Raw genomic sequence first — 57,671 nt, 5'->3', positions numbered from 1 at the left:
CGAAATTCGCGCCGATCAGCATGCCTTCGCGCGCGGCGCGGTCTGCGCCGTCGGTGCAGGCGGCAACGAGATGCGTCGCCAGAAGCCGAAGCGCCTCGCGGGCAAAAATATCGGAAAGCGGGTTCTTCCTGTGCCGGCTGGTGTAGGCCTCGATCGCATGGACCATAGCATCGATGCCGGTCGCGGCGGTCTGGACCGGGGGCAGGCCGACCGTCAGCTCCGCATCGAGCAGCACGCGGTCGGCATAGAGCTGATGCGAAACCACACCCATCTTCGTGGTTTCGCCGGTGGTCAGGATGGTGATGTTGGTGACTTCCGAACCGGTGCCCGCAGTGGTGGGAACCTGCACCAGCGGCACGCGCGCACCTTGCACCTTGCCGATTCCGTAGAGGTCGGCCAGCGGCTGTTCGCTGACCAGCATCACCGCGACCAGCTTGGCGATGTCCATGGACGATCCGCCGCCCAGCCCCATGACGATGTCGGCATTTGCCGCCTTGCCCTGTTCGACGCAGGCCATCAGCACGGCCTCCGGCGGATCGGCCACAACATCATCAAACACCGTCACGCTGAAACCCGCAGCCGCCAGAGAAGCCTTGGCGCGGTCAAGCACGCCGGCCTGATGCAGAAACTTGTCGGTGACGATGAGCAGGTTTCGCGCCCCGAACCAGCCGGAAAGCAGTTCGCCGATGCGTGCCGCACCGCCCCATTCCACAAGCATCGAGCCGGGGGTGTCGAAACTGAAGGGCTTGATCAGATCGGTCATGTCTTTCATCCGTATGTGCAGGATAAGGAAATCAGGTGCTTCGGAAGCTCAGAAGGCGCTGCAGACGTATTTCAGCTCGAGATAGTCCTCGATGCCGTATCGGGAGCCTTCACGACCGAGGCCCGATTGCTTGACGCCGCCGAAGGGCGCAACCTCGTTAGAGATCAGGCCGGTGTTGTGACCGACCATGCCGTATTCCAGCGCTTCAGAGACGCGGATCGCCCGGCCATGGTCACGGGTGAAGAAATAGGCGGCGAGACCGAAGATGGTGTCGTTGGCCATCGTAACGGCTTCATCCTCGGTGTCGAAGACGAAAACCGGCGCCATCGGCCCAAAGGTTTCCTCCTGCGCGACCGCCATGTCCGGCGTCACACCCGTCAGAAGCGCCGGCTCGAAATAGAGCCCGCCCAGCCGCTTGCCGCCGGTCACCAGCGTAGCGCCTTTGGCAACGGCATTGTTGATGTGGCTTTCAACCTTGTCGAGCGCTTTGGGCTCGATCATCGGGCCGATCTCGACGCCGGGTTCCATGCCGTTCCCGACCCTGAGGGCAGCGACACGCGCCGCCAGCTTTTCAACGAAAGCATCGTGAATGCCGCGCTGCACCAGCAAGCGGTTGGCGCAGACGCAGGTCTGGCCCGCATTGCGGTATTTCGACAGCATGGCCCCTTCGACCGCCGCATCCAGATCGGCGTCGTCGAAGACGATAAAGGGAGCGTTGCCGCCGAGTTCGAGGCTCAGCTTCTTGATGGTGGGCGCGCACTGCGCCATCAGCAGCCGGCCCACCTCGGTCGAGCCGGTGAAGGAGAGCTTGCGCACGACATCGCTCTGCGTCAGCACATGTCCGATCTGCTTTGCGGATCCCGTCACCACCTGAAACACGCCAGCCGGGATGCCGGCGCGTTGTCCGAGTTCAGCCAGCGCCAGTGCAGAAAGCGGGGTCAGATCGGCGGGACGCACGATCATGGAGCAGCCGGCAGCCAGCGCGGGAGCGGCCTTGCGGGTGATCATCGCCGCCGGAAAATTCCACGGCGTGATCGCCACCGTCACCCCGACGGGCTGGCGCAGCACGGTGATGCGCTGGTTGGCCTTCGGCGCCGGAATCGTGTCGCCATAGACGCGCTTGGCTTCTTCGGCGAACCATTCGATGAAGCTCGCCGCATAGGCGATTTCGCCTTTCGCTTCCGCCAGCGGCTTGCCCTGCTCGGCGGTCATGATGCGGGCGAGGTCGTCCTGATTGGCCATCATCAGCTCGAACCAGCGGCGCAGGATTTCGCTGCGCTCGCGCGCCGGGCGGGCAGCCCACAGCTTCTGCGCTGCCCCGGCGGCTGCAATCACCTCCGGAATTTCGGTTGGAGACAGCAGCGGAACCTCACCAACCCGCGAGCCATCGGCAGGGTTGAATACAGCGATCACCTCGCCGGAAGCGGCGTCAACCCATTCGCCGTTGACAAGGCAGGACGAGCGCAGAAGCGCCGGATCATTGAGATGAAGCACGATGTCGGTCTTTCCTGATTGGTCTGTGTGTGGTGGAGGGGGGAGAAGGTTGGTGGCGTCGGCCCTGACAAGCACACCGACGGAAGAAAGGGTCAGTCCCTGCCGCCCGGCGGGCTTTTCGCCGTCTGTGCCTGACTGGCGTTTTCGGCAATGATGCGCTCGGCCACCTTCTCGATCGAGGTGCGGCTGTCCATCGCCGCCTTCTGCAGGTAGCGATGTGTCTGGCTCATCTCCATCTTGTGCACGTGGCAAAGGATGATCTTGGCCACTTCGACGGTGGACAGGGCGAGATGGCGGTTCTCGGCCTCCACGATGCGCTCGATGTTTCTGCGCCGGCGCTGCCACACGTCGCGGCTGATCATCAGGTTGGTGAGCAGACCGAACGGCTTCACCGGCCGTTCGATGACGGCGGCGGCGCGCAGTTCCAGAACCAGTTGCAGCGTCGAGGGGTCCTCATAGCCGACCAGAACGATGACCGGCGGGCTGAGATCGGTGAGCTGGCCGATCAGGCCGCGCACATCGGCGCGCGCATCGGAATCGACGGTGACGATGATGACGTCGATGTCATCCGGCAGCGTCTGGGGAATGGGCCAGTAAAGCCGGGGCAGGCAGCCGATACGGATCAGGTGCGTCATCAGGCCTTCCGCCTCGCGTCCGGGAGGCAGAAGCACCAGCACTCTCGTGCCCTTCAGATCGCTGATCTTCGGTTTGCCGCTGGCTTTAGGCATTGTCGGTCATCACATCACCAAAGCTGTGCTGAACCATGTAGGGCTCTGGCTTGACCGGGTTTTTCTCCTCTTCGATCACCTCGAATTCATTGTCCGAACTGACGCGTCCGATCCGCGGCCAGAGCCATGTGTGATGCGTGACCGCATCCAGCTTCACCCGGCCTTCCGGCGCGTCGAAGCACGCCGTCCCCAGTCTGTCCAGAACCGCTTCCAGCGTCGCCTCTGCGGCCTCGCGCGCGGCGACCGCAAAGAGGTGAACCTGAAAATAAGCGGCTTCAGCCCCCGAGGTCACCGGCACCTGCGGCCCGAAGCGCGCGCGCATCCCCTGCAGGAACGCAAGGCTTTCCGGATTCTTCAGGGTGGCGAACCACGGCGCCGCCGCGAGAAAGCCTTCGGAAAGATCGGCGCTCATCTGCGAAAGATCGGCCTCGTTGGTGGCAAGACTTGTGATCAGCGCGCCCTCCGCGCGTGCGCGCGTTCGGGCAAAAGCCTCATGCAGGCGGATCGTGTCGCTGCCCACCACCGTCGAGTAGATGAAATCGGGGCGCAGGTCATCGACCCTTGCCATGACATCTGCGAGGTCCGCATCCGGCGCGTGGAAAGGCAGATAGTCTTCCCCCACGACGCTGCCTTCGCCCTGCTCGATGAGATCGCGCATGATGCGATTGGATTCATGGGCAAACACATAGTTGTTGCCGATGAAAAAGACCCGGCTGCCGGGCTCGCGCAACATGTGACGCGCGAGCTGCACCGAATTCTGGTTTGGCGCAGCACCCGTATAGATGCAGTTCTGCGAGAATTCGAACCCTTCGTAAAGCGTCGGATAAAACAGCAGCGCCTGCCGGCTTTCCATCAGCGGCAGCACCGCCTTGCGCGAATTGGACATGTGCGTGCCAAACAGCACCCGCACATCCTGCTCGTCGCAAAGCTTTTCCGCCGCAAGTCGATAGTCGTCGGGCTGCGGGCCGATATCGACCTGCCGCGGCACCAGCGGAACCCCGTTGATGCCACCGGCCGCATTCACCTCATCTATGGCCAGCAGCGTGGCGCAGGCCTGCGCATGCTCGACCGCCGCAGTCTGGCTTTGCCCCGAAAACAGCAGGCCGACCGGCCAGCCTTCACGATGGGTGTTGAGACGCAGCATCTAAAGCGTCTTCCAGTCGAAGGCCGCTTCATAAGCGGCTGCGGCCCGGTAGAGCATGGCCTCGGAGAAATCCCGCCCGATCAGCATCATGCCGACCGGCAGGCCCTGCGCAAGGCCGCATGGCACGCTGATCGCCGGCAGGCCGGTTGCGTTGAACGGGGCTGTGTTGGCGTTCATTTCCAGCGCACGGCCCACCCACTCCAGCGGCCCGCAATCGGGGTCCGGCAGCTTCGGCGCCGTCAGCGGCACGGTGGGCATCAGCAGCATGTCATAGTCGGCAAGCACGCTCTCATAAGCCGCCTTAAGCCGGCGGACGAGGTTCTGGGCCTTTGCATAATACTGGCCGCGATATTGCCCGCGGAAATAATGCGCCGCAAGCAGGACAGACTTCACATCGGCAGGAAATTCGCTGGCTTGCGCCTGCCAGTCCTGCAATGCCCGCATCAGGCTGGTGACGTAAAGTCCCTTCCAGTTGGAACCGTAGTTCAGGCCATCCATCTGGTTCACCGTGCCTTCCACGGCGATCGGCGTCCAGATCGCATGCCCCTTGCGATGGAGCGGCAGGCTGACCTCGTCGACGGTCGCGCCAAGGCTGCGCAAGCGCTCGGTTGCGGCCAGCACCGCCGCGTCGACATCGGCTTCGGAGTTGTCCCAGCCAAATCCTTCCGGTATGGCGGCGATGCGCAGGCCTTTCGCGCCGGCATCGAGCTGCGAGGTATAGTCGAAGCTTTCCGGCAGGCGGCGCTGGCGCGGGTCCAGCCCGTCATAGCCGGCAATGGCTTCCAGCACCCTTGCATTGGTGCGCACGTCGCGCGTCATCACGCCGGCATGGTCGAGCGTCATCTCCACCGGCATCACGCCCGTATAAGGCACCACGCCATGCGTGGCCTTCATGCCAACGAACCCGGCATAGGCCGCCGGAATGCGCACCGAACCGCCCTGATCGGTGCCGATCGCCGCATCGACCAGCCCGGCGGATACCAGGGCCGAGCAGCCGGAGGACGAGCCGCCCACTGAACGGGTCTCGTCCCACGGATTGCGGACGGGTCCCTGCGCGCTGGTGTGGCTGCTGCCGGAAACGCAGAACCATTCGCACTGCGCCTTGCCGAGGATCGTCGCGCCTTCGTCGAGCAGGCGGGTTACCAGCGTGGCATCGATGTCGGGCATGTAGCCGCGCAGGCTCGATGAACCGTTCATCATCGGCACGCCGGCCAGCATGATGTTGTCCTTGAGCGCGAAGGAGAGGCCATCCAGCCTGCCGCCGGCGCGGCCCTTGACCTCGGATTTCACATGCCAGGCATTGAAGGGGTTCTCTTCCGAATCCGGATAGTGGCCGGGCGTGCGCGGATAGGTCACCTGCGGCAGTTCGGGGGTGAGCGCATCGACGATGGCGTAGTCATGGGAGACCCCGCCCATCAGTTCTGTGAAGGTCTGAAGATCGTCATGCGACAGCGCCAGACCCAGTTCCTGATCGGCGGCAAGCATGTCTTCAAAAAGCGGTTTGCGGATCGTCACGTTTCAGCCCTCGATACCTATGAATGCCTTGGCTTCCTCGGTCGAACCTTCGCCCTTCGGGTCGATGGTTTTGACCACGCTGCCCTTGTCGACCGCCAGGATGCGGTCGCAGATCGACCAGAGGAAATCGATGTCCTGCTCGACCAGAATGATCGACAGGTTGCGCTCCTTGCGCAGACGGATCAGCACTTCGATGATCTCGTCGCAGATCGAGGGCTGGATGCCCTCGGTCGGCTCATCAAGCAGGATGAGGTCGGGATCGCCGCACAGGCAGCGCCCGAGCGCCAGAAGCTGCTGCTCGCCGCCCGACAGCATGCCGGACTGCCGGTCGAGAAGCCGCACGAGGCGCGGAAAGAGTTCGAGAACCCCGGCGATCTTCGCCTTCGCGCCACGGAAATCCTTCACGCAGCCCATGCGCAGGTTTTCTTCGACCGTCAGCAGCTTGAAAAGCTGCTTGCCCTGCGGGACATAGCCGATGCCCGCCTTCGCGCGCGACTGCGTGTTCTTTCCGTTCAGCGACTGGCTGCCTTTGCGGATTTCGCCGCTCCATGTCGGCAGCTCGCCCATGATGGCGCGCAGCAGCGTGGTCTTGCCCATGCCGTTGCGGCCGAGAAGCCCTATGCATTCGCCATCAGCCAGCGAGAACTCAACGTTACGCAGCACCGGCACGCGGCCATAGCCGGACGACAGGCCCTTTACCTCAAGCATTGGCGGTTTCCTTTCGTCCCAGATAGGCCGCGCGCACCTGCGGGTCCTTCGCGATCTCCTCGAAGCTGCCCTCGGCAATCACCGCGCCGCGCTCGAAAACGGTGACGCGCTCCCCGATCAGCCGGATGAAATCCATGTCGTGCTCGACCACGATCACCGCGCTTTCGCGGGTGATGTCGCGGATGATCTGCACGGTCTTGAGGCTCTCGCTGTGGGTCATGCCCGCCGCCGGTTCGTCCAGCAGCGCCACGGCGGGCTTCGATGCCAGTATCTGGCCAAGCTCGACCCATTGCCTTTGCCCATGCGCAAGCTCGGCGCAGAGGCGATCGCGAAGGTCGCCGAGCCCGATATGCTCCAGCACATCGTCGACGATCGCCTTCACCGCCTTGCCGCTGGCCCGGCGGCGCGCCGCCATCTCGATGTTCTCGGCAATGCTCAGGCCCTCGAACAGGCTGGGCACCTGCGTCTTGATGCCGATGCCGAGCCGGGCGATCTGGTAGGGCTGCAGCGCGTTGAGCGACCTGCCCCGAAAGGTGATGGTGCCGCGCGTCGGTGTATGCTGGCCGCTCAGAAGGCGGAAGAAGGTCGTCTTGCCCGCGCCGTTCGGTCCGATCAGGCAACGCAACTCGCCCTGCCGCAGGTCGAAATCCACAGCCTTGACCGCATCGACGCCGCCGAAGCTGATGCCAAGGCCACGGGCCTGAAGAATGATCTCGCCGCTCATGGCCGGGTCTCCGTCGTCGTGGCTTCCGCGGCCGCGGAATCGGCCTTGCGTCCGAACAGCGTTGCGAGTGCCTTGGTGAACATCGGAACGATGCCCTGCGGCACCACCAGAACGAAGAAGGCCAGCACCACGCCCAGCACCAGATTGACCTGAACCACCTGCTGGGTGCCGAGTTTGGTCGTCGCCCATTGCAGCGCGATGCAGCCGAGGATCGGACCGATCAGCGTGCCTCTGCCGCCAACGATCACCCAGATGATGATCTGCGCCGACTGCACGAGGCTGAAGATGGTCGGGCTGACGAAGGCGCCCCAGTTGGCGAACAGGCAGCCGCCGAGCCCCGCCAGCGCGCCGCCCAGCGTGAAAGTGATCAGCTTCGACTGCGCCACGTTGTAGCCGAGCAGTTCGGCCCGGTACTCGTTCTCACGCACCGCGATCGTCACCTTGCCGGGCGTCGTCTTCAGATAGAGCGAGATGGCGACGACGCCGGCAACGAGCACGATCACCGTCAGTCGGAAGATGTCGCCCGGATCGAGCGGCATGCCGTTCGGCCATGCCAGCGTGGGAACGCCCGTCATGCCGTTGAAGCCGCCGAGCAGCGCGGTTCCGATCCGGTACTGCGGCCCGGAGGTGGAGTTGATCAGGTTGAACAGGATCAGCGTCACCGCAAGGGTGATGACGCCGATATAGATGTCGTTGATGCGGCCATAGAACATGAAATAGCCGAGCACCGCCGCAAACAGCGCCGGCACCGCGATGGAGATGGCCAACGCCGCAAGACCGGGGCCGAAATTGGTGGCCGCGACCGCCCAGGCATAGGCGCCGAGACCGAAGAACGCGGCCTGACCAAGGCACATGATGCCGCCCTTGCCCCACACGAAGGCAAGGCTGAGCGCCAGCACCGCCATGATCAGATAGATGGTGATTTCATAGACGGTGAACAGTTCCAGCCAGCCCGGCATGACCATGCCGAGCACCAGCACAGCCAGCAGGCCGGCGGATTGCAGATAACGCGCCATCAGATCGACCTCCGGAAAAAGCGCCCGGTAATGCCCTGAGGCAGGATGCGGATAAGCACGATCGCGGTCAGCAGCAGCGCCACTTCCCCGATAACCGGCGTGTAGAGATAGGTGAAAAGCTGGCCGACCGTGCCGAACAGCACGGATGCCGAGAGATTGCCGGCAATGACCGCCGAACCGCCCGAGATCACCGTGATGAACGCCTTGGCGATGTAGGCCGCGCCGATGGTCGGGATGACGCCGGTGAGCGGCGCCAGCGCCGCGCCACCAAGGCCCGCAAGGGCAGCACCCAGCCCGAAGGTCAGCGCATAGATGCGGCGCGGATTGCCGCCAAGCGCTGCCACCATGTCGGCATTCTGCGTGGTTGCCCGTGCCAGAAGGCCGAAGGTGGTCAGCTTGAACAGCACATAGAGCAGGCCGAAGATCGCAGCCGCCAGCGCAATCAGGAAGACGACGTAGCCGCTGACGGAAAACGCGCCGATGCTCAGGCTGGGCAGGGGCGTCGAAATCCCCGTGGTCGTGTTGCCTACCAGCATGGTCATGCCACCGACAAGGGCAAGGCTGATGCCCCAGGTGGCGAGCATGGTGTCGATCATGCGTCCGTAAAGGTGGCGGATGACCAGCCATTCCAGCGCAAGGCCGACCAGCCCCACGACGACGGGCGCAAGGATGAGCGCGCTCACCCAGAAGCTGAGGCCGCCATGATTGGTGCCATAGATGGTGACATAGCCGCCGAGCATGAGAAACTCGCCATGAGCCATGTTGATGACCTTCATCATCCCGAAGACCACCGCCAGACCGATGCTGATGAGCACCAGAATGGCAATGGACCCGAGGATTTCGATCATGAGGACCGACGCGAAATCCATCTGACTTCCTTTAGAAATCGATGACGTATTGCTGATTGTCGTCAGGGTTGGCGATCAGATCGCAAACCATGGCCGTATCAGCGGGGGGCTGCTGCTCGAAGGTCTCGACGGGGATCAGACCGCCGTTCTCGACCCGCGCGATGTGCACGTCCATCGTGGTGTGATGGGTCTTCGGATCGATGGTGACGCGGCCGCTCGGGGCATCGAGCGAAATGCCGGTTTCCAGCGCCTCGATCACCTTCATGCGGTCGACGCTGCCGGCCTTCTCCACCGCCGCGGCCCAGAGCCGGAAGCCCTGATAGGCGCCCATGCCAAGTTCGGTTATATAGGGATAGTCGGCGCCGAAGCGGGCGTGGAAATCGGCCACGAACTGCTTGTTGATCTCGTTGTCCAGTTCCTGAAGATAGTTCTGACATACCATGATGCCGTTCGACTCTTCCGGCGTCAGGATCACATGCTCGTTGCCGCCGGCGAAGGTGGTGGACGACATCGGGATCTTGCCGAGCATGCCGGCCGCCTTCCACTGGCGATAGAAGGAGATGTGGGCGCCGCCCACCAGAGCCGACCACACATAATCCGGCCGGGCCGCCTGGATCTTGGAGATCGAGGTCTTGAAGTCGGTCACGTCCATGGGAAAGAACTCGACGCCCAGAACCTCGCCGCCATTGTCGGCGGTGTACTTCTTCACCCAGTCGGTGATGATCTGGCCGTAATTGTAGTCGGCCGCAACGATATAGACCTTGCCGCCGTGCTTCTTCGCCGAATAGTTGACGAGCTTCTCGACCGTCTGGCCGGGCGTCACGCCGGTGGCGAACATGTTGCGGTCGCAGACGCCGCCTTCATACTGGTTGGCATAGAAGTAGAGCGTGTTGAACTGGCGCATGATCGGGCGCACCACTTCGCGCGAGGCCGACGTGATGCCGGCAAACACCACCGCCGGCTTGTCCGACAGCGCGGCCTGACGGGCGAACTGCGCGTAAAGCTGCATGTTCGTCTGCGGATCATAGACGTTGAGCTTGAGCTGGCGGTTCAGCAGGCCGCCCTTCGCATTCTGCTCATCGACGGCGAAGCGCAGCGCGTCGACAATCGGCTGACCGTAGGATTCCAGTCCGCCCGACTGGTCGTAAAGCGCCGAGATGGTGATCGGCCCTTCCTGCGCGGCGAGGCGGGATGCAAAGGTCATGGCGGAGGCAGCACCAATGGCGCCCAGCGCCTGTCGGCGGGTCAGTTTCATGTCATCTCCCTGAAGTTGAATGGCCATTGCGCGCACTGACCCTCAAGGGAACAGGCGACAACCCGGCGCGGGGCCGGAGCAGATGGCTGTGAATGTGGTTAAGATGAAACCGCGCCAACACCTTTGTCGACGTCTGAGGTGGAAGGCCTGATCCGCGGCATTCTTGGCGCGGGGCTGAAATTCCACATTGGTTCCAGTTAAGATGATAAATATGTCGTGACACGCTGTAAAGCTCACGACGTGATTTTCTCCACCGGTTCCTCAGCCTTCGATTATTCGGGAACCGCACTCCGACGCAGATTGGATCTGCGTAGAGATTAAATCTCCATGAATTCCAATGTCTTATGTCAAACACAAGCGCTCATGCACAAAGGCTTTCTACGGAAGCCGGATGTGTTCAGGGTTTCCATCTTAAGTCAGTTTCGTGCGAACGAATTGGATTGGCCGACGAGGAAACGGTTCCGATCGGCCCGCGGCCGGGGCCGTATTGGGAATCCGATATTCGGCGAGGTTCGGGATTCTCACTGAACCATCTGATGCGCAAAGCAGCCTGAATCTGCGATCGAACTGCTTCCCCCCTGACTGTATTGTCCGGTTGGATTGTCTACCCGACAAAATATCGGCCCTGTTCGCCGAACGGCAAAGATGCCTCGTAAGCCGCGCTTTCATGTGCGTGGCTGCGGGGCATTTTCTTTTTGGGGGATTGTTTGAAACGCCGCGTCGAAATCGGCATTCTGTACTCGCGTTCCGGCAACTATCGGCTCGTGTCCGATGCGTGTCGGGCGGGAGCCTTGGCGGCAATCGCGGACATCAATGGCGATCCGTCCATTCCGGCCCTGTTTTCGCCTATGAAATACGATCCGCAGGGCAATGCCGACGGCTATGCTTCCGGATGTGCGGAAATTCTGCAAGGCAGCAGCGCAAGGCACATCATTGGCTGCGTCACCTCGTGAAGCCGCAAGGAAGTGATTCCGGTTCTCGAACGCTTCGGCGGCACACTGTGGTATGCTTGTCCCTACGAGGGTTTTGAGACCAGCGATCATGTTGTCTACATGCACGCATGCCCCAATCAGCAATTGCTGCCTCTGTTTTCCCACGTCGTGCCTCGCTTCGGCGCCGACGTTTTCCTGCTCGGCTCCAACTACATCTGGGGATGGGAGATGAATCGCGTAGCGCGCGACCTGATCGCCGATGCCGGCGGGGACGTGCACGGTGAACGCTACCTGCCGCTCGGTGAGAAGGAGGTTACCCGGCTGATCGAAGAGATCCGCGCCACCCGGCCGGATTTCGTCTTCAACAACCTGATCGGCTCATCCTCCTATGCCTTTCTCAAGGCCTATGCGTCTCAGGGCCGATGCGGAGCCTGGACGCGAGGATGAGCATTTTCTACCGCATCATTGCCCGGTTGTTTCGTGCAACCTGACCGAATGCGAGCTGGAAGCGATCGGGGAGGCTGGCAACGGCCATCTTTTCAGCAGGTCCGTACTTTCACGAAGCCGGGTCCGGGCATCGGCACCGCAGTTCCTTCGCACCGGCTGTTCACATCCCAGTCCGCTGCGGAGTGGACCGGAGATAGCAGCCGGACGTTTCAGTCGTCTTCGAAGTCGCCGAACACGTCCTGCAGGCGGGTGAGCATTTCCACCCGCTGGTCCACCTTGTCGCCAAGCACCACGATAATGTTCGACAGCAGCAGGTCGATGACCGCCATGATCGTCGCCGAGCCGTCCCAGAGAGGCCCGTGAGGTCCGGGGATGATCAGCGCGATGTCGGAAGCCTCTTTCGCCCACGGACAGAACTCATCGGTGAGCAGGATTACCTTCACGCCGGAACTGCGCGCTTCCAGCGCCAGTGGCAGGGCCTTGGCGGCAAAACGCCGGGCTTCGATCAGGAACAGCACACGCCCTTCAACGGAGCCGTCCAGAACCTCCGAATAGGTACCGTTGAGACCGTCCACATAGCGCACCCGGGGGCGGGCGTAGGAGAGTTGCGCCGCCATGTATTCCGCAGTGCCACGGATGTTCTGATAGGCCGCGACATACACTTCGGAAGCTCCGATAAGCGTGTCCACACAGGCCTGCCAGTCGGGAGAAATGGTGACCTCATACACCTGACGCAGATTGTCGATCTGCTGATTGATCAGCCGCGCCAGCAGCTTGCCTTCGCGAATATCGGCCTGAAGAACATCGACCTCGCCCTTGACCTGCCAGGCAGGGTTGGAACGGGCGAGGCGCAATTCCTGCTTGAGGGGCTCCAGACCGTCGAAGCCGATGCGGCGCAGGAACCTGCCGACGGTCATCGGGCTGACACCGACCTTCGCCGCGATCGAGCGCGCCGTTTCGAACGGCAGCTCGGCCAGATGCCGTTCCAGATACTGGGCCAGAAGCTTGTCGGATTTCGACCGGCGCACGTCGTCGCTGGCCAGCAGTTCGAGGATCGCTTTGGACATGGTCCTCCGTCGGGATCTGCTGCCCCGCGAGTGCGGGGCAGGAAGCCGGTCCTGTTTACTGCGCGGTCTTGATCCGCGTCCAGAGCCGGTCATACTGGCGGATGTCCTTGCCGATATCCTCGAAGATCTGCAGACGCTTCATGGTTTCGGGCGGCGGATTGATTTCCTCGCTGTTCTTTATATTGTCCGGCGTCAAAGCCCGCGACTTCATGTTCGCCGTGCCGTTGGTCTGCTGGGCCATGTTGAGGGCGGGGATTTCCGGCTGGGTGTAGAACTGCATGAACTTAAGCGCATTTTCCTTGTTGGGCGCGGTTTTCAGAACGCAGATGTTCTCCTGATACATCGTCGCCCCTTCCTCGGGAATGACGTAGCCCAGATCCTTCGGATTGCCGAACACATCGATCATCGAGCCGATGAAATAATGTGCGGCGGCAACATCGCCGGAGCCCACCATGGGACGCGATTCATAGGTGAAGGCAGCCACATATGGCTTCATGGCAATGATCGTATCGGCAGCCTGCTGAAGCTCGGCCGGATCGGTGGAGTTGACGCTGTGCCCGTTGAGCATCAGCCCGACACCCATCACCTCGCGCACATCGTCGAGCAGAGCGAATTTCAGCCCTTTGGCCTTCACCGTTTCGATCAGGTCGTGCCAGCCGGTGATGTCCTTGCCGAGCACCTTGCGGTTGTACATGATGCCAACCGAACCCCATGCGTAGGGAAGGCAATATTCCCCGTTGGGATCGCTCTTCGCCCGCAGAAAGGCGGGATCAATGTTCGCGAACCCCTCATACTGGTTGATATCGGTCTTCTCCAGCAGATCCAGCTTGGACATGATCTCCTGCATATGGACCGAAGGAAACACGATGTCATAGCCGGTCGCGCCGCCCTGAATCTTGGCCAGCATTTCCTCGTTGGAAGCATAGGTGGACAGGTTCACCTTGATGCCCGTTTCATCCTCGAAACGCTTCAGAACGGCAGGATTGATATATTCGCCCCAATTGTAGATGTTCAGGTCCGCCGCCAGCGAACCAGCTGCCGATGCGGCAAGCACCGAACCGGCCAGCACCGTTGCGCGCAACGCCCTGCGCAGAATGTTTCCCATCTTGACCATGGATATTCTCCTCTTTGCCCTGCGGCTCCAGTGACTGGCTCCGCGATCTGTCCCTCTTGTTCAAAGTCCGGTTTCTTGCGCCCGTTGACTTCTGTCAAAAAAAGATATCCAAATCTCAGATCTAAGCAAGCGTTACTTCTATAACAAAAACGCAAGGGGAATGACTTATGTCGGAATCCATCGTCGAGCTTGTCGGCGCGCGGAAGGTCTTCACCTCTCCGGAAGGCGCGGAGGTGAAGGCACTCGACAGCATCGACATGCAGGTCTGCCGCAACGAATTTCTCACGCTGCTGGGGCCTTCGGGATGCGGTAAGACCACGATGCTGCAATCGATCGGCGGATTCGTGCGGCTGGATTCAGGAACCATCAGCATCGATGGGGTTGACGTGACGCAGACCCCGCCGCACCGGCGGCCGGTCAACACCGTGTTCCAGAGCTATGCCCTGTTCCCGCATATGTCTGTCGGGCAGAATGTCGGCTATGCGCTGGAAGTGCGCGGCGTTGCGCAGGCGGAACGCCGCCGGCAAGTTGGTGAAGCGCTGGCGATGGTCGGCCTCGGCGGGCTTGAACAGCGGCGCCCCAACCAGCTCTCCGGCGGCCAGCAGCAGCGTGTGGCGCTTGCCCGCGCAATCGTGGCGCGGCCGAAGCTCCTGCTTCTCGATGAGCCGCTTTCGGCGCTCGATCGCAATCTGCGCCATTCCATGCAGATCGAACTGAAGACGCTGCAGGCGGAACTCGGCATATCCTTCGTGTTCGTCACCCATGATCAGGAGGAGGCGCTCACCATGTCGGATCGCATCGCCGTTCTGCGCGATGGCCGCATCCAGCAGATCGCGCCGCCACGCCAGATATACGATCAGCCGGGCAATGCCTTTGTCGCCGGCTTCATCGGTGCCAGCAACCTCTTCGAAGGTCAGATCGGCGACAATGTGCTGGCGCTCGACGATGGCGAGGTGCTGCATCTGGCAGGGCAGGGCGTGGACCGGTCGGGCCGGGCAATAGCCATCATAAGGCCGGAACAGTTCACGCTTGCCTCCGCAACGGACGAACGCCCCACGCTGGAGGCGACCGTCGATCAGATCATCTTCGTCGGTGCTGGCTTCGAACTCTACCTGCGCACGAAGAGCGGTCGCCGCATCTCCGTCGCGGCCCCGGCATCGGCGCGCGAAGCCGTGGCAAGGGCAGAAACGCTGCGCCAGGCGCACCTTGCCTACGATCCTCTCCACCTGCATCTGATGCCTGCGGAAGGGGAGGGTTAGCCACATGTCCACCCCGCTTCGCGAACGTCTTCAGCTTGGACTTCTGCTCGGTCCCGCCTCCATTTTCCTCGCCATCTTCTTTCTTGTGCCGCTCGGCATCATGGTGGTCACCTCCTTCCTCGCCCCCGGCCTTTATGGCGGGGTCGAGTGGGAGTTCTATCCGCATAATTTCGGCCGCATACTGGGCTTCGCGGACCCCGCCTTCGAGGAATTTGACCCGGTCTATCTGGAGATTTTCCTGCGCTCGATGCGCATCGCGGCCATGACGGTTCTGGCCACATTGCTGGTCTGCTACCCGGCCGCCTTCTGCATCAGCATGATGTCGCAATGGTGGAAGAATTTCTGCCTGTTCCTGATCGCGCTGCCCTTCTTCACCAGCCTGATCGTGCGGCTTTTCGTGTGGGTTCTCATCCTGCGCCAGTCCGGTCCGATCAACGACGTGCTGCTGTCGCTCGGCCTGATCGAACGGCCGCTGGAGATGATCTACACCGAAGGGGCGATCATCCTCGGCCTGGTCTATATCTTCGTGCCGTTCATGTTCATGCCCGTCTACGCCAGCGTCGAGAAGCTGGACTGGTCGCTGGTGCGGGCGTCGCAGGATCTGGGCGCCGGTCCCATCCGCACATTCATGCGGGTCATCCTGCCGCTGACAGCGCCGGGCATCATCGGAGGCTCGGTCATCGTCTTCATTCCGGCTCTCGGAAATTTCGTGGTTCCGGCCATTCTCGGCGGCGCCAAGGTGATGATGCTGGGCAATCTCATCGAGCAGCAGTTCCTGTCGGCGCGCAACTGGCCCTTCGGCTCGGCGCTGGCGATGCTGGTGATGAGCGTCATGCTGATCGTGATGATGGGGTTCGTGCTGATTTCCGGACGCCGCAAGGGGAGGGGAGCATGAGCTTGTTTTCAAACCTGCTTAGGCCCGGCCTGATTTTCTACACCATGCTGTTCTTCGCCTTCATCTACCTGCCATTGGCGCTGATCACCGTCTACTCGTTCAACGCCAATCCGGTGGACATGATGACGTGGACCGGCTTCACCACCGAATGGTACTGGCAGGTGCTCGGCTTCCGCACCACCGTTTCCGAAACGTCGATGTACATCGAATCGACGGGACAACTGATCGCGGCCCTGCGCAACAGCCTGATCATCGCCGGCAGCACCACGCTTATCGCCACCATTCTGGGAACCGCGCTCGCTCTGGCGCTCTACCGCTATGATTTCTACGGCGCGCGGCTCTACCAGGTTCTGATGTTCATGCCGATGCTGGTTCCAGACATCGTGCTCGGCATCGCGCTGCTCATCTTCTTCGTCAATGCCGGCATTTCGCTGGGCGTTGCCACCATCATCATCGGCCAGTGCACCTTCCTCATCGCCTATGTCTTCATCGTGGTGTCCAGCCGTCTGGCCGGCATGGACCGCAGCCTCGAACATGCGTCCGCCGATCTCGGCGCCAACGAATGGACCACCCTGCGCAAGGTGGTGCTGCCACAGCTCATGCCCGGCGTCGCCGGCGGCGCCTTGCTCGCCTTCATCATCTCGATGGATGATCTCGTCATCACCTATTTCATCTCGGGCACCGACGTCACCACGCTCCCGGTCTTCATCTTCGGCATGCTGCGCCGGGGCATCAAGCCGGAGATCAACGCCATCGCGGTGATGATGCTCGCCTTTTCCTTCATCGTGGCCTCGCTCGGCCTTTATCTTCGCTCCCGGCAGAAATGATCATGACCACCAACAAAAACACGTCTCACAAACCGCGTGCCCGCGAGCTTGGCCTGCCTTTCACCGGTGTCACCGGGCCGCACAACGCCATCACCGATGTTGCGAACGTCGCCGTCGGGCTGCACTCCGTATGCGAGGATGCGCCCCGGCCGGGCCGGCCGCTGCCGGTGCGCACCGGCGTCACCACCATTGTTCCGCATCCGCAGGCGGATATTCCCGTGCCGGTCTTCGCAGGCGTGCACCGTTTCAACGGCAATGGCGAAATGACGGGAACCCACTGGATCGAGGATGGCGGTTATTTTCTGGGGCCGATCGCCATCACCAACACCCACAGCGTCGGCATGGCCCATCATGCCACGATCAAATGGATGCTTGAGCGTTACCGGTCGACCTATCACGGCAGCAGACCACGCTGGATCATGCCGGTGATCGCAGAAACCTTTGACGGCATCCTCAACGACATCAATGCGCTGGCGCTGACCGAAGCCGATGTGCGCGCAGCCCTCGACAAGGCCGCAACCGGTCCGGTGGCGGAAGGGAATACCGGCGGTGGAACCTCCATGATCGCCTACGGCTTCAAGGGCGGAACCGGCACCTCCTCGCGCTGCCTGACCATCGCAGACCGGAAATACACGCTGGGGGTTCTGGTGCAGGCGAACAACGGGCAGCGCGACTGGCTGACCGTGTGCGGCGTGCCCGTCGGCCGCCATATGACCGATATCGCACCCGGCGCGGACATGGCCGAGCGCGGGTCCATCATCGTCATCATCGCCACCGATATTCCGATGGCCCCGCACCAGCTCCAGCGTCTGGCCCGCCGGGGCACCATAGGCATCGGCCGCAACGGCACGCCTGGAGGCAACAATTCCGGCGATATCTTCCTTGCCTTCTCGACCGCCAATGCCGAGCCGCTGCGTGATACGCCACCTGCCTTGCGCTGCCTTGAAATGGTGGACAACGATCAGTTCGATCCGATCTACATGGCCGTCGTCGATGCCGTTGAGGAAGCCGTCATAAACGCCATGCTGGCTGCCGAAACCATGCCCGGCACGATCGATGGCCGCCTTGGCATTGAGGCCATCCCGCACGACCGGCTGGTAAAGATCATGCGGGATTATTCCCGGCTGGAGATTTCGGCATAACCGAACGCCGAAAGGCCCGGGTCATTGTTATGGGCTCCGCCGCGGCATCGATACAGGAGAGCCAGAAGCACTCTGAAATATCATTTCAGACGCCATCACCGTAGCATTCGTTAGCAGTTTGTTTACCGCGTTTGTTTACCACTCATTAGCCATAAGGCCGGGTAGCTGCGACTCCGTCGTCATCGGCAGTAGGCAGCCTGTGTTGGTGATGGAATGGCGAGGAAACTGCAAAACTGCTGGCGGATTGCGCCCCTCGTAATGCTTGCCATCGCATCCGTGGCGGTTGCCGGCTGCGCGGGCGGCCCGGGCCGGCACACTGCCGCCAGGACCAGTTGCGCGACAACGCCTACTGCCAGTTGCCCCCCCGGCAATGCCGGCGTCGATGCCGGTTCGGTGACAGGCAGCGTGCATGGCTTCGGAGCGGTTGCCACCGCACCGGAGGTCATGGCCGCAGAAGCCCGCCGCGACGCGGCCGCCGAAGAGATCGAGAAAGCGCGCGCCTCCGCCCGTCCGGATGCCGGCTTCGTCGCCAGCCTCGGCGGTGCCACGGAGCGCAACGAGGCCTATTCCGGCCAGAACTCCGGCGGCGCCTATTCCTATGCCCTGTCGGTGGACATTCCGCTCTATCAGGGCGGCCGTCCGCAGGCGGCGATAGAGGCCGCGCGCGCCGATCTGCGCGCCACCGAACATCTGACCGTGGACCGCCGCATCTCCACAACTTACGAGCTGGCTCTTTCGCTGTTGCGGATTCGCCAGCAGCGCGAGCTGATCGCGACACTGGATCGCCAGCGCTCCATGCTGTCCAGCTTGCGGAGCGAACTGCGGGCCGAACTCGCCGCCGGTCAGGCGAGCCGGGTCGACGTCGATGACACCGACCGCCAGATCGCCCGCATCGACGTGCTGCGCGAGACCGCACGGCTGGCGATTGCCGATGCAAGCCGCTCCACCGACCGGCTGGGCGTTTCCGGCACCGCCCAGCTTCCCGACATTTCCGGCCTCGGACTAGGCGAAAGCCAGCAGGCGCTGATCGATCTGGCGCTGCGCAACAATCCGCGCATCGGCGAAAGCTCGGCCCGGGTGGATGCCGCTGCCGCCCGCATCACCGAGGCAAAGGGCGAAATGCTGCCCACGGTTTCGGCGCGTTTGCAGGCTATCGGCGAGGATTCGGAACTGCCGAGCGTGGACCGCAGCCATGGTGGCAGGGCCGAAGTGCGGCTGTCCATGCCGTTCAATCTCAACGGCGCGGCATCGGCCACGGTTCGCCAGCGCTCAGATGAAAAGCGCGCCGCGCTGTTCGACAGCGATGCCGCGCGTCGCGGGGTTGCGGCCGCCGTCCGTTCCGCCTTCGAGCGCCGTCTCCAGGCAAGGCGCATGCTCACCGTCTCGCAGGCGGAACTGCGCAGCGCCAAATCGATGCTGAGCGGAGTGCGGGCGGAACGCAAGGTCGGCGAGCGTTCCACCTTCGACGAAATCCGGGCTATCGAGAACGTGACGTCTGCCGAAACAAACCTCAATGCGGCGAAATACGAACTTCAGGCCGCCGAATATACGCTGGCGGCGGAAACCGGCGTCATCGACCGCCTGTTCAGAAATCCTGCCGGACCGGCGGCGGTCGCCGCCAGATAGCCCTTACTCCGCAGCCAGCCGGGAAGACCCGGCTGCGGGTTCCGCCGCATCAAGCGCAGAGCGCATCCGGCTTGCAAGAACCCTCACGAACGGTTCCAGCACCATGCCGTCGTGGTCGCCCGCCACTTCCTGAACCTCAAGGTTGGCGACATAGGGCGTCCACCCGTTGTCGTCCATGGCCGCGTTGCGTCCCTCCTGCAATCGCCGCCCGCCGCTGAGATGATAGATGATGTTGAGCCTGGGGCGATACAGAACCACCTTTCCGTCATAGGGGCGCACCTCGTACCGGGGCAGAGCTTCACGGAAGGCCGCTTCGATCTTCATGTTGTGGAACTGCGCACCTGACGTCTCGGCTTCAGCCGCCTCGCGGCTGCGCTGCTGCGCTGCCTGCCAGTTTTTCCGGTTGCGGATCCACTCGCTCACGAAGGCGAGGCCGTCGCGCCGCAAATCCTGAAGCTTCATGTTGAGCCGGTCGAGGATACTGAGCGGCGGTTGTGTCGGCAGCGGCGTGTCGAGCATCACCAGAAGCGCGGTCTTTTCGCCTGCGGCCCTCAGTTGTTGCGCCATTTCGTAGGCGATCAGCCCGCCACCGGAAAACCCGCCGAGCAGATAGGGTCCATGTGGCTGAACGGTGCGGATTTCCGCAATGTAATCGCTGGCCGCTTCCCGGAAGTCACGATGCGGTTCCTGATCGCCATAGAGACCGCGCGCCTGCAGGCCGTAAACCGGGCGATCCTTGCCGATGTGCAGCGCAAGCTGCCGCAGGTTGAGGATATTGCCGAACATGCCCGCACACAGGAAGAACGGCGTGCGGCCGCCGCCGGCACCCGTGTTCATCGCAACGAGGTGGACATGCCGCTGTGCTGCCTCAGCACGGCTTGAATCAGACGCTTCGTCCGGCGTGGCATCCGTGCGGGCGGAAAGGAGTGCCGCGCAATCGGCGATGGTCGGTGCCTCGAACAGCACCGATATCGGCAGGTCGACCGCATAGGCCTTCCTGATCATGCGGAACAGGCGCACGGCAATGAGCGAGTGGCCGCCAAGATCAAAGAAGCTATCATTGACGCCGACCTTGTCGACGCCCAGCAATTCGGTCCAATAGCCGGCAAGCGTGCGCTCGATGTCGTTTCGCGGCGCCACATAATCGCTGTCGAGATCCGGCCGCTCAAAGCCTTCGCTGGATGCATCAGCCATGACAGGAGGCTGCGCCGCGCGCCGGCGCAGCGCAGCCAGATCCATGGAGCTTATGATCGGCTGGGCCTCGTCTGTCGCCAGAGCGCGCAGCATCGCCTCGAACCCTTCGGCCGGCAATATGCCCTGCCGTACCTGCTCCGCCAGTTGCAGGGCAGCGGGCGAAGTGGCCCGGCCGTCACCGGCTATGTCCGGTGCCACGGTGCTGCGTGCACCATCGGCGGCCGCGTGCGCGACGAGGCCATCATCCAGCCGCTTCATGACGAAGCGCTCGACCTCGACGACGACACGGCCGTCCATGTCGGCGATGGTGACATCGAAGGTCGCATAGCCCTGCGCGCTGCCGGCATCCTCGTGCAGGCGGACATGGCTGCGGATCGCGGCCGGAAGAGGTCCGTGAACCGCGATGCGCGCATAGGACATCGGCACCCACAGAACCTGCGACGCCACATAACCGGGAACCAGTTGCATGGCGAAGCCGGTTGCGATGTCGAGCAGGGCGGGGTTCACCAGCACGCCGGACTGCCGGTCGTCCCGGTGGTCCTGCGACAGGCTGAGTTCGGCAACGGCATCGCGTGCGCCGAATGCGGTGGAGCGCAGCACCTGCCAGCGTGGCCCGAACAGGATGCGTCCATCCTGTATGGCGCGGAGGGCGGCAGAGCCTTGCGCGGTTTCCACAAGGGGAAGCGTCGCCGCCAGCGCGGGCAGATCGGCCCGCCGCGCCGACCCTTCTTTCAGCGGGTGAAGCGAAGCTTCCGCATAGGTTTCAAATCCGGCATCGGCGCTGCCGGCACGGATTTCGAGATGATAGCCGGCACCATCCGGCTCCAGCCTGACGCGAAGCGAGATCGTTTCCCCGTCCGCAATGACGAGCGGGCGCAGGAAAACGAGGTTTTCAAGGGCAAAGGCATCCCCGAACCCGTATTCCCGGGCCGCCTGCGCGGCGATCTCGATATAGCCGGTTCCGGGCAGCACCGGCTGGCCGGAGGTCATCCTGTGCTCGTCGAGCATCCAGTGCGTGGCTGGCCCGATGCCCGCTTCCAGCCATGGAACGCCGTTCCCGTCCTCCACCCAACGGCCGAAGAGGGGGCCCTTCGCATCCCCTGTGACGGACTCCGTTCCCGCGGCGGGGGAGGGGGCGGTCATGGCGCGGGCGGCAAGCCCGACCTCGTTCCACACGCCCCAGTGAATGGCGACGGTGCGGCGGTCCGTCCGCCCGGCCTGCTGGTCGGCATAGGCGTTGAGATAGGCGTTGGCGGCCACATAGTCGGCCTGACCTGCGGGAGCCGTATCGGTGCTGGTCGAGGAGAACAGCACGAACAGGTCGAGCCGCACGTCGCGGAAGATGCGGTCGAGCACTTCCGTTCCATGCAGCTTCGGCGACAGCACGTTCTCGACCTGCGCCACCGTCTTCACGGCAATCAGATCGTCGTCGACAAGGCCGGCCGTGTGCAGAACGCCGTTGATCTCGCCAAATGCGGAACGCGCCGCTTCGACGACGCGCGCCATGTCCTCCGGGTTGGCGACATCGCCGCGCACATAAAGAACCTGATGCCCGGCCGCCTCCATTGCGGCGATATGCTCGATGGCCCGGCGTCGGCGGTCGGTGCGCGCATGGGAGCGGATATAGAGCGGCCACTCAGTGCGCGGCGGCAGGGCCGACCTGCCGGTCAGCACGATGCGGGCCTCAAAACGCTCGGCCAGCCCGCGCGCCATCACCAGTGCCAGATCGCCGAGACCGCCCGTGATCAGGTACACGCCCTGCCGGCGCAGCTTGACGGACTGGCTTTCCGCCTCCGGCAGCGCCAGCGGCTGAGAGGTGCGGGACCAGCGGCGGCCGTCGCGATAGGCAACCACCTCCGAGCCGGCTTCCGCAAACAGATCCTCGACAAGCTGGGCCCGCAAGGCGGAGGCGGCATCCGGTTCCGGGGCGGCGGACCGGGCAAAAAGCGATGGCCGCGCGGCGGGTTTCGGCGTCAGCGGCAAATCGATCAGGCGCACATGGACGCCCGGCATTTCCTTCGGAATGGTCAGGCCCGGCCCCAGCACCGTCGACTTTTCGGGGTAGGGCAGGGGCTCCTCGCCAACTCGCTGCATTCCGTTGGTGACGACGGTGATGCGGGTTTCGCCATCACCACCGGCGTCTCCCAGCGCCTGCGCCAGGAAAAGCAGGCTGTAGAAGCCCTGCTCCTGATTGCGGTTGAAGAAGGTGGAACCCGGCCGATGGCTCTCGCCCTCCGTCACCAGCCACAAATGCAGGATGTTGGCTGGAAGCGGCCCCTCCTCCGAAAGCCCCGCCAGCAGCGCGTCATAGCCGGCGCGGCCGTCTTCCGGGCACACCACGTAATCGCCGGCCGCGCGCCGGGCAAAGGTGTCGCCCACCCGGACCGTGCACACCTGATGCCCGCCCGCCCGAAGCTCGCTGACCAGCCCGTTGCCGAAACCGGTTTCGTCCACGAACACGAGGAAAGAGGCCGGCGCCTTTTCCGCCCCGCTGACGTAGTCCGGCAGGCTCTGGCGCCATGCCGGCCTGTAGCCCCAGCCGGCAATATCGGGGATTTTCACCAGCGCATCCTGCGCCTTCTCATCCACGGAGGCAGCGGCACTGCGCTCGATGAAATAGCGCTGGTGCTGGAAGGGATAGGTCGGCAGCGAAACGCGCCGCGCGCCGCTTCCCTTCCACAGATCCGCCAGCGGAACATCGAGCCCCACCGCCCATGCGCGGCCAAGCGCCGCCAGCAGGTGAACACGGTCGTCCGTGTCGTCGTCGGCATGCGGCAGACTGTTGATGACCTGATTGGCGCTGATCGCCGAATGCAGCTTGACCAGCGAGGACAGCGCCCGGCCGGGGCCCACCTCGATGAAGACCCGGTTCGGCGTCTCGGCAAGCAGGGCGACGCCGCGCCCGAATTCGACAGTGGAACGCAGATGGCGCACCCAGTAGAGCGGATCGCGCGCATCGGCGGCGCTCAGCCATTCCCCGGTCAGGTTCGAGACGATCGGGATCGACGGCGCGTTGAGGCGGATGCCGCGCAGGAATTCCTCGAAGCGCGGCAGAATTGCGTCCAGCATGCGCGAATGGGCGGCGATGTCGATGGGCACGCGCGACGCGTCTATGCCTTTCCCGGTCAGCACCGCGCGGAATGCCTCCAGAGCGCCATTGCGGCCGGAAACCACGCAAAGCTCCGGCGCATTGACGGAAGCCAGATCGAGCTCGGCCGGCAAAATAGCTTTCAGAGCTTCGGCCGGCATCGGAATGCTGAGCATGCCACCCGGCTCGATCGTGTCGAACAGTTCACCACGCAGGCGCACAAGCCGCACCGCATCCTGAAGGCTCATCACACCTGAAATGCAGGCGGCCGCGTTCTCGCCCATGGAATGGCCGATAAGCGCTGCGGGCTGCACGCCATGCCGCATCCAGTGACGCGCCACGGCAACTTCGACGATGAGGATCGCCGGAAGCTGGACGGACGGGCGCAGGAAGGTGGCAGCGGCGGCATCTGGGTCCACACCTTCATCCAGCCAGACATGCCGGATCTCGGTCGCCGCCTGCGGCTCCAGAGCGCCCAGCGCCTCATCGACGGTGGCCCTGAAAGCGGCATCCTCTTCATAAAGACGGCGCGCCATGCCGACATGCTGGGCGCCGCCGCCTGGGAACAGGAAGACCGGCCCGCCCGCCATTTCCATGGCCGCGTGGGTGAAGGCGCGCCTGGTGTCCGGCGTGCGCAAAAGCGAAATCGCTTCCGCGCGGTCGCGCACGGCAATCACGCGCAGGTTCTCGAAATGCCTGCGGCCCACATGCAGCGTGTAGCTGGCATCGGTCAGCGAGAGGGCAGGGCTGTTGTCCAGCGCATCGCCCATCCGCACCATGGCCGGATCAAGTGCCTTGCGATGGCGGGCGGAGAACAGGAAGAGCTGCGGCCCGCCATCGCCGGCGCGCGCTCCTTCGGCTGCGGCCGGCGGCTGCTCGACGACGACATGGGCATTGGTGCCGCCGACCCCGAGCGAGTTCACGCCGGCGCGGCGTGGACCCGCGGTCTGCGGCCACGGTGTCAGCGCATCGTTGACGATGAAGGGGCTGTTCCTGAAATCGATGGCCGGGTTCGGCTTTTCGAAACCCAGCGTCGGCGGTATCTCGCCATTTCTCACGGCAAGCGTCGCCTTGATCAGGCTGACGACGCCAGCCGCCGTATCGAGATGGCCGATGTTCGACTTCACCGATCCGACGCGGCAGAAACCTGTCCGTGCCGTGCTCTGCCGGAATGCCTGCGTGAGCGCCTCGATCTCGATGGGATCGCCGAGATAGGTTCCCGTGCCATGGCATTCGACATACTCGATGTCGTCGGCCGACACGCCGGCCAGCCCCTGCGCCTCGATGACGGCTTCGGCCTGGCCGGTCACGCTGGGGGCCAGATAGGTGGCCTTGCTCGCCCCGTCATTGTTGATGGCCGTGCCCTTGACGATACCGTGGATGATGTCGCCATCGGCCAGCGCATCGGCAAGGCGGCGCAGCACGACGACGCCGACGCCGCTGCCGAAAACGGTGCCGCCGGCCCGGTGGTCGAAAGCGCGGCAATGGCCGTCCGGCGACAGGATTTCGCCTTCCTGATGCATATATCCACGCCGGTGCGGCAGCTCTATGGTCACGCCGCCGGCGATCGCCATTTCGCATTCGCCGGCAAGAAGGCTCTGACAGGCCATGTGCACGGCGACCAGCGAAGTCGAGCATGCCGTCTGCACATTGACGCTCGGCCCCCTCAGGTCGAAGGAGAAGGAGGCGCGGGTGGCCAGAAAGTCCTTGTCGTTGCCGGTATGGCGCAGCAGGAACATGCCGGTCTGCTCGACAAGCTGGCGGTTGCTGCAGACATTGAAGTAAAAATAGCTGCCCATTCCGCAGCCGGCAAAGACGCCGACCGGGCCTTCGCTGGAATCCGGCATACGCCCGGCATCTTCCAGTGCCTCCCATGCGCATTCCAGAAAATGGCGATGCTGCGGGTCCATGATCGCCGCTTCCTTGGGCGAAAGCCCGAAGAAATCGGCATCGAACATTTCCATGTCCGGCATTTCGGAGGTGCGGCGCACATAGTTGGGATGGTGTATGCGCGCCGGGGATTCACCGGCTGCCAGCAGTTCCTCTTCCGTCAGATCACGAATGGATTCGACGCCGTTGCGCAGATTGGACCAGAATTCATCCATATTGCGCGCGCCCGGAACCCGCAGCGCCATGCCCACAATGGCGATGTCATTCGGCGAATACTGGTCAGAATTGTCGATCATGCGGCTTGTTCCCGATCGATGAGCCAGCCCCTCAGCTGGTGCTGCATTGAGAGAATCTTCGCCACCTGAGCGCACATACCCTTCACCAATGCCTGTCTTGTAATAACATGATATGGCTTACTTGCCGCCGTAAGTTGAAAACCTCGTTAAAGCAGAAGCTGCACGACCTGAAATAAGGTGGCAGATGGTTGTCGACGATGCACCTCGTAGCAAACGGGCTTAACCAATGATTACGATACACGGCTTAAGTCGAAACATCCTGATCATGATGGTTTTACGCAGGCCAGTTAAAAGCACAGAGGCGAAATCGGTGCGGAGGGGAGCGTGATGGCGGCCAATTCCTTGGAGTGCGTTCTGGTTGGAGATGAATCGCTTCTCCTTCAGTGTGCACAGATTCTTCGCGACCACGGCCACTCGGTTGCTGCCATAGTCACCGAAAACCCCTCCATCGCAAGCCATGCCGCGAAGAACGGCATTCATGTTACCGGCTGGGGCGGAGACCTGGCTGCCAGCCTTGCGGATGTCGACTATGACTGGCTGTTCAGCGCCGCGAACCTGCGCATCATTCCCGAACCCGTCTGGCGCAAGGCAAGGGCCGGTGCCGCCAACTTCCACGACGGCCCGCTGCCGCGCTATGCCGGCCTCAATGCGCCTGCCTGGGCGATTTTGAACGGGGAAACCAGCCATGGTGTTACATGGCACGAGATTGCCGCCGGCGTGGACGAGGGCCTGATCTATGTTCAGGAAACATTCGACATCGCCCCCGATGAAACAGCGCTGACGCTGAACACCAAGTGCTTCGAGGCCGGCATTTCCACCTTCGCGACGCTGCTTCAGGAAATCGAGGCGGGCACGCTGGCCGGCAAGCCGCAGGATCTTGCCGCACGTTCATATTATGCGAAGGCGCTGCGTCCACAGGCGAGCGCAACCCTGCGCTTCGATCAGTCGGCTGAGGCGCTCATGCGTCTCGTGCGCGGGCTGGATTTCGGCAAGGGTTACGCCAACCCGCTGGGGGTCCCGAAACTGTACAGCGCCGATGGCGTCTATGCCGTCACCTCGATGATTGCGGACACCAACGCGGCGCACGGGGCTCCGGGAACCGTCCTGTCGGTTTCGAAAGAGGGCGTGGTCATCGCCGCTGCCGACCAGCCCGTCCGCATCACCGGCAGCCGCATCGGCGACGATGCCGACATGACAGCCGTGCTGACTGCGGGAACCATCCTGCCGCGCCTCGATGCGGCGGAGATGGAGAGCCTTTCGCAAGCAGTGGGAAATGCCGCCCGGCATGAGGATGCGCATCGCAGGCTTCTGTCGGCGCTGCACGATGTCGATCTGATGGATGTGCGCGCCTGTTCCTCGCAAAGCCGCCCCGATCCGTCCACCCTGCCGCTCGACCTGCCGGCCGGCCTTTCCCGCGAGGGCAAGCTCGCCGCGATTGCCGGTTTCATGCTGCGGCTGAGCGATCAGGATCGGATCTCTCTGGCCTACGCCGACGACGCGGTCAGGCAAGCCGCCACGCAGTATGCGGGCTATTTCCTTGAAAGCGTGCCGCTCGGCATCGACATGATCGATGGCGCTCCCATCGCCGCCTTCACAGCCGGCTTCAGCGAAAGGCTGGCCGAGGTGCGCAAGCATGGCCCGGTGCCGTCAGACCTGCCGCTTCGTTTCCCGAACCTGACTTCGCCGCACCTGACCGTGGGTCTGGTCGATGGCGGCGAGGCGAACGCCCTGCCGCACGCATGCGCGCTGGCTTTCGTTGCCGGCGACACGGACGACGCGCTTGTCTTCGACCGGAACAGGCTGAGCCAGGATCAGGCCGAAGCGCTGGCCGCGCATCTTTCCGTGTTTGCGGAAGCCTTCGCGGAAAATTCCGCACGGATGGCCGACCTGCCGCTGATGTCGGTGCAGGAAGAGCAAAAAGTCCTCCACGACTGGAACGACACCGAACGCGCCTACGATTCTGCCTGCATGCATGTGCTGTTCGAGCGTCAGGTGGACAGGACGCCGGATGCGGAAGCGGTGGCCAGCGGAGCCGTGGAGCTCAGCTACCGCCAGCTCGATGAACGTGCCAACCGCATCGCGCATGCGCTGATCGCGCAGGGCGTCGGGCCCGACGTGATGGTCGGCCTGCATGTCTCGCGCTCGGTCGATCTCGTCGCCGGCGCGCTCGGCATCCTGAAGGCCGGCGGCGCCTATGTGCCGCTCGACCCGCAGTTTCCGGCCGACCGACTCGAACTGATGATCGGCGACAGCGCAGCACCCGTCGTCCTGACCGAACGCGCGCTGAAATCGCGGCTCGCCGCGCCCGGCGCGACTGTCCTCGTCATCGAGGACATCGTGGAAGCCGCCGGCCGCAGCGATCGCCCCTCAGCCGTCGTCGCGCCTGAAAACCTCGCCTATGTCATCTACACGTCCGGTTCCACCGGGCGGCCCAAGGGCGTGATGCTCGAACACCGCAATGTCGCCAATTTCTTTGCCGGCATGGACGAGCGCATTCCCGTGCCCACCGGCGAACAGCCGGTGTGGCTCGCCGTCACCAGCCTGTCCTTCGACATCTCGGTGCTCGAACTGTTCTGGACGCTGGCGCGCGGCTTCAAGGTGGTGATCCATTCGGCGGAAGTCACCGCCCACAAGTCCGCCGGCTATTCCGGGCGGGCTCTGGATTTCGGCCTGTTCTACTGGGGCAATGACGACGGCGCCGGCCCGCAGAAATACCGTCTGCTGCTGGAAGGCGCGAAATTCGCCGATGATCACGGCTTTCAGGCCGTGTGGACGCCGGAGCGGCATTTCCATGCCTTTGGCGGGCCTTATCCGAACCCTTCCGTGACGGGTGCTGCCGTTGCCGCCGTCACGAAGAACCTGTCGATCCGCGCCGGAAGCTGCGTGCTGCCGCTGCACCATCCGGCCCGCGTGGCCGAGGAATGGGCCATCATCGACAACATCAGCAATGGCCGCGCCGGCCTTGCCTTCGCGTCTGGCTGGATGCCGGAGGATTTCGTGCTGCGGCCGGAGAATGCGCCGCCGCACAACAAGGCCGCCATGCTGCGCGACATCGAAACCGTGCGCCGGCTGTGGCGCGGGGACAAGGTCGAGTTCGATTTCGGTTCCGGCACCGTGGGTGTCGTCACCCAGCCGCGCCCTGTGCAGAAGGAACTGCCGGTGTGGGTGACCACCGCCGGCAACCCGGAAACATATCGCGATGCGGCAAGGCTGGGCGCCAATGTGCTGACCCATCTGCTCGGCCAGTCGATCCCGGAACTGGCGGAAAAGATCCGCATCTACCGCGAAACCCTTGTCGAGTGCGGGCGCGATCCCGCCGACCACAAGGTCACGCTGATGCTGCACACGCTGCTTGGCGAAGATCGCGAGGAGGTGCGCAATCTGGCCCGCGAGCCGATGAAGGATTATCTGCGCAGCGCCACCGCGCTCATCAAGCAATATGCCTGGGCCTTCCCGGCCTTCAAGAAGCCACAGGGCGTCGACAACCCGATGGAGATCGACCTTCAGGGCCTTGCCGACGACGAGCTTGACGCCATCCTTGAATTCGCCTTCCTGCGCTATTTCGACGACAGCGGATTGTTCGGTACGGTCGATGACGCCATGCGCCGCATCGAAGAGATCTCTGCCATCGGCGTCGACGAGGTGGCCTGCCTGATCGACTATGGCGTTGCCAGCGCAACCGTCATGGAGCGCCTGAAGCCGCTGGCCGAAGTCGTGGCCCGCACACGCGGTGCCGCTGACGAAATGCCGGCGCAGGCGCCGCGCTCGTTTGCGCAGGACATCGCGGAGCACCGCGTCACCCATCTGCAATGCACGCCATCCATGGCGCGCATGTTCATGGTCGATGAGGCGAGCCGGCAGGCGCTGCGCGATGTGCGGCACCTGTTCATCGGCGGCGAGGCGCTGTCGGCGACATTGGTGTCGGACCTGCGCAAGGCGACCCCGGCCAGCATCGAGAACATGTATGGTCCGACCGAAACGACGATCTGGTCCTCGACCATGACGGTGGAAAAGGTCGAAGGGGTGGTGCCGCTTGGCCGCCCCATCGCCAACACGCAGCTCTATGCGCTGGACCGCAACGGCCGGCCGGTTCCGCCCGGCATGCCGGGAGAGCTCTATATCGGCGGCGACGGCGTTGCGCGCGGCTATCACAACCGCCCCGACCTGACGGCCGAGCGTTTCTTCCCCAATCCGTATTGCAAGGGCCGCTTTTATCGCACCGGCGATCTGGTCCGCTTCCTTGACGACGGCACGCTTCAGTTCCTTGGCCGGGCCGACCATCAGGTCAAGGTGCGCGGCTACCGCATCGAGCTCGGGGAAATCGAAGCCCGCATCGCGGAGTTCCCCGGCATTGCGGAAGCCGTGGTCGTGGCGCGCGAAGACCGTGCCGACGATGTGCGCATCGTCGCCTATCTGCGCCTTGCGGGCGGCGCCATCGACGAGGAAGCCCTGCGTGCGCATCTCGCACAGTCCCTACCGCATTACATGATGCCGGCGCATTTCGTAACTCTCGACGCATTCCCGCTGACGCCCAATGCCAAGGTGGACCGCAAGGCGCTGCCGAGGCCTGACGTGAAGCCGCAGGTGGAGGCGGCGGCCTATGTGGCTCCGGTCGACAACATGCAGCGCGAGATCGCCGAAACCTTCCGGCGCATTCTCGGCGTGGAACGCGTCGGACTGTCGGACAGCTTCTTTGCGCTTGGCGGCCATTCCCTGCTTGCCGTGCAGGCGCATCGCGAACTCAAGGCGGGCGTTGCACCCGACATGGCCATCACCGACCTGTTCCGCTTCCCGACCGTTTCGGCACTGGCCGGGCATCTTTCGGATCGCGGCAAGTCCGACGAGCGGCTGAGCAAGGTGGCCAGCCGCGCGGCCGCGCGCCGTGCCGCACTTGGCGGCCGCATGGCCCGGAACCAGCCCGGCGGATGATCCTGTTCGACCAGATATTCGATCCGGAGATCCGGCCGGCCATCCGTGTCGTGACAGGCGATCCCCGCATCGAACGATCGCCCGGGCTGCCGGACGAGGAAACCGCGTTGAGGCGCGCCTCGGAGTGTCGGCGGCGCGAATTCAGGACGGGGCGGGCGCTGGCGCGGGAGGCCATGGGCGCGCTCGGCATTGCCCCGGCAGCGATACCTGCTGCCGATGATCGCTCGCCGATATGGCCGGAAGGGATCGTCGGCTCCGTCACCCACTGTGACGATCTCTGTGCAGCGGCGGTTGCGCGAAAGGCGGACAGCATTCTTTCGATCGGGCTCGATGTCGAGCCGGCCGAGCCGCTCGACCCGGACCTCATTCCTGAAATCTGTGTGGATGAGGAACGCCGGTGGCTCGCAACCCTGCCGGCTTCCCACTGCGGCCTTTTCGCCCGGACAATGTTCAGCGCCAAAGAATGCGCCTACAAATGCCAGTATCCGCTGTCACACACGCTACTGGATTTCCATGCGATGACAATCAGCATCGATATCAGCCGGGGAAGCTTCGAGGCGTGCTTCAACCGGGATGTGCCCCCATTTCGCACGGGCGACAGGTTGCCCGGCCGCTTCGCCATGGATAGCTGCCATATCGTGACCGCCACGGCGCTCACGGCGAACGCATTCGCTTTCGGCTATCTGCACAGGCAAGGAGAAAGGCATGACGCCCCCGTCCGGTACGTATAGAAAAGATAAACGGGACCATGGTGCCACGACGCACAGGCGCAAGGGCACCCTGCTTCTGGTGACGGCTGTGCGCCTGCGCAAGGGGCCCAATGGATTGCAGCTCGACGACCAGACCTGTGCCGGCGTGTGCCGCTGGGCGGAACGTTTCGCCAAGGTGGTTTATGCCGGCATCCTGCTGGATGAGGGGCAGGAGGAGCAGACCTCCACGACATGGGTGGACGTCGACACGCTGCCCTGCGCCGATCAGCTGAAATTCATCGCGCTTCCCATGGCCTACAATGTGAGCACTTTCGCACGAACCTATCGCGCCACGCGCAGCCTGCTGGCCGACGAGATCAGGCGGGCGAACAATCTGTGCTTCACCATCGGTTATGTGGCGGGAGACTGGGCGGCTGTCGCTGCGCGGGAAGCGATGGCACAGGGGCGAAAATATGCCGTGTGGTTCGACCGTGTCGAGCATCGGGTCCTGCGCAACATCGTCCCTACATTGCCTTTCAAGCGCCGGATCAAGGAACGTGCCATGCTCCTGGTCATGGAGCGCTATCACCATTACATAACGCGACGCAGTTCGCTGGCGCTGCTGCAGGGCATGGACACTTTCAACGCCTATGCACGGTCTTCCGCCAACCCCGCCTGCGTCTACGATGTGCACACCAGCCGCGAGGATTTTGCTCCGGCGCCGGATGTGGAGGCAAAGCTTACCAGCATCCGCAATGGGGAACCTTTGCGCATCGTCTATGTGGGCCGGGCCGACGAGATGAAAGGACCCATCGACTGGCTCGACGTGATCGCCCGCGCAATTCGCACCGGCGTTCCGCTGAAAGCCACATGGATCGGGGACGGCCCGCTGCTTTCGGCCAAGCGTGACCATGCAGGCAGGACTGGCATCACGGAGCATGTCACATTTGCCGGTCACGTCGGCGACCGTCGGCGCATCCTGTCGGAAATGCGGCAGGCGCACCTCTTCCTGTTCTGCCACAAGACGCCTGAATCGCCCCGCTGCCTGATCGAAGCGCTGGTGTCGGCATGTCCCATCGTCGGCTATGAGAGCGATTATGCCGCCGGCCTGATCAGGGAAGAAGGCGGCGGGCGCCTTTCGCCGCTGAACGACATCGACCAGCTGGCAGAACTGGTTGCCGACCTGAACGCGGACAGGGAAGGATTGGCGCAGCTTGTCGAGGAAGCAGCGAAGGCAGGACGCCGTTTCGACGAGGAGACGCTTTATCGTTACCGGGCAGGCCTGATCGCAGCCCATGCCTAGAGCAGGTCTGCGCCCGGACAAAAAAAGGAAGCGTTCTGGTCGCGGCTGCATCCGGCTTGTGCTGATGGTGCTGCTTGCCGGTGTCATGACGGACGGCGCGATTGCGCAGAAAAATGCCGTGCGGCTTTTCATTTCCGGCCACAGCCTCACCGACAGGCCGCTGCCCGACATGGTGGCCGCCATGGCGGATCACGATGGAATTCGGATCGACTGGGACAGGCAGCATATTGGCGGCTCGACCATCCGTCAGCGCACTTTCGGCAATGACGAAAAGCGGCCCGGTTCCGGCTATGCCGCCGGGGTGAACCGAGATGGCGACCCGGTGGACGTTCTGGCAACGCTGGCGTCTCCGCCGCCGCACGACCTCTTCGTCGTGACCGAGTGGCATCGCGTGCTCGATGCTCTCACATCACATGAGACGGTCCGGCACCTGCGCGATTTCCAGGCGCGGGCGGTGAGTGCAAACCCCGGTGCAAAGACCTATTTCTATGCGCCATGGGCCGATATTGCCGACCCCGGCAAGCCGGATGCATGGATTAGCTATGAGCGCAGCGCTTCGCCGGTCTGGCACTGCATAGCCGCGCGGGCAGGCGAGGGCACCAGCCCCGTGGACTTCATTCCCGCCTCACTGGCGCTGGCCGATCTCGTCGCCTATCTGAACAGTGAAAAGCCTCAGGGCTTCACCGGTGAAACGCCGGGCGAGATCACCTCGCACCTGTTCACAGACCATGTGCACCTGACCGATCTTGGCGTCTATTTCGTCGCGCTGATCACCTATGGGACGCTGTTTGGAGGAGACCTCTCACAGGCGTGGATGCCGGCGGGTGCCGATCCATTGCAGGCTGGCACGCTGCGCGCTTTCGCGGCCGGGTTCATGGAGAGATGGCGAGATCGCGAGGATGGCCAGACGGACTGCAAAACGCTGCCGTCAGGCTTCATCTCCACCTATACGAGCTACATGCAGACCGCCTACACGAATGCCGAAATGGGCGTGTTCCGCGCTTCTGTGAAGCGGATGCGCGATACGCTGCAGCTGTCGTGGCGCTTTCATGGCTGGGGTGACAATCCGCTCGACACCCGGTGAGACAGGGCAGCGTCAGGAATCCGAGCGCTTGCGGTCGGTGCGCACCCACCCTTTGCTGCGCCCGCCGGTCGCCATGGAGCCGTAGAGCTTCAGCTTGGAGAAAAGATAGGGCACCACCTTCATCAGCGCACGCGGCGACAGCACGTGCCGACCATAAGCGAACCACGCCACAAAAGCGGAAAGGCCGAACAGAAGCAGGCTTGCCATCGAGATATAGAGCGCAAGGCCCGGAAGGCCGAACAGCCACGTCACGGCGGCTGTGATGACGAAGGCACCGATGATCAGCAGGATGAGAAGTGTCAGCGGCGGAACGAGTATGTCCAGCGCAAGCGCCAGTGCCTTCAGGCTGTGCGCGGCGACTGCGGCCGGCAGGCTCCGCAGCGCCAGCGCAATCATGCCGACATGCCCTTCTTCCCAGCGGCTGCGCTGGGTGGCAGCACCTGCCGTCGTATAGGGGAAAAAACTGTCGATGCGCGCATTCCCGCAATAAAGGGGGGGCTGGCCGGACAGGGCGAGATCAAGCCCGAGCTTCATATCCTCGACCAGACTGGCATGCGCCAGATTGGCTGTCCTGATGGTCTCCCATGGAAAGGCCATGCCGCTTCCCGTCAGATGGCACGGCAGGCCAAGCCTGTGCAGGCCGGCCGGCCGCACACGGTTCTTGATCAGGAACGCGAACTCGGCCACCTGAAAATTCAGCCCCCCGTCAGGCGGCGCGGTCATCAGATACAGTCCCTGCACGGGCCGTCCACTGGCCGCGACCTCTCTTGCCAGCCTGTCCACGGAGCCCGGCGTCAGCGTGCAGTCGGCATCGACCACGATGACGACAGCAACCGGTGCCTGTTCGAGGTGACGCACGCCGAAGTCCAGCGCATAGCCTTTGCCGCGGCAGTCAGGGTCGTGTCGTTCCACCACCTCGGCGCCCGCGGCCCGCGCCAGGGCAGCTGTCCCGTCGGTGCAGTTGTCGGCAACGACCAGCAGCCGGTCGCCGGGGCGCAACTGGCCGCGCAGCGCCATAACCGTGGCTGCGATGCCGCTTTCTTCCTGATGCGCCGGAACGAGGATCGCCACATCCGGGCGATGGCCATCACTGACAATGGCCCTGTCTCGCGCCGGAAGCAGGCTTGCAAATATTTCGATGGCAAAGATCGCAACCGGAAAAAGCAACCACAGGTTGACGACCACAAGGAGAATGAGAAGAAAAATCATTTTTGCCTTCTGGCGACGGCCCTCAAGTCTGCCCACTATACAGAGATTCTGATATTAACTGTGTTCAGACCTTTCAACGTATCGCTGCTATCATCACTTGACGTTAAAGGATCGCTAATGCTGTGTGTTTCGGACAGCATGGCCGGCGGGCGCCCTGGGAGAAGTATTATTTCGGCAACCGTCGGAAAAATGTCAGAAGCCAATATGACAGTCACACCTTCCATCATGCCCGCTATCGAGCGACGGCATTTTCTTGGCGTGCCATTCGACAGGATTGCCTTCGACGATGTCATCAGGCTGATCGGGGATACGCGCGACGACCCCGCCTATCGCTACATCGTAACACCCAATGTCGATCACATCGTTCGCCTGGCGCAGCATCCCGAACTGCTCCCCTATTATGAGAATGCGTGGCTGACGCTGTGCGACAGCAAGCCGGTGTCGATGCTTGCAAAGGCCGTGCCGCTCACCCTGCCGCGGGTGACGGGCGCGGACCTGACTGCCTGCCTGTTCGGCCTCGTCATCAGGGATGGTGATCACATCACCATGATCGCTCCCAGCCAGAACGTCATCGATCAGATGCGGGCCAGATTTCCGCGCCTGAATATACGCGCCCACGTGCCCCCCTATGGCGTCCTGAACAATCCTGCCGAGTTGCAGCGCTGCGTGGATTTCGCGGTGCAGGAAAGGGCGGATTTCATTTTCGTGGCGATCGGATCTCCGCAATCGGAGAAGATCGCCTATGAGATTTCAAAGGACCCGGAGGCAACGGGCATATGCCTGTGCATCGGGGCGGCGCTGGAATTCATGACCGGCATGAAGAAGCGGGCTCCGCGCTGGATGAGCAGAACGGGTCTGGAATGGCTGCACAGGCTGGGTTCCGACCCCGGACGCCTTTGGCGGCGTTACCTGTTCTCCGTATTGCCGCTGTTGGGGCTGGCAGTGCGCGAGATTCCCCGGGGCTGGTGGGCGCGGCTGCGCGGCTGACCTCACTGTGCGTTGAGATAGAGCGCCAGCGCGGCCATTGGTCCGATCGACTGATGCACAGTATATTCCTGCTGCATGACCAGCGCCGGATGCTCCACCAGATATTCGAAATAGGGTATCGAGAAACGGGGCGGTTCAATGCGCCTGTGCATGGCGTTATCGGCCGTTCCGGCCTCGGGCAGCGGCGACCATGGCGGCCCGAAAATCCATCCATGCGCCGTCTGTGCCTGTGAGGCCCAGCCATAGATGGTGATGCCGGCGGGAGGTTTGACGCCCATCGCCAGATGGTCTTCATGCAGCGGATTTCCGACGCTGCGAACGCCGCCGCCCGTCACCAGGCTGAGCCCCAGCTGGTTGGCGCCGAGCATGACATGATGGGCGCGCTCCATGGCCTTGAGTATTTCCGGGTCGTGCCCGATCTGGTGGGCGCGCATGAGAAGCTGCAATTCGCTGTAGGCGGGTGCTCCGCCCTGTCCCCAGCCGGAGGGAGCGGCGGGGTGCTTGAGGCTCGGATAGGCAAACGGCTTCTGCGCATCCACCACCACTTGCGCCTCACGAAGAAAAGCCTCTTTTATCGCGGCCGCGATCGTCTCGTCCGGCTTGTCCGATCGCAGATAATGCCATGCCGCGTCGCCCTTGTGGGCGTAGAGGTCGAGCCCCTCCCGCCACCGGTCCTCGAAAATCGCGCCATAGGCGGCATCGCCGGTCAGACGCAGCAAGGCAGAGGCGGCTGCGATACGATATTCACCGGCCGTCCGCTGCAATTGCTGCCGGTGCTGCGACCATGGCACCTTCCCGAATATGCCGGCCTCATCGCCAGCCTTCAGCGCCTCCGCGTAATAGGCATCCGGGTCGGCAAAGCCGCGTTCGCCCGCAGCCCATGCCGCTACGGCGCTGTCTGAAAACAGGGCGGCGGCCTCACCGGCACCCAGATCCTTCAGGATTTTGGCAAGCCGGGCTGCAACCGCTGCATATTTATAGCTGGAGACATGATCGGGCGCGTAGGCGAACACCGTCTGATGTTCGAGAAAACTGGGCTCCCCGCGCAACGGGTGGCCGGCGCTTTCGATACCACCGCGAACACTGCCATCAGGCGCTTGCAGCCGTCTGAAGAAATCCAGCAGCCAGATCGCCTCATGAACGAGATCGGGCAGGGCATCGGTTTGCCGAAAAGCCGGTTCTTCGAGAACTTCGGAGGATTTCGGCAGGCCGCTCCCGCGCAACTGCCGCTTCTGCGGCGTGAATTCATAAGCGTCGAGCAAAAGCGACGACACCTCCACATGCTGGATACGGCGATCCCAGTCGCCGGCATCCATGTAGCCGCCCCAGTAGGTGTCAGGCGCTTGCGTGTCGGTGATCCACGCCGGCTTCGCCGCTTCCTCGAACGGCACGAAACCGCCGTCGAATTCCGATGACCACGCCAGCGGCAAGCGCGTTTCGAAAATGGTCAGGCCGGGGCCGGGACGAAAGGCGGCAGGCCGCGAATATCCGAAGCGGCCATCGAGCGGAATTCCGCTGCGATGATGATAAAGGCCGGCAAGCGAATTCCGCGCCGCCTTTTCCCAAACATCGTCGGCTATGGTGACGGCGTCCGAGACACCAATGCCCGGAATGCGCAGCCGGTAGGTTCCATTGTGTTCAGGCACCCATGCCGAATAATCGAGCTCGAACACGAAGGTGCCCGCCCGGCTGGCCCGTTGCGCCGCCGTTGCCGTGGCGCCCTGCTCGACCCGGCCGGGAAGCTCTCCTTCTACATCGTTGACGGTGAAGCTGGTCGACATCGCGGCTTCAACCGTGGCGAAAACCGCACCCGCATCCTGATCGCCGCCCATCCGTTCGAGCGCGATGCGCTGACCGGTCTGGAAGCCATGCGGCTGTCGGGTCGTGAACGTGCCGTCACGCAGACCGCTCAGCGCAATGCGCGGCGCGGAAGCGTCCGTGTATTCCATCAGCTCGTGGGCAAGTCCGTTGCCGGGTTCCGGCGTATCCGGGCCGGCGCGAAGTCGCAGGGGTCCGGCGAACACCTGCTGTCCGCTGACATCGATCACCTCGAAGCCATCAATGCCGTACTCACGAAAATCCACCGCGCCGTGATGCGGCCCACCCGGCAGCCACAGCGAAAGATAGGCTGTCTTTGCAAGATCGCCGCGCCGGTGGCCGTTCTGCGTCACATGAACGGACGAAGCGCGGATCTTGCGGTCGTCGAAGTCGAACGCCGTGTCCGGAAGCACAGCGCCGGGCCAGACGATGACATGGCTGCCGGAGGGCAGGGGACCGTCGAGTTTCAGGTAAATATCGTGGCGAAAGCTGGCGCCCGCGCGGGTGTCGCCATTGGAAGCCGGAAACAATCCGGAATCATAGGGCATGGATTTGCGATGAATGGAAACGACATTGCGGCCTCCAACCTGCCCGTAGCCCTGTGTCTCGTCGACGTGCGCACGGTCGAGAAAGGTGTCTGGTGGCGTATCGGCAAGGCGTAAATGATCGCGCGCAGGCCCGATCACCAGCCCCCGGCCGCCCGCATGACGAACCCATGTTCCGTTCGGCTCGGGCCGGGGACCATCCAGCTTTACGATGCCGCCACGCAGGAACTCCGGATCGCGGATTTCGACATGAACGATGTCGGGCGCGGCCATGGAGACTTCCATCACCTGCGCAGTACGCGTTCCGGCCACAGCAGCGCCGGCCGACAGCACAGCAAGCACGAGCAAGAAACCGCAACGAAGCCAGTTCAACATTATGCGTCCATTAACCTTTGGCGGACATCCCGCCTGCGTTAACCTGTTGTTCCGCCATGCCGTGCTACGGCTTATAGATTAAAAGCTCGGGATAGTCCGGTTGAAATTCGCTGCTCTGTTCATAGCATTTGCGTGCACAGTCCCAATCAGTCTGCTGCTGCGGAGCACGCCCGGATTCCCCCGCCTGTTCTGGACGGTGTTCGGCATCCTGCCGTTTATGGCCGCCTCCATGCCCCTGTTCGACGTGGGGTTGATCAGCTGGGCAGGTGAGTGGATCGGCTTCGTCTATGGCCTGGAACTCAGCCTTGTCGACATTCTGGCCGTCGCGGCGCTTCTGAGCTTCGGTCCCGGCCGCATACCGCTGTGGTGCAAGCTGCCGCTGCTGATCTATATCGGCGCTGCCGCGCTTTCGATGCTGCAGGCTTATGAGCCTCTGGCGGCAAGCTTCGGCGTCTGGCAATTCGCCCGCATGTTCCTGATCATGGTCGTCGTTGCCCGCGCCTGTCTGGAGCCGAAGACGGCCATCTACATCATGCAGGGCATGGCGCTCGGCATGGCCGCGCATCTCGTCGCCGTGCTCCACCAGCGTTTCGGTTTGGGCCTGTCGCAGGCGCACGGCCTGTTCATCCACCAGAACACGCTGGGCATGGCCGCGCATATGGTGCTGTTCCCGCATCTGGCGCTGCTGCTTTATGGATACAGGGGAACGCGCTGGCAGTTGCTGACCGTTATGGCGACACTGCTTGTCGTTATCTTCACCGCCTCACGCGCTTCCGTGGGCTTCAGCGCCTTGGGCATCATGCTGCTCTATGCCATACTGGCTCTGGCCGGCATGACCCAGCGCAAGATGCTGTTTGCATTGTCGGGCGCCGTCGCTCTGGCGATCATCGCGCCGGTGGCGATTTCGTCCTTTGATAAGCGCTTCGACGAGGCGCCGCTCACCGAGGACCAGTATGACGAGCGCGCGGCCTTCAACCGGGCTGCGTCGTTCATCGTCGATGACCATCCTCTGGGCGTGGGTACCAACCATTATGTCCATGTCGCCAAGAATTATGGCTATTCCGAGCGGGCCGGCGTTGCGCCGAGCGAGGTCAACCGCAACAACATCGTCCACAATGCCTACTGGCTGGCGATGGCGGAAACCGGATATCCGGGGATCGTGGCCTTCTGCCTGATGCTGATCGTGCCCATGATCACGGCTCTGCGCACAGGCTGGCGCGAGCGCCACAATGCGGAAGGCAATCTGCTGATCGGATGCGGCGTGGCGCTCCTGATCGCCTATATCCATTCCATGTACGAATGGGTGATCTTCGGCAAGGAGGTGCAATACCTGCTGTTCACCACCATGGGCATGATCTTCGGCATCTCGCTGCGGATGAATGCACTGCGTGACGCTGCGCTGCCAGTTCGCAACATCGCCATGCCATATCGGCGGCAGGCCGGCACCGCTGCAGCGCAGGGCAAGCTTGCCGGAGAAGGGACATGGTAACCATGGTTGGCGGAAATTGCGCCGGAAACACTGCCAAGGCCATCCCGCCGTCCTTTGTTCAGCAGCTGTTAGCGCAATGGCGTTATTGGCGGGGTCTGTCACTGGGAGTTATCGGTAAAATGGGCGATATCCCGAAATTCATGCAAGGTCTCGGCCGCACGCTCTGCGCCATGATCCTTGCCGCCTCATGCCTGAGCGCCGCGCAGGCGGAAGACTACAAGCTCGGCGTGCAGGATCGCCTGCGCATTCACGTCTCCGAATGGCCGGCCCTCAACGGAGAGGCGGTTGTTGGCGCCAATGGCGAGATTTCCCTGCCGGTGATCGGCCAGATACAGGCGGCCAGTCTCGACACCGCCGAGCTTGCCCGTTCAATCTCGCAGCGGCTGAAGGAAGTCAGCAGGCTTCCGGAGCTTCCCGACACGTCCGTCGACATCATCGCCTATCGTCCCTTCTACATTCTGGGCAGCGTTACCACGCCCGGCGAATATCAGTACCGGCCCGGCATGATGGTGCTGAATGCGCTCAGCATTGCCGGCGGCGCTTACCGGAGCGAACGTTTTTCCGCATGGGATGCGGAGCGCGTTTCCATCAGCAGCCGTGGAGAGATCGCTGTTCTGGCGCTGCGCCGCGAGGATCTGCGCGCCGAAAAGATGCGCCTGAGCGCACAGCAGGAGGGGCTGGAAGAGTTTCCGGCAGCTCCGGCCGATGCAGGGGCGCCGCTGCTGCGCGCTCTGGAAGAACAGCGTCGTATATTCAACAGCGCGCGCGAGCGTCAGGACCTGGAAAAAGCCTCGCTGACGCGGTCGATCGAAGCCCGCGAGAAGGAGATCGCCGCGCTCGGCCAGCAGATGGCGGATGTGGCGCGCAAGCGCGCGGCCACCGAAACCGAGCTGGAACAGGTGCGCAGTCTGGCAAAGCGCAATCTGGCCGTGCACCGGCTGTTCCCGCTCGAACGCACGCTGGCGGATGTGCTGCGCGAACAGCAGGAACTTGAAATCCGAAAGCTGACCGCAGAGCAGAGCCTTGCCGAGCAGCGCCGCGAACTCGGCAATTTCGACGACCGCCGCCGCAACGAGGTCGTTGCCGAAATCCAGCGCGTCAACGCGCAGATACGCGAAGTCGAGCAGCAGCAGCAGGCACTCCAGCGCCTGCTCGACGGGGCTGCCCAGTACTCGTCGCAGAGCGCTGAGGACGACGCGGAAAATGACGAGCCGCAACTGCGCTACGTGATCGTGCGCACTGAAGGCGACAAGGTTCAGGAGATCGAGGCTGCCGAGACAACAAGGGTGAAGCCCGGCGATATCGTCAAGGTATTCCGGGTTTCCGAAAGCACGGTCACGGGCGCGGTGAAGAGCGGCGCTGCGCCGGCGAGCGGGTTGACGGCACCGATTTGGGGGCTTCGCAAAGGTTCAGGATATGCTGGAGACGAATAGCACGCCGCAGGCCACCGCCATGCTTTACGACTGGAAGTGGATGCTCAAGACGCTGCTGCAGCGGCCGCTGGCCATCCTGATCCCGGCCATTCTGTGCGCGGTGCTGGCCATCGTCTATGTCGCCCTGCGGCCCTCGCACTACACGGCCTCGGCACTGCTCAACATCACCAATCTGCGGCTTTCCTCCAGCGATCAGAACACCTTCTATGCCGAGTCGCTCTACGATCCGACCTTTCTGGAAACACAGGTCCAGATCATCGCCTCGGAGCCGATAGCACGCGCAGTCATAGCAGGTGAAAACCTGACCGAAGCCGCCGGGGGCGACGAGCAAAAGGCTTTGAAGGCGTTTCGCGGCAGCCTTTCGGTGCAGCGTGTGGGACAGAGCAATCTGGCGCAGATCAGCTATGTCGCTTCCGATCCGGAAAAGGCCGCAGCGGTCGCTAATGCCGTTGCCGGCGCGTACATAAAGAAGCTGGTGAGCGACCGCGACGCAGCCGTCCAGACCGCAAGCGGCTGGCTGCGCGATCGCCTGCGCGGCGTCGGCGTGCAGGCGCAACTGGTCTCCGAAGCGACGCCTCCCGTCGACAAGAGCGACATGCGCGGCTTGCTGATCATCGCCGCTGCCGGCATTGTCGGCGCGGTCGCAGGCATGGTTCTCACGCTTATTCTCGGGTTCTTCGACCGGCGCATCCGCACGCCCGAACAGGCGCTTGCAGCCTGCGGGGCGGAATGCCTCGGCATAGTCTCTGTGCTGGAGGCGGGACCGGCGCCGGGAGGGCAAGGTGGTGTTCTTGCCCGCGCGCCGGCAATCCTGTCGCATGTCCTGCGCCATCCCTACACGCCACTGTGGCAGGCCCTGCGATACGCCGGCGTGGTGGCGGCGAAATCATCGCATGCCCAGCAGCGCATTGCGGTCACATCGACCTTCGACGATGAAGGCAAGACCACCATCGCCACCAATCTGGCGCTGATGGCGGCAAGCGGTGGCAAGCGCGTGCTGCTGGTCGACGCGCATCCCTACAGCCCCGCGCTTTCCCGGATGCTGGCACCACAGGCGGGCTACGGCATCATCGAGTTCCTCGCAGACGAGAAGCCCTCCCTGCCTGAATATGTCGTTTCGGACCCGCATCATGGCATCGACATCCTGCCTTTCAGCGCGGCGGGAATTTATGAGGGTGCTGCACAGCTCCTGTGGTCGCAGCATATGGAAACATTGTTCGAGCAGGCTGCCGGATATGACGTCATCGTCTTCGACCTGCCGCCGCTGATCGCCACCGGCGACATTCGCGCCGCATCGGCGTTCGTGGACAGCTTCCTGCTGGTGGTCGAATGGAACAAGGTGCCGGCCGATGAAATGCACGCCGCCCTGGCGCTTGTCGCGCCGGTTCGCGAAAAGCTGATCGGCACGCTTCTGAACAAGGCCAGCCTTGGCAGGATCGAGCGCTGGTTTTCACCGGAAGCGTCGGTCATAGCGCGGCAGGGATTGTATGCGCAGCCCGCGACTGCGAAGGATGCCGGCTAAGGCTTATCGCCCCTGCAACTGTCAAGGTGACGTGCTTCAGGGCAATCGGCCCGCCGCGAACGGATCAGCGATGAAGATTGCCTATCTCCTCAACACCTATCCCGCGCCGAGCGGCACCTTCATCCGCAACGAGATCGAAGCGCTTGAGGAACTCGGGCTCGACATCGACCGCATGGCGGTGCGCCGCTTCGCCGGCCCGCTGGTCGACCCGTCCGACATCCGCGAAAGCGGCGTCACCCGCTATCTGCTCGACGGCAACAAGGCAGGTCTGTGTCTCGCCGCCCTGCGGGAAGTCTTCACCAACCCCGTGGGAATAGCACGCGCCCTGCCAGTCTGGCGGACATTGCTGCGCAACGCCGGAGGCGGCTTCGTGCGGCATCTGGCCTATCTGATGGAGGCCGCGTTCCTGCGACAGGAAGCAAAGCGGCAGGGCGTCACCCACATCCATTCCCATTTCAGCAACAATGCACCGGCCGTTGCCATGCTGGCCCATCGCATGGGGGGGCCGGGCTTCAGCTTCACCGCCCATGGGCCGGATGAATTTGTGGAAGCTCCCTATCTGAGCTTCCCCACCAAGATGACGGAAGCTGATTTCGTCGTCGCCATTTCCGATTATTGCCGCAACATGTTGCTCGATCTTGCAGGTGACCGGCGCGACGAGGTCGATGTCCATATCGCGCGCTGCGGGCTCGATCTCGACCGCTTCGAGGTCGCGCCGCCCGTTGAGCCCTCCAACCACACGCTGGTGTGCGTGGGCAGGCTGTGTCCGCAAAAGGGGCAGGTGCATATTCCGGCAGCCGTGGCCGCCTTGCGGGCGACCTTCCCCGAGATCAGGGTCGTTCTCGTCGGCGATGGCGACAGCCGCGCCGAAATCGAAGCCGAAATCGCGAAACATGGCGTGGGGCAGGACGTGATCCTGCATGGCTGGGCTACCAATGACGAGGTCCGGCACATGATCGCCGCCAGCCGCGCTCTGCTGCTGCCGAGCTATGCGGAGGGCCTGCCGATCGTCATCATGGAGGCGCTGGCGCTTGGAAGACCGGCGATCTCCACCACCATCGCCGGTATTCCCGAACTCGTGGATTCGCAATGCGGCTGGCTTGTTTCGCCCGGCAATCATGATGAGCTTGTCGAAGCGATGCGGGCTGCCCTGTCGGCAAGTCCGGCCGAGATTGCACGGCTGGGCGGCGAAGGCCGCGCGCGGGTGGAACGCCTGCATGACCGGCGCCGGCTGGCGCGCGAGCTGCGCGATCTGTTCGTGAAAGCCGGTTCCGCAAAAGACGTCGGCTGAGCGCCGCGGCTGCTATTTGTATTCGATCAGCGTATTGGCGCGCTTCAGCACGCGATTGATGTAGAAGCGCGCGGCACCCTGCATCTCGGGAAACTTTGCCAGTACCGCGAAAGCTGCATATGTCCAGCTGTCCGGGTTTCGGGGGCCGGACCGGAGCGCCATCCTGACAACCTGAACGGGATAGATCAGGAAAAGCAGCAGCAGGGCCGGGTGGATCAGGATTGCGGCCAGCAGGATGAGGGCCGGCAACACCCCACCCCACAACAGGGCCCGCCGCGCATTGCGCTTCCAGATGCCGAAGGGGGAGGCCGCATGGCGCGAGGACACCTGCGCGAAGGCATGGCCGGCCCGCATGGCGCGACGCCACCATTGACCGAAATGCAGCATGTTGGCGTCATGCAGGGTCATTTCCGCATCCAGACGCCAGATGCGCCAGCCCCTGGCCCGCAGCCGCACACACATTTCGGGTTCCTCGCCGGCGATCAGGTCGTCGGCATATCCGCCGACATCGCGGAAGGCGGCAATGCGGATGAGGGCGTCGCCGCCGCATTCCGTGGCCTCGCCAACGGGCGTGTCCCATTCGAGGTCGCACAGCCTGTTGTAAACCGATCGCTCCGGATGGCGTTCCCGTCGCCGTCCGCAGACTACGGCCATGTCCTCGTGCGCCTGCAAGAAGGCTTCGGCACGGCTCAGCCAGGCACTGTCCAGCGTACAGTCGCCATCCACGAACTGCACATAATCGGCATCCGGAAACGCGGTTTCCAGCGCGTCGAAACCGGCATTTCGCGCCCGTGCGGCCGTGAACGGCACCGACATGTCGAGCCGGACCGTGAGCGCGCCCATGGCCTGCGCCTTTTCCACGCTGTCATCGGTCGATCCTGAATCGACATAGACGGTGCGTGCCGACATGCCGCCGAGCGATGCAAGGCAGGCAACGAGACGCTCGCCCTCATTGCGGCCGATGACGACGATGCCGATGCGCGGGGACAGCGATGCGGTCATGAGAAACTCGCCCCATCGAACGGGGTGCCGAACCCGGCCTGCCAGCGCAGCAGGATGAATGCACCGAGCAGCACGAGCAGGAACAGCGTCACCGCAACGTCCTGAAGGAAGAAGGACAGACGTTCGCGGCGCTGGCCGATCAGCACGGGTATATAGCGGCAGAAATCGCTGAACGCCACGACGAGGATGGTGCCCAGCAGGCCCGTCGTCTTCAGCGCCAGCGGTATGCCGACAACCAGACACACGAGCTTGGTCATGTTGCCGGCAGCCCCATAGAAGGGCTTGCCGACACCCAGCAGCGCATATTCGTTCATGCTGCACAGGATCGCGCCCCAGACGCCGAGCAGCATCACCGGCAGCATCCAGCCCGCATCATGGTAACGGCTGTCATAGATGATCATGATGGCATAGTCGGCAAAGGCGGTGCCGAAGGCAACACAGGCCGCGCTGACCAGCAGCAGCTTCAGCCGTAGCGGCGACAGGCGCGCATGCAGCTCGGACCGCGACGACGACTGCTGGGAGGCGATCACCGGAAAGACCAGCGAATGTCCCAGACGCGCGAACAGTGCGGCCGGCAGATCGGCCACGTTGCGGGCAAGGCCATATATGCCAAGAAGCGCCAAAGGTATGGCCTGCCCGAGATAAAGCTTGTCGAAACTGGCGCACAGAAAGGCCAGCAGCGACGACAGATAGATCCACTTGCCGAATGACAGGATTTCGCGCGCGTGCTGCCTGTTCCAGGCGAACCACACTCGTGCGTCGGGCAGGAAATAGGTTGCGATGGTGCGTATGGCGGCGGTCAGGATGTTGGCGAGAATGAGCGACCAGATCGTCGGACTGGCGAAGGCAAGCCCGATCACCAGCGCAGCTCCCACGGCATCGACGCCGAGATCGAAAAGGTTCAGCCGCACGAACTGCAAACGCCGCTGCAAAAGATATCCCGAAACGGAAGCGCACCCCATCAGGGCAAGCGTCAGGGCGGAGAGCTGGATCGCGGAGCCGGGCAGCTGATAAAGCTGGCCAAGCGGTGCTGCGGCAAGAAACAGGAGGCTGAACAGGATCAGCCCGCGCACAAGCTGGATGGTCCACGCCACATCGCGGAAGGAACGGCTTTCGCCCTTCGGGTTCTGGACGATGTTCTGCCCGATACCGACATCGGAGAGCAGTTCGATGCCGTTGCGCAACGTATTGATGATCAGCATCACGCCGAATATTTCGGGGGCGACCAGACGCGACAGCACGACGTTGGTGCCGAAGCGCAGGCCAACCGATCCGCCATAGGCGCCGATCGTCCAGAATGCACCGCGCATGACAAGTTTTGACGATAGCGACATGGATTGGGAGCAGGGCCTCGGGTTCTTGCAGAAGCTGTATCGCGTCTTTGCTTAACGTTTCATAGCTGCCTGTGGAATGGATGTCGTCCAGGCAGCCCCGCTCAGGTGTGATTTTCAGGGCTCACGCACCCATGGGATGGGATGAGGCAATGCATGGTGCCAATGGCCGGGAAGAGTTTGCGCACCCGTGATCCGCATCATGCGAAAAGCTCGCCGCTGTCATTCAAGCATTCTGGGCACGAACTCCAAATGATGCGCAATGCGCATCAACCCAGTCTGATTTATCGCAATCTTTCCACCTAGGGATGAAGCATGATGCCTTTCCGGATTGAATGTGGCTTCTTCGGTTCAGAGCGAGCGCATCGTGGAAATGGCGGCTTGCCGCTGTCCTGTGCCGACAGAGCCCGTCAGCCAGGGGAATGCGGAAACATACGGATGATCAAAGTGTCGAACCCCCGGACAATCACGTCGCCATCACAGACAAGCAACGGCACCCCGGCCCGGCTGTCGGTAGCCCTGTTCACATCCAGTCCGATCCGCGTTTATCGCGCGTGTTTCCCCTGAACCGAACCTTTCGCTGTTTTCCACAGACAGGACCATAGAATGCTGAATGATTCCCGTTCCCATGGACTTTGGGAAGCCACCGCTCCCGAGGCTCCGGCAACATCCGCACTGGAACGGAATCTGTCAGCCGACGTGGTTATCGTTGGTGGCGGCTATACGGGCATGTCCTGTGCGCTTCATCTGGCTGAAGCAGGCCGGAAGGTGGTTCTGCTTGAAGCACATGAAATCGGTTTTGGCGGCGCGGGCCGCAATGTCGGTCTGATCAATGCCGGCCTTTGGGTCATGCCTGACGACCTTCCGGTCCGTCTCGGCCCCGTTTTTGGTGAACGCCTGCTAAAGCTGCTGGGAGACGGGCCGTCTCTGGTGATGGAGCTTATCGAGAAGCATAACATCGAATGTGAACTCCAGCGGAACGGCACGCTTCACTGTGCGGTGGGAAGAGCGGGCCTCGAAGAGATCAGAAAACGCGAGGCACAATGGCAAAAGCGCAGCGCGCCGGTGCAGGTCCTTGATGCAAAGGAAACGGCAAAGCGTGTGGGAACCGGCGTCTACACCGGCTCTCTGCTCGACCAGCGAGCGGGCACCCTGCAACCTCTGGCCTATGCGCGCGGGCTGGCGAAGGCCTGTATCCGGGCCGGAGTTGAACTCTATACTTCCAGTCCCGTTATCGACACCAGTGAAAGAGGTGGCAACAAGGTCGTCCACACCGCAGGCGGCTCCGTCGAAGCCGAATGGGTGGTGGTGGCCACCGATGCCTACAGCACCGGGCCCTGGAACAGTGTTCGCGAGGAACAGGTGCGCCTGCCCTATTTCAATCTGGCTACATCACCCCTCAGCCCGGAGAACCTGCAATCCATCCTGCCGGGTCGCGAAGGTGTCTGGGACACGAAGGCTGTGCTGTCGTCATTCAGGCTGGACGGGTCGGGACGGCTGGTGTTCGGCAGCGTGGGCGCGCTGCGGGGAACCGGCATATCCATACACAAGGACTGGGCACGCAGGGCGCTGGCCAGACTCTATCCTCAACTCGGCAAGGTGGAGTTCGAGCACGAGTGGTATGGGCAGATCGGCATGACACCCGATGCCTTGCCACGCTTCCATAAGTTCGGAAGAAACACCATCGGATTCGCAGGCTATAATGGTCGCGGGATTTCCCCGGGAACCGTTTTCGGACGTGAACTGGCGCTGCTGATTCTGGGGGAGAAAAAGGAGGAAGAGATGCCTCTTCCGGTTTCCGGCATCCTCCGGAATTCCTTTTTACAGTACCGGGAAGCTTATTATGAAGCAGGCTCCCAGATTGCCCATCTGGTTTCCGAACGCATCTGAGGTCTCAGGCCGCCGCGCCGGCATCCAGCCTTGCGACAGGAACCCCTCCTGAGCCAACAGCCGATCCGCTCGCTGATCTGCCCGGCCTTGCTTCATCGAATCGAAAGGTTCGATGTACTAGCGTAAGGTGACCTTTCCGTTCGTGGATCAGGGCGACAAGAGCGGGGATGACAGCAAAACAGAACACAGGCGGCATGCCGTTGGGCTACGTGGAGCCAGCCAGTGCACGCACGCACGGGCGCGGTCTTGTCGACCTGCTTGTTTTCCTAGGCGCGGTGGCGCTGTTTTCTCTTTCCGGTTTCGCGCTGGAGTTTTTCGGCATCCCCTACAATTCATCGGGTGGTTCGATCATCACCAAGATCCATCCTGCCACCTATCTGTTCGGGTGCGCCCTTGGTCTCGCGGTAATCGCCAATCCCAACCCGGTAGGCTATCTGTTCGACCTCATGACGCGATGCCTCGGCTCCGTCTTTCTGCTTGCAGGCTCAGTTCTTCTGTGGATCTTCATTTCGCGTTACAAGGGCGATCAACCGGCCTCGTTCCTCATCGACTCGATCATGGTCGCCGCGATCATCTGCATGTTGTTCGCTGATATGGCAGAGCATACGCGCCTCAATATCGCGCGCGCCATTCATGTCCTTATGGTTTTCAATTGCTGCCTGTCGATCTTTGAAGGCCTCTCAGGCTGGCGGCTGTTTCCTTTTGTCCTTGGCGACACCGAACAGGAATGGGAATATCGGGCCACCGCGCTTTTGGGGCATCCGCTGATCGGCGCGCTGACAACGGGTGTCTACACCATCGTCCTGATGACCGTGCGCGACGTGCGCGGCCTCGCGAACCGCTGGCGCTTACCGATAATCCTGCTGTGCATGGTGGCGATGCCGTTCATTGGCTCCCGGGTGTCGTTCACCATCGTCTATGCGACCGCAGCCGTGGTTGTCGCACTGTATTTTGTTCGCTTCCTGCACGGAAGCCCGGTCAGCCTGCGCAGATTGACGGCAGTGCTGTTGTTGCTGCCGCTTTCTGTCCTGACAGTGCTCGCCCTCTACCAGACGGGCATTTTCGACAACTTCATCAATCGCTTTGTCGATGACGGGGGCAGCGCCCGCACCCGGTTCGATCTGTTCAAGCTGTTCAGGGATCTCAGCCTGCCCAACCTGCTTACCGGCTACCGCATGGCCAATCTCGACACCCAGGTACGGCTTGGCGGCCTCTACGAAGGCATAGAGAACTCCTGGGCAGGCCATGCCGCACGGTACGGTATCGTGATAACGATTGTGCTCTGGTGCGGTGTTGCCGCGTGGTTTACCGACATGCTGCGGTCGGCGGGAAGAGGAGCGCTCCTGCCTCTGGCTTACATTTTTCTTATTCTGTCAACCACGGTGGGCATCAGCGGCAAGACCAACATGATGAGCCTGCCTGCCCTCATCCTGCTGGCGTTGATCGGCATGCCGCTCAGGCGGCTGCATATTGCCGGAACACAGCCTCGCATCACCAACGATGTGGTGTCACGGATAGGTCGTGCTCCGCTGACTGAAAGCAGAGGGAGCGCCAGTTCCCGATGACATGCCCGTCACCTCCGTGCTGCGGCGATCCGAAGCCGTGCTGTCAAGAAAGCCTCGTTGCCTTGATCGGTTCACAATGACCGCCCGCTTCCAGACCATTCCAACGCTGGACGGCATTCGCGCCGTAGCGGTGCTGATCGTCATGCTGTCCCATGCCGGTTTCGGCGAGCGCATACCGGGCGGTTTCGGTGTCACGATCTTCTTCTTTCTCAGCGGATATCTGATAACCAGCCTGCTGCTCCGCGAATTCGCGCACACGGAAACGATTGACGTCAGGAGTTTTTACATCCGGCGGTTTTTCCGGCTGGTGCCGCCGCTGATGCTCACGCTGGTCATCGCCTACGGGCTTGTCGCGGCTGGATTGTTACCGGGCGGAATAACGCTCTATGGCGCTCTTTCCCAGATCTTCTATTTCGCGAACTATTACGCGATCTACGAGGATTTCGTGAGCAATCTGCCCGCCGGTACCGTAATCCTGTGGTCACTGGCGATCGAAGAGCATTTCTACATTCTCTATCCGCTGGTCATGCTCGGCCTTCTGTCCGCCAATATCGGGCGGCGTCGAACCGGTCTCGTTTTTTTCGCAATCTGCATCGCCGTCCTGCTGTGGAGGACATATCTTGCCGTGCAGCCCGGCTTCGATCCGGCGCGCACCTATTTCGGCACGGATACGCGCATCGATTCCATCCTGTATGGTTCGTTGCTGGCCCTGTGGAGCAACCCGATGAATGACCTCGCTGACCGGGGTCGCATGTCCCCGCTTCGGTGGGCGATCGTCGCAGGCGCTCTTGGCGTGCTTTTGTTCACCTTCATCTATCGTGGCGAGCTGTTCAGGGAAACATTACGCTATTCGCTTCAGGGAATGGCACTTTATCCGCTCTTCTATTACGCGATCCGTTTCCACGACAATGTTCTGTTCCACCCCCTGAACTGGTCGTGGGTGAGCAGGATCGGCGTCTGGTCCTACTCCATCTATCTGGTGCACTTCATCATCATCAAACTGGTGGCCGCCCAGTGGGAGGCGGTCGCGGACAAGCCGTTCGTCCTGTTCGCCATCTCGGCGGTCGTGTCGGTTGTCTATGCGGTCTTCATCGACAGATGGATCGATCCGGTCTTCCGACGGCGCGGCAGGTCCGCCCCCGATACGAGCGCGCGCAAAACCACGCTTTCCGACCTTCCGCAGCAACGGTGAACGGGAGCGGGCAGATGGAGAGCCACCAGCGGATTTATCGGGACGGGAGGATCGCATGAATTTCAGTCGCCGCAGTTTTCTGTCTCTGTCGACGGCAGCCCTAATGCCGGTTGCAGCAGGCCCGGTTTCAGCCGGCAAGGCATCAGCGCCAACGCCTCAACGCCTGTTTCACCGTGGCGTCGGCATTCACAGCGCGATGAACTGGGGATCACTGAAATCCGGCAGCACCAGCCACTACGAACCGCGCCCTTTCGAAGAGCCGCGCAGCGCATTTCCTGAGGCGCTGGTGCAAGAGCTGGTCCCGTCGGGCTTCGACTTCGTGCGGCTTTCGCTCGATGTCGGCCCCTTCATCCAGTTGCAGGGTTCAGACCGCACGGCGCTTGAGCGGAAGCTGGTCTCCAATATCGAAAAGCTGCTGGCTCGTGGCCTCAATGTTCTGGTCGATTGCCACCCTGTCGAGCAGGTTCCGCTTTACTCGGTCCAGTCCATTCTCGGTGATCTGGAAAGCTCCCTGTTCGCCGACTATCGCGCAATGATCGTCAGGCTGGCCACAATATTGGCGGGGCTGCCCGCAAACCGGGTTGCGCTCGAACTGATGAATGAGCCGGCTCTGGCCAATGCCAGTCACCGTACACAGGTGATGGTATGGGGTGCTGCCCAGCTCTCCCTGCATGATGCCGCCCGGCGCGCTGCACCCGACCTGCCGCTGATGCTGACCGGTGCGAATTATGGCGGGATCAGCGGGCTGAACGATCTTGATCCCGATCCCTACACCGACAGCAATGTCCTGTTCTCATATCATTACTACTTCCCTATCGCGTTCACCCATCAGGGCGTGGACTACGGCTTTCCCGATGCCCCCAGCGCGGGCTATATTTCCGACCTTCCCTATCCCTCCGATGCCGTGCCACCAGCGGAAATCGAGGCGGCACTCGAAGCCCGCATCGCAGCCTTGAATCTGGAGCCTCGCGCCAGAGCCGCGGCAAGCGCGCACGCCCGCCGGGTACTCAAGGATTATCTGGCGGAAGACTGGAACCGCGACCGCATGGCAAATGACTTTGCCTTCGTTGCCCAGTGGGCCGATCGTCACGGAATAGCGCATGATCGCATCGTCATGGGCGAATTCGGGGTGACCAGACGTTCCGACAGGCTGGTTGGGGCGGCGGAAATCTATCGCAGAAGATGGATGGCGGATGCCACCGAACTTGCACAGGCAAACGGGTTCGGCTGGTCGATCTGGGATCTGAACAGCTATCAGATGGGCATCAGCCGTCTTAATGATGAGAACCGGCTGGACCGCGACCTTCTGGCCGGTCTGACCATGTCGGGATGACCATCCCACCAAAGCCTGAGAGTTCAAAGAAGTCCTCGACACCATTTCTTCCCGGATCACGAAAAGATAAATGAGCGGAACCCCAGGACAACTCTATTCATTGCAGCAGGGACGCGGGCTTGCTGCGATGGCGGTGGTTCTCTTTCATCTGTCGCTCATGATGGGATTGCCGCGCTACCTCGGCCATCCCCTGTTCAGCGAATACACGTGGCGCGGCAATCTCGGCGTCGATTTCTTCTTCGTCCTTTCGGGCTTCATCATCATTTTCGCCCACCATCGCGACATCGGCAGGCCGGACAGGCTCCGCAACTATGTGGAACGCCGCTTCGTCAGGCTTTTTCCCGTTTACTGGCTTTATGCCGGCATTTTCTGCGCACTGGTTGCACTGGGTTTCGGCAGCAATGCGACCCTGCCGGAAACGGCCACCCAGTGGCTGTCCACCATTTTCCTCATCCGGCTGGACAAGTTCACCTTTCCGATCGCGCCAGCCTGGACGCTGGTTCACGAACTTGCATTCTATCTGGTGTTCGCGCTTCTCATCATCAGGGGCAGGCTGGGCATGATGGTTTTCGGCCTGTGGATGCTGATGTGCCTGCTGCTGCACGAATATCCCGAGTATCACGACCAGACCCCCTGGACGACGTATTTTTCCCCGCTCAATCTCAATTTCCTGATTGGAATGCTGGCCTGGCTTGGCTGGTCGTATGGCAGGCCCGTCATCGTAAAGTGGGCATTGCCGGCAGGGCTGCTGCTGATCGCGCTTTTCTATGCATTGGAAAGCAGGGGAGCCTCCTACAGTCAGGTCCAGCCTGGCTATGCTGCGGGCTTTGGGCTGATCATAGCGGGGGCTGCGGCACTGGAAGCGGCAGGCCAGTGGCCGTCCCGAATGCGGCTTCTGAACCTCATCGGAGATGCATCCTATTCCATCTACCTCACGCATCTGGCGGTTCTGGGCGTCGTCGGCAGGCTTGTGTTCAGGATTGCGGAATATGTTCCGGCGCCACCTGTCTTGCTCTACCTGCTTATCTTCGCCGGCACCGTCGCCTGCGGATGCCTCGCCCATGTGTGGATAGAGCGTCCGCTGATAGCCGCGTGCCGCAAGCGCCTGTCCCGCCAGTCACCGCTCATGGTTCAAAGGGCGGAGTGAATGTCCGCGGACCCGGCTTTTTCGGCGCGTAGAAACGGATCCACGAAGCTCCCCACGACTTCCGTGTAATCCGACCGCAGATGGGATTGATCCGTATAGAGCGGCGCGCCGTCCCGGATCAGCGGACATATCAGCTTTTCACACAGGAGCGACGGGAGATCGATGACGGTGGCACCACGCTCAGCCAGCGTCAGGATGCCGGCATCCACCGGCTCCGATCGGGCAAGAACGCTGGAGAAATCGAAACTCCAGTCAGCCGGTGCCGGCCGGCCATGGAAGGCAAGGCGGCGCAGCTGCGAAGGAACATCGAAGTGCGGATAGGGGCCGGTGGTCAGTATGACCACCTTCTTGCCGCGTGCACGCAGGTCCTCCACTTCCTCGCCAAAGTTTGCAATGGCAAGAGAAAGGCCAGCGGGCGTACTGGCGGAAATGCAGTTCCCAATATGATTGCAGATGACGGCGTTGTGCGTTCCGGTCTGAAAGTAGGATGCCCACATGCCGATATAGATCACGGTACCGAACCGTTCGCTCTGCGCCAGTTCCATGCCCATCCTGTGAAAGGCTTCACAGCCGAAGCCGGCTGTTGTGCGCCGCAACCCCTTCAGCGGCGGGCACCCTCCCTTGGTGACGAACACCACTGCGCGGTCCGTGAGCCCGGGGGTGAGTTTTTCGACGCGGGCATGCCATGTTTCAGCGAAGGAATCACCGATGATGAGAACGTCATTGCCGGGCGAAGAGGCTCCCATTTCGCAGGGCCGCAGGCTCTTGCCGAACATCGTGGTGCCGCCGCACAGGTGGAAGGGAAAGCGGTAATCCGCATCCGCATCGATGCTTTGCTGGTAGACGGCGGCAACAGCCTCGCTGCGCTGCGGAAACCCGTTGGCGGCCATGACGACCGCGCTGGCCGCCATGGTCGCGACGGCGCATGCCGACAGACCTGCCATGGGCGCGAAACGCCTGCCGCGCGATGAGGGCTTTTGCGGCGGAACTTTCAGCGCCCGTCGGCAGGGCTGCTCGATGAAGCGGTAGGATGCCCAGCCGGCAAGAACCGAAAGGGCAAAGGCGGCAGCCTTCCACGCGCCCCCGGCTACGCCGAAATAGGCAAGGCCGGCAACAAGGGGCCAATGCCACAGATAAATCGAATATGACCAGTCACCGATGCGCTGGAGAGGAGCGAAGGCGATCACCGAGCGGGGATTGCGAGCCGCGAGAACCAGCATCGTGCCCGCCGCCGGCAGCAGCGCATTGTAGGAAGGCCATGTCGTTTCCCCGGAAAATATCACGACCCCGATCGCGACCAGCGCCAGCCCTGCGATCTCGGCGAGAACCGCCAGACGCGATGTTCCGGTTGCCTGCCGGACCGGCCACAAGGCCACGAGGCCGCCGGCGAGCATCTCCCATGCGCGCGTCGGCAGTGTGTAGAACCCGGCAGAAACGAGGCTGGTATTATCGAATGCCTCGCCCGCCAAAACAGACAAGGCCAGCGACAGCACAAAGCCTGCCGCGAGGAGGCCAAGGCGGACAGCGCGGCCGGGCAGCAGAGGAAACGCAATGACCAGAACGACCGGATAAATCAGATAGAACTGCCATTCAACCGACAGCGACCAGGTGTGCAGGAACCACATGGAATCAGCGGGAGCGCCGAAATAGCCTGCCTCCCGCCAAAACAGCATATTCGAGACAAACAGCAGCGCGGACACCCCGTCGCGCGCGATCTGTTTCAGGGCGCCGGGCTCGATCATGACAAGCCCGAACAGCAAGGTGGCCGCGACCACCGCCAGCAGTGCGGGATACAGGCGCGCCAGTCTTGCCCGGTAGAACCCGAAGATCGAAAAGCTGCCCTTGTCGATGCCGGCCGAGATGATGTTCGTCATCAGGAAGCCGGAGATGACAAAAAAGACATCCACCCCGATGAAGCCGCCTTCGAAACCGGGCGCTCCAAAATGAAACAGCAGCACCAGCAGCACGGCGATTGCCCGCAGGCCGTTGATGTCTTTGCGAAAATCCATGATGCCCCGCCATAAACACCGAGTGAGCTTTCGGCGCCTCTGGCTGCCATTATCGGCAATATTGTTTTTAAAGAGGTGAATGCCTGCGGAGAATGCACCGGTTGGGCTAGAAATGCCATGCCCAAGGCTTGGGCGATGATGAAAGGCTTCCACAGGAGAGCAGGGTAATGGTCCGATGGTCGGACCTTGGCCTGAACATCAAAGCGATGCCGTCTCCCCGTACCGCTCGACGTACAGCTCAACATGAGGCCGGTTTCCGGAGACAGCCCGGTCATTCCGGTATCCGGTCACGCTCTGGCGTCAAACACACCGCTTGCGGACGGCGCATTGAATGCGGGTCACATGCATCCTGATACTTTTTCATTGTGAGACTTGACGTTTACGGAAGCAGGCACATTTCCTGCGCGCGGGGCTATGCAACAGGCAACGGCGTCGCTGACACAGCGTTTTGTTTATCGTTTGAAAGGAAGAAAATGTCTGATCTCGTGGTTGTGGTTTATCCGTCCGAGGCCAAGGCTGAGGAGGTTCGCCAGAAGCTCTTCGATCTCCAGAAGGAGTATCTTCTCGAACTCGGTGACGCAGTGATCGCCACCAAGACCGAATCCGGCAAGGTCAAGCTCAATCAGGTGGTGAACACCACGGCAGCCGGGGCGGCAACGGGCAGTTTCTGGGGCCTGCTCATCGGCTTCCTGTTCCTCAATCCGCTGCTTGGCGTCGCGGCTGGCGCTGCTTCCGGCGCTCTGGCCGGCGCGCTCACCGACATTGGCATCGACGACAAGTTCATGAAGGATCTGGGCGATAATCTGCAGCCCGGTTCGGCTGCGCTGTTCGTGCTCATCCGCAAGATGACGGCCGACAAGGTTCTCAAGGCAGTCGAAGGTTTTGGCGGCACTGTCCTCAAGACATCCCTTGACGAGACCAGGGAAGATGCTCTGAGGGATGCGCTGAGGCAGGCCGGCAACCAGTAAGCCCGCGCTTCCGGTTTTTGTAACGGCTGCATACTGCCTGGGGCGGTTTGCAGCCGTTATGCTGTTGTCGCCGGCTCCGGCGTGGGGCATGGTCGGATGAGAGCGGTGTGAACAGGGGATCTGCCGATAATGACAGGCAATGCGGGGGTGCAATGAACCGTGCGACCAGCGCCAACGGTTCGATCCTGAACCCGATCGTCACTGTTATTCTCGTTCTGGCAGCGCTTTATGTGGCGCATTCCGTATTCATCCCGCTTACCTTCGCGCTGTTCGTCATTGCCCTGGTGTGGCCTCTTCAGGCAGCGCTGCAAAAGCGGATGCCAAAGCTGCTGGCGCTGTTCATAACGCTGGCGATCACCATCTTCGTGGTCCTGACCGTCAGTTCCGCCGTGCTGTGGGGGCTTTCGCGGCTGGTGCAGTGGCTGATTGCCAATGCCGGCCATTATCAGGCCGTGTTCAACGAGTGGAGCCAATGGCTGGATGAACAGGGCATAGCCGTTGCGGGGCCGCTGACGGAGCTGTTCAATGTGCGGTGGCTGTCCGGCTTCCTGCAGACGCTGATGAAGCAGTTCAACAGCATGGCGGGCT

General features: G+C 62.5%; 39 protein-coding genes and 1 pseudogene (2 of these 40 cut by a window edge). 22 read left to right on the top strand and 18 right to left on the bottom strand.

Annotated features, from left to right (window positions below):
- From MIC97_RS23765 to MIC97_RS23720, 10 genes are all read right to left on the bottom strand, one after another.
- On the bottom strand, window positions 1–763 hold the 5' portion of the coding sequence (locus MIC97_RS23765; RefSeq protein ID WP_239802372.1) for an iron-containing alcohol dehydrogenase. 404 nt of this gene lie to the left of the window's left edge; 763 of the gene's 1,167 nt are visible here — the first part of the coding sequence; its start codon is at window positions 761–763; its stop codon lies off the left edge, out of view.
- Between the two features lie 48 nt (window positions 764–811).
- Window positions 812–2,257 (bottom strand): NAD-dependent succinate-semialdehyde dehydrogenase, encoded by a 1,446-nt coding sequence (locus tag MIC97_RS23760; RefSeq protein ID WP_239802371.1) that lies wholly within the window; start codon window positions 2,255–2,257, stop codon window positions 812–814.
- A gap of 92 nt (window positions 2,258–2,349) precedes the next feature.
- On the bottom strand, window positions 2,350–2,985 hold the full coding sequence (locus MIC97_RS23755) for an ANTAR domain-containing protein (protein ID WP_239802370.1): 636 nt from the start codon (window positions 2,983–2,985) through the stop codon (window positions 2,350–2,352).
- On the bottom strand, window positions 2,978–4,129 hold the full coding sequence (locus MIC97_RS23750) for a transporter substrate-binding domain-containing protein (protein ID WP_239802369.1): 1,152 nt from the start codon (window positions 4,127–4,129) through the stop codon (window positions 2,978–2,980). Before MIC97_RS23750 ends, MIC97_RS23755 begins: the two co-directional genes overlap by 8 nt.
- Window positions 4,130–5,644 carry an amidase gene (locus MIC97_RS23745; RefSeq protein ID WP_345773578.1) on the bottom strand — a complete coding sequence of 505 codons (1,515 nt, stop codon included), beginning with the start codon at window positions 5,642–5,644 and terminating at the stop codon, window positions 4,130–4,132.
- Between the two features lie 3 nt (window positions 5,645–5,647).
- Window positions 5,648–6,352, bottom strand: a complete 705-nt coding sequence (locus MIC97_RS23740) for an ABC transporter ATP-binding protein (RefSeq protein ID WP_239802368.1) — start codon at window positions 6,350–6,352, stop codon at window positions 5,648–5,650.
- Window positions 6,345–7,076 carry an ATP-binding cassette domain-containing protein gene (locus MIC97_RS23735; RefSeq protein WP_239802367.1) on the bottom strand — a complete coding sequence of 244 codons (732 nt, stop codon included), beginning with the start codon at window positions 7,074–7,076 and terminating at the stop codon, window positions 6,345–6,347. The genes MIC97_RS23740 and MIC97_RS23735 overlap by 8 nt, the downstream gene beginning before the upstream one ends.
- Window positions 7,073–8,092: a branched-chain amino acid ABC transporter permease gene (locus MIC97_RS23730; protein WP_239802366.1), complete on the bottom strand. Its 1,020-nt coding sequence runs from the start codon at window positions 8,090–8,092 to the stop codon at window positions 7,073–7,075. Before MIC97_RS23730 ends, MIC97_RS23735 begins: the two co-directional genes overlap by 4 nt.
- Entirely contained in the window at window positions 8,092–8,961 is an 870-nt protein-coding gene (locus MIC97_RS23725; RefSeq protein ID WP_239802365.1) for a branched-chain amino acid ABC transporter permease, read from the bottom strand. Before MIC97_RS23725 ends, MIC97_RS23730 begins: the two co-directional genes overlap by 1 nt.
- A gap of 10 nt (window positions 8,962–8,971) precedes the next feature.
- Window positions 8,972–10,195 (bottom strand): transporter substrate-binding protein, encoded by a 1,224-nt coding sequence (locus tag MIC97_RS23720; protein WP_239802364.1) that lies wholly within the window; start codon window positions 10,193–10,195, stop codon window positions 8,972–8,974.
- A 764-nt stretch (window positions 10,196–10,959) separates the two neighbouring features.
- Here MIC97_RS23720 and MIC97_RS23715 point away from each other — a divergent pair.
- Window positions 10,960–11,574 (top strand): annotated as a pseudogene (locus MIC97_RS23715) (transporter substrate-binding protein).
- 209 nt (window positions 11,575–11,783) lie between these two features.
- Here MIC97_RS23715 and MIC97_RS23710 read toward each other — a convergent pair.
- Both MIC97_RS23710 and MIC97_RS23705 read right to left on the bottom strand, forming a co-directional pair.
- Window positions 11,784–12,641, bottom strand: coding sequence for a MurR/RpiR family transcriptional regulator (locus MIC97_RS23710; RefSeq protein ID WP_239802363.1), 858 nt, complete (start codon window positions 12,639–12,641; stop codon window positions 11,784–11,786).
- Between the two features lie 55 nt (window positions 12,642–12,696).
- Entirely contained in the window at window positions 12,697–13,755 is a 1,059-nt protein-coding gene (locus tag MIC97_RS23705) for a spermidine/putrescine ABC transporter substrate-binding protein (protein ID WP_239802362.1), read from the bottom strand.
- A 167-nt stretch (window positions 13,756–13,922) separates the two neighbouring features.
- On the opposite strand from MIC97_RS23705, the gene MIC97_RS23700 reads away from it, so the two are divergent.
- The 5 genes from MIC97_RS23700 (at window position 13,923) to MIC97_RS23680 (ending at window position 19,504) form a co-directional block, all read left to right on the top strand.
- Window positions 13,923–15,014, top strand: coding sequence for an ABC transporter ATP-binding protein (locus tag MIC97_RS23700; RefSeq protein ID WP_239802361.1), 1,092 nt, complete (start codon window positions 13,923–13,925; stop codon window positions 15,012–15,014).
- 4 nt (window positions 15,015–15,018) lie between these two features.
- Entirely contained in the window at window positions 15,019–15,909 is an 891-nt protein-coding gene (locus MIC97_RS23695; protein ID WP_239802360.1) for an ABC transporter permease, read from the top strand.
- Complete coding sequence (locus MIC97_RS23690) at window positions 15,906–16,736, top strand: ABC transporter permease (protein ID WP_239802359.1); 831 nt, start codon at window positions 15,906–15,908, stop codon at window positions 16,734–16,736. The genes MIC97_RS23695 and MIC97_RS23690 overlap by 4 nt, the downstream gene beginning before the upstream one ends.
- A gap of 2 nt (window positions 16,737–16,738) precedes the next feature.
- Entirely contained in the window at window positions 16,739–17,878 is a 1,140-nt protein-coding gene (locus MIC97_RS23685) for a P1 family peptidase (RefSeq protein ID WP_239802358.1), read from the top strand.
- Window positions 17,879–18,136: 258 nt separating this feature from the next.
- Window positions 18,137–19,504 carry a TolC family protein gene (locus tag MIC97_RS23680; protein ID WP_239802357.1) on the top strand — a complete coding sequence of 456 codons (1,368 nt, stop codon included), beginning with the start codon at window positions 18,137–18,139 and terminating at the stop codon, window positions 19,502–19,504.
- A 3-nt stretch (window positions 19,505–19,507) separates the two neighbouring features.
- On the opposite strand, the gene MIC97_RS23675 is transcribed toward MIC97_RS23680, so the two are convergent.
- On the bottom strand, window positions 19,508–25,972 hold the full coding sequence (locus MIC97_RS23675; protein WP_239802356.1) for a type I polyketide synthase: 6,465 nt from the start codon (window positions 25,970–25,972) through the stop codon (window positions 19,508–19,510).
- A 327-nt stretch (window positions 25,973–26,299) separates the two neighbouring features.
- Between MIC97_RS23675 and MIC97_RS23670 the strand changes: the two genes are divergently transcribed.
- The 4 genes from MIC97_RS23670 (at window position 26,300) to MIC97_RS23655 (ending at window position 33,977) form a co-directional block, all read left to right on the top strand.
- Window positions 26,300–30,901 (top strand): MupA/Atu3671 family FMN-dependent luciferase-like monooxygenase, encoded by a 4,602-nt coding sequence (locus tag MIC97_RS23670; protein ID WP_239802355.1) that lies wholly within the window; start codon window positions 26,300–26,302, stop codon window positions 30,899–30,901.
- Entirely contained in the window at window positions 30,898–31,632 is a 735-nt protein-coding gene (locus MIC97_RS23665; protein WP_239802354.1) for a 4'-phosphopantetheinyl transferase superfamily protein, read from the top strand. Before MIC97_RS23670 ends, MIC97_RS23665 begins: the two co-directional genes overlap by 4 nt.
- The gene (locus MIC97_RS23660) at window positions 31,607–32,893 is read left to right on the top strand and encodes a glycosyltransferase (RefSeq protein ID WP_239802353.1); all 1,287 of its coding nucleotides are present in this window, start codon (window positions 31,607–31,609) and stop codon (window positions 32,891–32,893) included. The genes MIC97_RS23665 and MIC97_RS23660 overlap by 26 nt, the downstream gene beginning before the upstream one ends.
- Before the next feature lie 64 nt (window positions 32,894–32,957).
- The gene (locus MIC97_RS23655) at window positions 32,958–33,977 is read left to right on the top strand and encodes a hypothetical protein (protein ID WP_239802352.1); all 1,020 of its coding nucleotides are present in this window, start codon (window positions 32,958–32,960) and stop codon (window positions 33,975–33,977) included.
- A 12-nt stretch (window positions 33,978–33,989) separates the two neighbouring features.
- On the opposite strand, the gene MIC97_RS23650 is transcribed toward MIC97_RS23655, so the two are convergent.
- Complete coding sequence (locus tag MIC97_RS23650) at window positions 33,990–35,186, bottom strand: glycosyltransferase family 2 protein (RefSeq protein ID WP_239802351.1); 1,197 nt, start codon at window positions 35,184–35,186, stop codon at window positions 33,990–33,992.
- Between the two features lie 204 nt (window positions 35,187–35,390).
- On the opposite strand from MIC97_RS23650, the gene MIC97_RS23645 reads away from it, so the two are divergent.
- Window positions 35,391–36,173 (top strand): WecB/TagA/CpsF family glycosyltransferase, encoded by a 783-nt coding sequence (locus MIC97_RS23645; protein ID WP_239802350.1) that lies wholly within the window; start codon window positions 35,391–35,393, stop codon window positions 36,171–36,173.
- A 2-nt stretch (window positions 36,174–36,175) separates the two neighbouring features.
- Here the strand turns inward: MIC97_RS23645 and MIC97_RS23640 are convergent, their stop codons facing one another.
- Window positions 36,176–38,911, bottom strand: a complete 2,736-nt coding sequence (locus tag MIC97_RS23640) for a glycoside hydrolase family 9 protein (protein WP_239802349.1) — start codon at window positions 38,909–38,911, stop codon at window positions 36,176–36,178.
- Between the two features lie 100 nt (window positions 38,912–39,011).
- Between MIC97_RS23640 and MIC97_RS23635 the strand changes: the two genes are divergently transcribed.
- From MIC97_RS23635 to MIC97_RS23620, 4 genes are all read left to right on the top strand, one after another.
- Window positions 39,012–40,400 carry an O-antigen ligase family protein gene (locus MIC97_RS23635; RefSeq protein WP_239802348.1) on the top strand — a complete coding sequence of 463 codons (1,389 nt, stop codon included), beginning with the start codon at window positions 39,012–39,014 and terminating at the stop codon, window positions 40,398–40,400.
- A 119-nt stretch (window positions 40,401–40,519) separates the two neighbouring features.
- On the top strand, window positions 40,520–41,833 hold the full coding sequence (locus MIC97_RS23630) for a polysaccharide biosynthesis/export family protein (protein WP_239802347.1): 1,314 nt from the start codon (window positions 40,520–40,522) through the stop codon (window positions 41,831–41,833).
- The gene (locus tag MIC97_RS23625; protein ID WP_239802346.1) at window positions 41,817–43,355 is read left to right on the top strand and encodes a tyrosine-protein kinase domain-containing protein; all 1,539 of its coding nucleotides are present in this window, start codon (window positions 41,817–41,819) and stop codon (window positions 43,353–43,355) included. Before MIC97_RS23630 ends, MIC97_RS23625 begins: the two co-directional genes overlap by 17 nt.
- A 70-nt stretch (window positions 43,356–43,425) precedes the next feature.
- Window positions 43,426–44,646 (top strand): glycosyltransferase family 4 protein, encoded by a 1,221-nt coding sequence (locus MIC97_RS23620; RefSeq protein ID WP_239802345.1) that lies wholly within the window; start codon window positions 43,426–43,428, stop codon window positions 44,644–44,646.
- A 12-nt stretch (window positions 44,647–44,658) separates the two neighbouring features.
- Here the strand turns inward: MIC97_RS23620 and MIC97_RS23615 are convergent, their stop codons facing one another.
- Both MIC97_RS23615 and MIC97_RS23610 read right to left on the bottom strand, forming a co-directional pair.
- Window positions 44,659–45,648, bottom strand: coding sequence for a glycosyltransferase family 2 protein (locus tag MIC97_RS23615; protein ID WP_239802344.1), 990 nt, complete (start codon window positions 45,646–45,648; stop codon window positions 44,659–44,661).
- Complete coding sequence (locus tag MIC97_RS23610) at window positions 45,645–46,958, bottom strand: oligosaccharide flippase family protein (protein WP_239802343.1); 1,314 nt, start codon at window positions 46,956–46,958, stop codon at window positions 45,645–45,647. Before MIC97_RS23610 ends, MIC97_RS23615 begins: the two co-directional genes overlap by 4 nt.
- 627 nt (window positions 46,959–47,585) lie before the next feature.
- On the opposite strand from MIC97_RS23610, the gene MIC97_RS23605 reads away from it, so the two are divergent.
- The 5 genes from MIC97_RS23605 to MIC97_RS23585 all read left to right on the top strand — a co-directional run bounded on the left by MIC97_RS23605 (window position 47,586) and on the right by MIC97_RS23585 (window position 54,106).
- Window positions 47,586–48,869 (top strand): FAD-binding oxidoreductase, encoded by a 1,284-nt coding sequence (locus MIC97_RS23605; RefSeq protein ID WP_239802342.1) that lies wholly within the window; start codon window positions 47,586–47,588, stop codon window positions 48,867–48,869.
- A 167-nt stretch (window positions 48,870–49,036) separates the two neighbouring features.
- A complete protein-coding gene (locus MIC97_RS23600; protein WP_239802341.1) occupies window positions 49,037–50,434 on the top strand; it encodes a VpsF family polysaccharide biosynthesis protein in 1,398 nt (465 codons plus the stop codon).
- 76 nt (window positions 50,435–50,510) lie between these two features.
- Window positions 50,511–51,626 carry an acyltransferase gene (locus MIC97_RS23595; protein ID WP_239802340.1) on the top strand — a complete coding sequence of 372 codons (1,116 nt, stop codon included), beginning with the start codon at window positions 50,511–50,513 and terminating at the stop codon, window positions 51,624–51,626.
- A gap of 55 nt (window positions 51,627–51,681) precedes the next feature.
- Window positions 51,682–52,959, top strand: a complete 1,278-nt coding sequence (locus tag MIC97_RS23590; RefSeq protein WP_239802339.1) for a cellulase family glycosylhydrolase — start codon at window positions 51,682–51,684, stop codon at window positions 52,957–52,959.
- Between the two features lie 70 nt (window positions 52,960–53,029).
- Window positions 53,030–54,106, top strand: coding sequence for an acyltransferase (locus tag MIC97_RS23585; RefSeq protein WP_239802338.1), 1,077 nt, complete (start codon window positions 53,030–53,032; stop codon window positions 54,104–54,106).
- Here MIC97_RS23585 and MIC97_RS23580 read toward each other — a convergent pair.
- Window positions 54,091–56,115 (bottom strand): acyltransferase family protein, encoded by a 2,025-nt coding sequence (locus MIC97_RS23580; protein WP_239802337.1) that lies wholly within the window; start codon window positions 56,113–56,115, stop codon window positions 54,091–54,093. The genes MIC97_RS23585 and MIC97_RS23580 overlap by 16 nt on opposite strands.
- A 473-nt stretch (window positions 56,116–56,588) precedes the next feature.
- Here MIC97_RS23580 and MIC97_RS23575 point away from each other — a divergent pair, with 473 nt between their 5' ends.
- Window positions 56,589–57,083: a DUF1269 domain-containing protein gene (locus MIC97_RS23575; protein WP_239802336.1), complete on the top strand. Its 495-nt coding sequence runs from the start codon at window positions 56,589–56,591 to the stop codon at window positions 57,081–57,083.
- Between the two features lie 152 nt (window positions 57,084–57,235).
- Window positions 57,236–57,671 carry the start of an AI-2E family transporter gene (locus tag MIC97_RS23570; protein ID WP_239802335.1) on the top strand. It continues 617 nt past the right edge of the window, so only the first 436 of its 1,053 coding nucleotides appear in the window; the start codon lies at window positions 57,236–57,238; the stop codon falls past the right edge of the window.

This window comes from Aquamicrobium sp. NLF2-7 (genome assembly GCF_022359935.1).
Lineage (GTDB): Bacteria > Pseudomonadota > Alphaproteobacteria > Rhizobiales > Rhizobiaceae > Mesorhizobium > Mesorhizobium lusatiense.
This window is presented reverse-complemented; position numbering and strand designations above follow the sequence as displayed.

Bases quoted from the DNA above. Each gene is read 5' to 3' on its own strand.
- MIC97_RS23755 (WP_239802370.1), bottom strand. From the start codon at position 2,985: ATGCCTAAAGCCAGCGGCAAACCGAAGATCAGCGATCTGAAGGGCACG.
- MIC97_RS23750 (WP_239802369.1), bottom strand. From the start codon at position 4,129: ATGCTGCGTCTCAACACCCATCGTGAAGGCTGGCCGGTCGGCCTGCTG.
- MIC97_RS23740 (WP_239802368.1), bottom strand. From the start codon at position 6,352: ATGCTTGAGGTAAAGGGCCTGTCGTCCGGCTATGGCCGCGTGCCGGTG.
- MIC97_RS23735 (WP_239802367.1), bottom strand. From the start codon at position 7,076: ATGAGCGGCGAGATCATTCTTCAGGCCCGTGGCCTTGGCATCAGCTTC.
- MIC97_RS23730 (WP_239802366.1), bottom strand. From the start codon at position 8,092: ATGGCGCGTTATCTGCAATCCGCCGGCCTGCTGGCTGTGCTGGTGCTC.
- MIC97_RS23725 (WP_239802365.1), bottom strand. From the start codon at position 8,961: ATGGATTTCGCGTCGGTCCTCATGATCGAAATCCTCGGGTCCATTGCC.
- MIC97_RS23720 (WP_239802364.1), bottom strand. From the start codon at position 10,195: ATGAAACTGACCCGCCGACAGGCGCTGGGCGCCATTGGTGCTGCCTCC.
- MIC97_RS23710 (WP_239802363.1), bottom strand. From the start codon at position 12,641: ATGTCCAAAGCGATCCTCGAACTGCTGGCCAGCGACGACGTGCGCCGG.
- MIC97_RS23705 (WP_239802362.1), bottom strand. From the start codon at position 13,755: ATGGTCAAGATGGGAAACATTCTGCGCAGGGCGTTGCGCGCAACGGTG.
- MIC97_RS23700 (WP_239802361.1), top strand. From the start codon at position 13,923: ATGTCGGAATCCATCGTCGAGCTTGTCGGCGCGCGGAAGGTCTTCACC.
- MIC97_RS23695 (WP_239802360.1), top strand. From the start codon at position 15,019: ATGTCCACCCCGCTTCGCGAACGTCTTCAGCTTGGACTTCTGCTCGGT.
- MIC97_RS23690 (WP_239802359.1), top strand. From the start codon at position 15,906: ATGAGCTTGTTTTCAAACCTGCTTAGGCCCGGCCTGATTTTCTACACC.
- MIC97_RS23685 (WP_239802358.1), top strand. From the start codon at position 16,739: ATGACCACCAACAAAAACACGTCTCACAAACCGCGTGCCCGCGAGCTT.
- MIC97_RS23680 (WP_239802357.1), top strand. From the start codon at position 18,137: ATGCTTGCCATCGCATCCGTGGCGGTTGCCGGCTGCGCGGGCGGCCCG.
- MIC97_RS23675 (WP_239802356.1), bottom strand. From the start codon at position 25,972: ATGATCGACAATTCTGACCAGTATTCGCCGAATGACATCGCCATTGTG.
- MIC97_RS23670 (WP_239802355.1), top strand. From the start codon at position 26,300: ATGGCGGCCAATTCCTTGGAGTGCGTTCTGGTTGGAGATGAATCGCTT.
- MIC97_RS23665 (WP_239802354.1), top strand. From the start codon at position 30,898: ATGATCCTGTTCGACCAGATATTCGATCCGGAGATCCGGCCGGCCATC.
- MIC97_RS23660 (WP_239802353.1), top strand. From the start codon at position 31,607: ATGACGCCCCCGTCCGGTACGTATAGAAAAGATAAACGGGACCATGGT.
- MIC97_RS23655 (WP_239802352.1), top strand. From the start codon at position 32,958: ATGGTGCTGCTTGCCGGTGTCATGACGGACGGCGCGATTGCGCAGAAA.
- MIC97_RS23650 (WP_239802351.1), bottom strand. From the start codon at position 35,186: ATGATTTTTCTTCTCATTCTCCTTGTGGTCGTCAACCTGTGGTTGCTT.
- MIC97_RS23645 (WP_239802350.1), top strand. From the start codon at position 35,391: ATGACAGTCACACCTTCCATCATGCCCGCTATCGAGCGACGGCATTTT.
- MIC97_RS23640 (WP_239802349.1), bottom strand. From the start codon at position 38,911: ATGTTGAACTGGCTTCGTTGCGGTTTCTTGCTCGTGCTTGCTGTGCTG.
- MIC97_RS23630 (WP_239802347.1), top strand. From the start codon at position 40,520: ATGGGCGATATCCCGAAATTCATGCAAGGTCTCGGCCGCACGCTCTGC.
- MIC97_RS23625 (WP_239802346.1), top strand. From the start codon at position 41,817: ATGCTGGAGACGAATAGCACGCCGCAGGCCACCGCCATGCTTTACGAC.
- MIC97_RS23620 (WP_239802345.1), top strand. From the start codon at position 43,426: ATGAAGATTGCCTATCTCCTCAACACCTATCCCGCGCCGAGCGGCACC.
- MIC97_RS23615 (WP_239802344.1), bottom strand. From the start codon at position 45,648: ATGACCGCATCGCTGTCCCCGCGCATCGGCATCGTCGTCATCGGCCGC.
- MIC97_RS23610 (WP_239802343.1), bottom strand. From the start codon at position 46,958: ATGCGCGGTGCATTCTGGACGATCGGCGCCTATGGCGGATCGGTTGGC.
- MIC97_RS23605 (WP_239802342.1), top strand. From the start codon at position 47,586: ATGCTGAATGATTCCCGTTCCCATGGACTTTGGGAAGCCACCGCTCCC.
- MIC97_RS23600 (WP_239802341.1), top strand. From the start codon at position 49,037: ATGACAGCAAAACAGAACACAGGCGGCATGCCGTTGGGCTACGTGGAG.
- MIC97_RS23595 (WP_239802340.1), top strand. From the start codon at position 50,511: ATGACCGCCCGCTTCCAGACCATTCCAACGCTGGACGGCATTCGCGCC.
- MIC97_RS23590 (WP_239802339.1), top strand. From the start codon at position 51,682: ATGAATTTCAGTCGCCGCAGTTTTCTGTCTCTGTCGACGGCAGCCCTA.
- MIC97_RS23585 (WP_239802338.1), top strand. From the start codon at position 53,030: ATGAGCGGAACCCCAGGACAACTCTATTCATTGCAGCAGGGACGCGGG.
- MIC97_RS23580 (WP_239802337.1), bottom strand. From the start codon at position 56,115: ATGGATTTTCGCAAAGACATCAACGGCCTGCGGGCAATCGCCGTGCTG.
- MIC97_RS23575 (WP_239802336.1), top strand. From the start codon at position 56,589: ATGTCTGATCTCGTGGTTGTGGTTTATCCGTCCGAGGCCAAGGCTGAG.